The organism is Ruegeria sp. BJ3 (genome assembly GCF_056535665.1).
In genome coordinates, this window is the sequence record NZ_JBQFIT010000001.1 from 56811 (window position 1) to 113118 (window position 56308).

General features: G+C 62.8%; 54 protein-coding genes and 1 riboswitch (2 of these 55 only partly in view). Of the genes, 34 read left to right on the top strand and 20 right to left on the bottom strand.

Annotated features, from left to right (window positions below; all coding sequences use genetic code 11):
• The 6 genes from ACR3EL_RS00270 to cysQ form a co-directional block, all read right to left on the bottom strand.
• Positions 1-89: the 5' end (the start) of a DUF5927 domain-containing protein gene (locus tag ACR3EL_RS00270; protein ID WP_480719954.1), read on the bottom strand. Its footprint begins 1615 nt before the window's first position; the window shows 89 of its 1704 coding nt (coding positions 1-89); the start codon lies at positions 87-89; the stop codon falls past the left edge of the window.
• Complete coding sequence (locus ACR3EL_RS00275) at positions 86-1072, bottom strand: glycosyltransferase family 2 protein (protein ID WP_170340720.1); 987 nt, start codon at positions 1070-1072, stop codon at positions 86-88. The genes ACR3EL_RS00270 and ACR3EL_RS00275 overlap by 4 nt, the downstream gene beginning before the upstream one ends.
• A gap of 185 nt (positions 1073-1257) precedes the next feature.
• Complete coding sequence (locus ACR3EL_RS00280) at positions 1258-2301, bottom strand: glycosyltransferase family 2 protein (RefSeq protein ID WP_170340722.1); 1044 nt, start codon at positions 2299-2301, stop codon at positions 1258-1260.
• 7 nt (positions 2302-2308) lie between these two features.
• Entirely contained in the window at positions 2309-3292 is a 984-nt protein-coding gene (gene galE / locus ACR3EL_RS00285) for a UDP-glucose 4-epimerase GalE (RefSeq protein WP_480719957.1), read from the bottom strand.
• A 73-nt stretch (positions 3293-3365) separates the two neighbouring features.
• On the bottom strand, positions 3366-4166 hold the full coding sequence (locus ACR3EL_RS00290; protein WP_170340725.1) for a 3-deoxy-manno-octulosonate cytidylyltransferase family protein: 801 nt from the start codon (positions 4164-4166) through the stop codon (positions 3366-3368).
• On the bottom strand, positions 4166-4963 hold the full coding sequence (cysQ, locus tag ACR3EL_RS00295) for a 3'(2'),5'-bisphosphate nucleotidase CysQ (protein ID WP_480719960.1): 798 nt from the start codon (positions 4961-4963) through the stop codon (positions 4166-4168). The genes ACR3EL_RS00290 and cysQ overlap by 1 nt, the downstream gene beginning before the upstream one ends.
• Positions 4964-5085: 122 nt before the next feature.
• On the opposite strand from cysQ, the gene ACR3EL_RS00300 reads away from it, so the two are divergent.
• Entirely contained in the window at positions 5086-5907 is an 822-nt protein-coding gene (locus tag ACR3EL_RS00300) for an ABC transporter permease (RefSeq protein ID WP_170369007.1), read from the top strand.
• On the opposite strand, the gene ACR3EL_RS00305 is transcribed toward ACR3EL_RS00300, so the two are convergent.
• Positions 5904-6506, bottom strand: coding sequence for an alpha-ketoglutarate-dependent dioxygenase AlkB family protein (locus tag ACR3EL_RS00305; RefSeq protein ID WP_170369008.1), 603 nt, complete (start codon positions 6504-6506; stop codon positions 5904-5906). The genes ACR3EL_RS00300 and ACR3EL_RS00305 overlap by 4 nt on opposite strands.
• A 213-nt stretch (positions 6507-6719) precedes the next feature.
• Between ACR3EL_RS00305 and dnaK the strand changes: the two genes are divergently transcribed.
• The 13 genes from dnaK (at position 6720) to radC (ending at position 18275) form a co-directional block, all read left to right on the top strand.
• Entirely contained in the window at positions 6720-8627 is a 1908-nt protein-coding gene (gene dnaK / locus ACR3EL_RS00310) for a molecular chaperone DnaK (RefSeq protein WP_170340730.1), read from the top strand.
• A 74-nt stretch (positions 8628-8701) separates the two neighbouring features.
• A complete protein-coding gene (dnaJ, locus tag ACR3EL_RS00315) occupies positions 8702-9844 on the top strand; it encodes a molecular chaperone DnaJ (protein WP_170361153.1) in 1143 nt (380 codons plus the stop codon).
• Between the two features lie 126 nt (positions 9845-9970).
• Positions 9971-10073, top strand: a riboswitch (TPP riboswitch).
• A 46-nt stretch (positions 10074-10119) separates the two neighbouring features.
• Positions 10120-10923 (top strand): bifunctional hydroxymethylpyrimidine kinase/phosphomethylpyrimidine kinase, encoded by an 804-nt coding sequence (gene thiD / locus ACR3EL_RS00320; protein ID WP_170342696.1) that lies wholly within the window; start codon positions 10120-10122, stop codon positions 10921-10923.
• A complete protein-coding gene (locus tag ACR3EL_RS00325; protein WP_480719964.1) occupies positions 10920-11897 on the top strand; it encodes an FAD-dependent oxidoreductase in 978 nt (325 codons plus the stop codon). The genes thiD and ACR3EL_RS00325 overlap by 4 nt, the downstream gene beginning before the upstream one ends.
• The gene (thiS, locus tag ACR3EL_RS00330; protein ID WP_170459510.1) at positions 11881-12075 is read left to right on the top strand and encodes a sulfur carrier protein ThiS; all 195 of its coding nucleotides are present in this window, start codon (positions 11881-11883) and stop codon (positions 12073-12075) included. The genes ACR3EL_RS00325 and thiS overlap by 17 nt, the downstream gene beginning before the upstream one ends.
• Positions 12076-12077: 2 nt before the next feature.
• Positions 12078-12848 (top strand): thiazole synthase, encoded by a 771-nt coding sequence (locus ACR3EL_RS00335; protein ID WP_480719966.1) that lies wholly within the window; start codon positions 12078-12080, stop codon positions 12846-12848.
• Positions 12845-13441 (top strand): thiamine phosphate synthase, encoded by a 597-nt coding sequence (locus ACR3EL_RS00340; protein ID WP_170340742.1) that lies wholly within the window; start codon positions 12845-12847, stop codon positions 13439-13441. Before ACR3EL_RS00335 ends, ACR3EL_RS00340 begins: the two co-directional genes overlap by 4 nt.
• Positions 13438-14400 carry a ThiF family adenylyltransferase gene (locus ACR3EL_RS00345; protein ID WP_170340744.1) on the top strand — a complete coding sequence of 321 codons (963 nt, stop codon included), beginning with the start codon at positions 13438-13440 and terminating at the stop codon, positions 14398-14400. The genes ACR3EL_RS00340 and ACR3EL_RS00345 overlap by 4 nt, the downstream gene beginning before the upstream one ends.
• A 20-nt stretch (positions 14401-14420) precedes the next feature.
• Positions 14421-15356: an ABC transporter substrate-binding protein gene (locus ACR3EL_RS00350; protein WP_480719969.1), complete on the top strand. Its 936-nt coding sequence runs from the start codon at positions 14421-14423 to the stop codon at positions 15354-15356.
• On the top strand, positions 15353-16027 hold the full coding sequence (gene tenA / locus ACR3EL_RS00355; protein ID WP_170361164.1) for a thiaminase II: 675 nt from the start codon (positions 15353-15355) through the stop codon (positions 16025-16027). Before ACR3EL_RS00350 ends, tenA begins: the two co-directional genes overlap by 4 nt.
• Positions 16024-16752, top strand: coding sequence for an ABC transporter ATP-binding protein (locus tag ACR3EL_RS00360; RefSeq protein ID WP_170361166.1), 729 nt, complete (start codon positions 16024-16026; stop codon positions 16750-16752). Before tenA ends, ACR3EL_RS00360 begins: the two co-directional genes overlap by 4 nt.
• Positions 16749-17483, top strand: a complete 735-nt coding sequence (locus ACR3EL_RS00365; protein WP_170363994.1) for an ABC transporter permease — start codon at positions 16749-16751, stop codon at positions 17481-17483. Before ACR3EL_RS00360 ends, ACR3EL_RS00365 begins: the two co-directional genes overlap by 4 nt.
• Before the next feature lie 36 nt (positions 17484-17519).
• Entirely contained in the window at positions 17520-18275 is a 756-nt protein-coding gene (radC, locus tag ACR3EL_RS00370) for a RadC family protein (protein WP_480719972.1), read from the top strand.
• 3 nt (positions 18276-18278) lie between these two features.
• Here the strand turns inward: radC and ACR3EL_RS00375 are convergent, their stop codons facing one another.
• The 3 genes from ACR3EL_RS00375 to secA all read right to left on the bottom strand — a co-directional run bounded on the left by ACR3EL_RS00375 (position 18279) and on the right by secA (position 23583).
• Entirely contained in the window at positions 18279-19835 is a 1557-nt protein-coding gene (locus tag ACR3EL_RS00375; protein WP_170369016.1) for a phosphate ABC transporter substrate-binding/OmpA family protein, read from the bottom strand.
• 24 nt (positions 19836-19859) lie between these two features.
• Complete coding sequence (locus ACR3EL_RS00380; RefSeq protein ID WP_480719974.1) at positions 19860-20777, bottom strand: hypothetical protein; 918 nt, start codon at positions 20775-20777, stop codon at positions 19860-19862.
• A 100-nt stretch (positions 20778-20877) separates the two neighbouring features.
• The gene (gene secA / locus ACR3EL_RS00385; protein ID WP_480719976.1) at positions 20878-23583 is read right to left on the bottom strand and encodes a preprotein translocase subunit SecA; all 2706 of its coding nucleotides are present in this window, start codon (positions 23581-23583) and stop codon (positions 20878-20880) included.
• Between the two features lie 176 nt (positions 23584-23759).
• Here secA and ACR3EL_RS00390 point away from each other — a divergent pair, with 176 nt between their 5' ends.
• The 13 genes from ACR3EL_RS00390 (at position 23760) to ACR3EL_RS00450 (ending at position 37384) form a co-directional block, all read left to right on the top strand.
• Entirely contained in the window at positions 23760-24608 is an 849-nt protein-coding gene (locus ACR3EL_RS00390; protein WP_480719978.1) for a peptidylprolyl isomerase, read from the top strand.
• A 6-nt stretch (positions 24609-24614) separates the two neighbouring features.
• Complete coding sequence (argJ, locus tag ACR3EL_RS00395; RefSeq protein WP_480719980.1) at positions 24615-25841, top strand: bifunctional glutamate N-acetyltransferase/amino-acid acetyltransferase ArgJ; 1227 nt, start codon at positions 24615-24617, stop codon at positions 25839-25841.
• Positions 25842-25896: 55 nt separating this feature from the next.
• Positions 25897-26295 carry an 8-oxo-dGTP diphosphatase MutT gene (gene mutT, locus ACR3EL_RS00400; RefSeq protein WP_170340762.1) on the top strand — a complete coding sequence of 133 codons (399 nt, stop codon included), beginning with the start codon at positions 25897-25899 and terminating at the stop codon, positions 26293-26295.
• 143 nt (positions 26296-26438) lie between these two features.
• Positions 26439-28412: an AMP-binding protein gene (locus ACR3EL_RS00405; protein ID WP_170340764.1), complete on the top strand. Its 1974-nt coding sequence runs from the start codon at positions 26439-26441 to the stop codon at positions 28410-28412.
• 77 nt (positions 28413-28489) lie between these two features.
• On the top strand, positions 28490-29311 hold the full coding sequence (locus tag ACR3EL_RS00410; protein WP_093963943.1) for an ABC transporter ATP-binding protein: 822 nt from the start codon (positions 28490-28492) through the stop codon (positions 29309-29311).
• Positions 29312-29340: 29 nt separating this feature from the next.
• Positions 29341-30327, top strand: a complete 987-nt coding sequence (locus tag ACR3EL_RS00415) for a branched-chain amino acid ABC transporter permease (RefSeq protein ID WP_170340766.1) — start codon at positions 29341-29343, stop codon at positions 30325-30327.
• Between the two features lie 3 nt (positions 30328-30330).
• Positions 30331-30588, top strand: coding sequence for a hypothetical protein (locus ACR3EL_RS00420; RefSeq protein ID WP_170340767.1), 258 nt, complete (start codon positions 30331-30333; stop codon positions 30586-30588).
• A 3-nt stretch (positions 30589-30591) separates the two neighbouring features.
• The gene (locus ACR3EL_RS00425; protein ID WP_005979938.1) at positions 30592-31668 is read left to right on the top strand and encodes a branched-chain amino acid ABC transporter permease; all 1077 of its coding nucleotides are present in this window, start codon (positions 30592-30594) and stop codon (positions 31666-31668) included.
• 71 nt (positions 31669-31739) lie between these two features.
• A complete protein-coding gene (locus ACR3EL_RS00430; protein ID WP_093963947.1) occupies positions 31740-33023 on the top strand; it encodes an ABC transporter substrate-binding protein in 1284 nt (427 codons plus the stop codon).
• Between the two features lie 84 nt (positions 33024-33107).
• Positions 33108-33941: an ABC transporter ATP-binding protein gene (locus ACR3EL_RS00435; protein ID WP_093963948.1), complete on the top strand. Its 834-nt coding sequence runs from the start codon at positions 33108-33110 to the stop codon at positions 33939-33941.
• A 19-nt stretch (positions 33942-33960) separates the two neighbouring features.
• Complete coding sequence (locus ACR3EL_RS00440; RefSeq protein ID WP_170340769.1) at positions 33961-35178, top strand: phenylacetate--CoA ligase family protein; 1218 nt, start codon at positions 33961-33963, stop codon at positions 35176-35178.
• A 114-nt stretch (positions 35179-35292) separates the two neighbouring features.
• Positions 35293-36960 (top strand): ABC transporter permease, encoded by a 1668-nt coding sequence (locus ACR3EL_RS00445; protein WP_093963949.1) that lies wholly within the window; start codon positions 35293-35295, stop codon positions 36958-36960.
• Positions 36961-37033: 73 nt separating this feature from the next.
• Entirely contained in the window at positions 37034-37384 is a 351-nt protein-coding gene (locus ACR3EL_RS00450) for a DUF2794 domain-containing protein (RefSeq protein ID WP_093963950.1), read from the top strand.
• On the opposite strand, the gene ACR3EL_RS00455 is transcribed toward ACR3EL_RS00450, so the two are convergent.
• The 3 genes from ACR3EL_RS00455 to ACR3EL_RS00465 all read right to left on the bottom strand — a co-directional run bounded on the left by ACR3EL_RS00455 (position 37381) and on the right by ACR3EL_RS00465 (position 39948).
• Entirely contained in the window at positions 37381-38118 is a 738-nt protein-coding gene (locus ACR3EL_RS00455; RefSeq protein WP_170340770.1) for a C40 family peptidase, read from the bottom strand. The genes ACR3EL_RS00450 and ACR3EL_RS00455 overlap by 4 nt on opposite strands.
• On the bottom strand, positions 38115-39497 hold the full coding sequence (locus ACR3EL_RS00460; RefSeq protein WP_480719986.1) for a leucyl aminopeptidase family protein: 1383 nt from the start codon (positions 39495-39497) through the stop codon (positions 38115-38117). The genes ACR3EL_RS00455 and ACR3EL_RS00460 overlap by 4 nt, the downstream gene beginning before the upstream one ends.
• A 61-nt stretch (positions 39498-39558) precedes the next feature.
• Positions 39559-39948, bottom strand: a complete 390-nt coding sequence (locus ACR3EL_RS00465; RefSeq protein ID WP_170340773.1) for a hypothetical protein — start codon at positions 39946-39948, stop codon at positions 39559-39561.
• Between the two features lie 142 nt (positions 39949-40090).
• Here ACR3EL_RS00465 and ACR3EL_RS00470 point away from each other — a divergent pair, with 142 nt between their 5' ends.
• The 5 genes from ACR3EL_RS00470 to ACR3EL_RS00490 all read left to right on the top strand — a co-directional run bounded on the left by ACR3EL_RS00470 (position 40091) and on the right by ACR3EL_RS00490 (position 46422).
• Positions 40091-40741: a carbonic anhydrase gene (locus ACR3EL_RS00470; RefSeq protein WP_093963954.1), complete on the top strand. Its 651-nt coding sequence runs from the start codon at positions 40091-40093 to the stop codon at positions 40739-40741.
• Positions 40742-40802: 61 nt separating this feature from the next.
• A complete protein-coding gene (locus tag ACR3EL_RS00475) occupies positions 40803-41780 on the top strand; it encodes a sodium-dependent bicarbonate transport family permease (RefSeq protein WP_170340783.1) in 978 nt (325 codons plus the stop codon).
• A gap of 4 nt (positions 41781-41784) precedes the next feature.
• Positions 41785-42096, top strand: coding sequence for a P-II family nitrogen regulator (locus tag ACR3EL_RS00480; RefSeq protein ID WP_170340785.1), 312 nt, complete (start codon positions 41785-41787; stop codon positions 42094-42096).
• Positions 42097-42240: 144 nt separating this feature from the next.
• On the top strand, positions 42241-44340 hold the full coding sequence (locus ACR3EL_RS00485) for an acyltransferase family protein (protein WP_254437804.1): 2100 nt from the start codon (positions 42241-42243) through the stop codon (positions 44338-44340).
• A 162-nt stretch (positions 44341-44502) separates the two neighbouring features.
• On the top strand, positions 44503-46422 hold the full coding sequence (locus ACR3EL_RS00490; RefSeq protein WP_480719990.1) for a DUF3604 domain-containing protein: 1920 nt from the start codon (positions 44503-44505) through the stop codon (positions 46420-46422).
• A gap of 52 nt (positions 46423-46474) precedes the next feature.
• Here the strand turns inward: ACR3EL_RS00490 and ACR3EL_RS00495 are convergent, their stop codons facing one another.
• The 4 genes from ACR3EL_RS00495 to ACR3EL_RS00510 form a co-directional block, all read right to left on the bottom strand.
• Positions 46475-46897, bottom strand: coding sequence for a hypothetical protein (locus ACR3EL_RS00495; RefSeq protein WP_170340791.1), 423 nt, complete (start codon positions 46895-46897; stop codon positions 46475-46477).
• 485 nt (positions 46898-47382) lie between these two features.
• Positions 47383-48405 (bottom strand): aspartate-semialdehyde dehydrogenase, encoded by a 1023-nt coding sequence (locus tag ACR3EL_RS00500; RefSeq protein ID WP_170340798.1) that lies wholly within the window; start codon positions 48403-48405, stop codon positions 47383-47385.
• Between the two features lie 103 nt (positions 48406-48508).
• Positions 48509-49540 (bottom strand): glycosyltransferase family 4 protein, encoded by a 1032-nt coding sequence (locus tag ACR3EL_RS00505; RefSeq protein ID WP_480719992.1) that lies wholly within the window; start codon positions 49538-49540, stop codon positions 48509-48511.
• Positions 49541-49561: 21 nt separating this feature from the next.
• Positions 49562-50734, bottom strand: a complete 1173-nt coding sequence (locus ACR3EL_RS00510; RefSeq protein ID WP_480719994.1) for an MFS transporter — start codon at positions 50732-50734, stop codon at positions 49562-49564.
• A gap of 136 nt (positions 50735-50870) precedes the next feature.
• On the opposite strand from ACR3EL_RS00510, the gene ACR3EL_RS00515 reads away from it, so the two are divergent.
• A complete protein-coding gene (locus ACR3EL_RS00515) occupies positions 50871-52013 on the top strand; it encodes a DUF3095 domain-containing protein (RefSeq protein ID WP_170369027.1) in 1143 nt (380 codons plus the stop codon).
• A gap of 7 nt (positions 52014-52020) precedes the next feature.
• On the opposite strand, the gene ACR3EL_RS00520 is transcribed toward ACR3EL_RS00515, so the two are convergent.
• Complete coding sequence (locus ACR3EL_RS00520) at positions 52021-52788, bottom strand: HpcH/HpaI aldolase family protein (protein ID WP_170340803.1); 768 nt, start codon at positions 52786-52788, stop codon at positions 52021-52023.
• The gene (locus tag ACR3EL_RS00525; protein WP_170369028.1) at positions 52788-54221 is read right to left on the bottom strand and encodes a pyridoxal phosphate-dependent decarboxylase family protein; all 1434 of its coding nucleotides are present in this window, start codon (positions 54219-54221) and stop codon (positions 52788-52790) included. The genes ACR3EL_RS00520 and ACR3EL_RS00525 overlap by 1 nt, the downstream gene beginning before the upstream one ends.
• 776 nt (positions 54222-54997) lie before the next feature.
• On the opposite strand from ACR3EL_RS00525, the gene ACR3EL_RS00530 reads away from it, so the two are divergent.
• Complete coding sequence (locus ACR3EL_RS00530; RefSeq protein ID WP_170340805.1) at positions 54998-55696, top strand: fumarylacetoacetate hydrolase family protein; 699 nt, start codon at positions 54998-55000, stop codon at positions 55694-55696.
• A 25-nt stretch (positions 55697-55721) separates the two neighbouring features.
• Here the strand turns inward: ACR3EL_RS00530 and ACR3EL_RS00535 are convergent, their stop codons facing one another.
• Positions 55722-56308, bottom strand: the end of a protein-coding gene (locus tag ACR3EL_RS00535; protein ID WP_170340807.1) for a winged helix-turn-helix domain-containing protein. The gene runs 658 nt beyond the window's last position; only the last 587 of its 1245 coding nucleotides appear in the window; the start codon falls outside the window, past its right edge; the stop codon is at positions 55722-55724.

A 56308-nucleotide genomic window follows, 5' to 3' on the forward strand; every position in this document is an offset into this window, starting at 1 on the left:
CAACCTGCCGCGGTCCAGTGCCGGGCAACCTGCTCAGCCCGGTCCAGCGCAGTGTGGACCAGCATCACGATGCCCAGGGTCCCGCTCATGCCCAGTTCCCTTTGGACATCAGACCCAGAATCTCAAGTTGGCGCCAGTTGATGTATTTCTCGGACCATTTGCACCAGAAAACCGGTTTGCTCTCCAACTGGTCGACATAGGCCCTGTATTCGCCGGACGCGCGGTAGTGTTCACCGCGCTGCAGTTCTTCGCGGGCTTTGTCACCCAGCGTGTTGATCAGCTTGGCATGCAGCAATGCGCCGCTGGTTTTCTCGCCGCCCCACTCGTCGTAGACCTGGTTCAGGCCGCGCGGCAGCAGCGCATGGGTCGAGCTGACATAGACATAGCGCCGATCCCATTTGACCAGAGGGATCTTGTTCAGCGCGGGCGCTTTCGCGGGCTTGTCCTGAAAGAAAACCCTTGCCCGTGGCCCGCCCTGAATCCACAGGTTTCCATAGGCGGGGTTCTTGGTGATCATGTAGTTGCCCGAGTCGAACCATGCGGCAATCTCGAAGGGGTCTTGCCCCTCGTGATAGGTGGCGTCCTGAATCGGCCCCTCGGGATACATGTCCAGCAGCATCGTCCCGAAACTGCGCACTCCGGTGCCGTCCAGCCAATCGGTCAGCGCGTCGATGGGACGTGTGTCGCAGAACGGATAGATCAGGAACTCGTCCGGATCTACGGTCAGGACCCAGTGTCCATGGGCGTATTTCCGCAGCAAGTAGTTGGACCAGTCGATCCCGAATGTAGAACGGCGATAGCTGGCATTCGTATACCAGACCGAGACATCGGGCTGCGCCTTGAGATAGTCCAGCGTGCCATCCGTGCTGTCATTGTCGACGAACAGGAAATGCCGGACGCCCAGCTTGCGGTAATAGTCCAGAAAATAGGGCAGGCGGATCTTTTCGTTGCGCACGACGCTCATCAGCAGAACATCACCGGACCGGATCCGCCGGGTGTTGTTGCGGACGGTGCGCAGATCGCGTCTTCGGCGGATGCAGCGCACAAGACGGCGCTTGCGCCGCAGTCTCATCCGGTAAGAATCCAAAAGGCTCACGCGCTGCCCAACCTTCTTGTAATACGCGAGCATGTCCGGGGTCCGCATTTGGCCAGACGGGAGCCGGACACTAACGTTTTATGACATTTTCGCACCTTGCGAAGCAATGTATTTAAAAGCCGTTAGCCAAGCACGGGTTTTTGGGGCACAGGATTCCCCGTTCACGTCCACCCGCCCGCTGACAGCAGTCCAAGGCTCTGCAGATGCGCCCAGCCTGAATACCGTTCTGATTGTGGAGTCCAAAGGTCGGGCCCGGCAATGATGCCATCATAGTATGGCCCGAATTGGTCGGGATCATGAAAATGCTGGCGCCTTTGTTTTTCGATGCGCGACTTCTCGACGACTTGCGGCAGGAATTTCGTGTGCAACAGGACGCCCGAGGGGGTTTGCCCGGAAGGCCCGTCATAGGCAAAATTCAGGTGTCGGGGCAGCGCCGAGTGGCAGGAGTTCACGAAGGCATAGCGACGGTCCCACTTCACCAGCGGAATCTTGTTCAGAGTTGGAGACCGGTCCGGGCAATCGGCAAAGAAGGCGCGTTCGCGAACGCCGCCTTGCACCCACAGGTTTCCCAGCGGCTCTTGCCGGCGCGCCCTGTAAGGGGCGGGATCGAACCAGTTCAAAGTTTCGGTCGGGTCGGTCTCGGGGTCATAGGGCGCCGTGCCCAACGGGCCTTTCGGGTATAGATCAAGCATCAGCGCGCCAAAGGCCGGCTGTCCGATTTGGTCCAGCCATCCCGTCAGATCGCGCAGGTCGCGGCTGTCGTGATGGGCATAGATCAGAAGTTCGTCGGCATCCACCATCAGGGTCCAGTGGCCGTGGCCATGCCGCATCTGCAACCAGGTCAGCCAGTCCAGCCCGAACCGCGCCTCGCGATAGCTGGCCTGCGTTTGCCACAGCGACACGTCCGGTTGGTTGAGCAGATAAGTGACCGAGCCGTCATCGCTGCCGTTGTCGACCATCAGGAAATGATCGACCCCCAGCCGGCGATAGTGGCGCAGGAACCAGGGCAGGCGCGCGATCTCGGTGCGCAGGGTGGTAAAGGCCAGAATGTCGGTGGGCGCGATCAGCCGGGTCTTGTCCGATACCGGCGTCACCGCGTGGCGGCTGCGGAAGGACCGCCACAACAGGCGCTTGCGTTTCAGGCGCAGGCGGTATCTGCGAATCCAGCCCGGGGCGTTTTCGTCGGTTTTCACAGCTGCGCCCATGGCACGATCACTTTTCGTAGTGGCCATTCTGATGCCAGCGCCAGGCATCGGCGATCATCACCTCCAGCCGCGAACGTTTCGGCCGCCAGCCCAGCTCGGCCACGGCCCGGGTCGAACCTGACACCAGCTTGGTGCAATCGCCCGCCCGGCGCGGACCGACATTGAAGGGCACTTCGCGGTTGGTCACGCTGTGCGATTGCGCGATCACCTCTTTCACCGAAAACCCGGTGCCGGTGCCCAGATTGAAAACCCGGCTGCCCTTGCCCTGTTCCAGCCAGTGCAGGCCCAGCACATGCGCATCCACCAGGTCGCAGACATGGACATAGTCGCGGATGCAGGTGCCGTCGGGCGTGTCGTAATCGGTGCCATAGACGGTCAGCGCGTCGCGCTTGCCGTCGATCGCGTCCAACAACAGCGGAACCAGATGGGTCTCGGGACGGTGGAACTCGCCCACGTCGCCGTCGGGGTCGGCACCGGCCACGTTGAAATAGCGAAAGATCACGTGGTTCAACCCGTGCGCCTGTTCGAAATCGCGCAGGATGTCCTCGATCGCGCGTTTCGAGGCGCCGTAGGCGTTCAGCGGGTGCTGCGGCGTGGTTTCGTCCAGCACCACGTTGTCGTGGTCGCCATAGGTCGCGCAGGTGGACGAGAACACGAAATCCAGGCAACCGGCGGCCACGGCCGCCTCGATCAGGTTCAGTGATCCGGTGACGTTGTTGCGCCAGTACCGGCCCGGCTCGCTCATGGCTTCGCCGACCTGGCTGAGCGCGGCGAAATGCATCACCGCCGCCGGTTTGTACGTGGCAAAGACCTGATCCAGCCGCGCGCGGTCCAGCAGATCGCCCTGTTCGAACGGGCCGAATTTCACCGCATCCTGCCAGCCGGTGACGAGGTTGTCATAGGTCACGGGCACATAGCCCGCCCGCGCCAGTGCCTTGCAGGCATGAGATCCGATATATCCGGCGCCGCCGGTCACAAGTATATTGGTCATCCGTGGTCCTGCCGAATGTCTGCCGGTCATGGGTTAGCTGCCAGGCTGCCCGCGGGGAACGGGGAATTTGCGTCTATTCCAACCCCATCGCGGACATCATGCTTTCGATCTTGGTCACGTCCTGCGGATTGTTCAACTCCCAGAACTGGCGGCCTTTTGCCTCGACCTCGACACACAGAACCTTGCGCCCGTTTTCCATGAACCGCAGCTGTTCCAGCCCCTCGAGCTGCTCCAGCGGTCCGACCGGCCAGCTCGGATAGGCGGCCAGCGCGTCGGGGCGGTAGGCGTAGACGCCCACATGGTGGAACACCGGCGTCGGATCCGACCCGGCATAGGTTTCGGCGGTGAAGGGGATCACTTCCTTCGAGAAATAGAGCGCGCTGTGATCGGACGCGAAAACGGCGGTGGTGCCGCCCACCCGGCCATGCCTGCGGTCGTTCAGCAGCCCGTTCAGCGCCTCGCCGTCGCACCGCAGCACCGGCGTGGCCACGCCGGCCTCGGGCGCGGCGCGCAGGCCATTGACCAGATCCTCGATGAACCAATGCGGGGTCAGGGGGGCGTCGCCCTGCAGGTTGACCACGATCTCGTACCCGCCGCCCAGCCTGTCATGCGCCTCGGCGCAGCGCTCGGTGCCGTTGGCGCAGCTTTCCGAGGTCATCACCACCTCGGCGCCAAAGCCCTCGGCCGCAGCGCGGATGCGGTCGTCATCGGTGGCCACCACCACCCGGTCGACGCCCGAAACCGACATGGCCGCGCGCCAGGACCGCTCGATCAGGGTCATGGGCTTTCCTGTTGCGCCGGTCAGCGGCACCAGCGGTTTGCCCGGATAGCGGGTCGAGGCATAGCGGGCGGGGATCGCGATCAGAACCGACATCAGGCCTCCTTGAGTTCGACGCCCGGGGCATAGGCGATGAAGAACGGGTTGGCATAGCCTTCCTTGCCATAGGTCAGCGGTGCGTGGTCTTCGAAACGCACCACATGGCCCCCGGCACCGGCCAGCACCGCGTGGCCAGCGGCGGTGTCCCACTCCATCGTGCGGCCGACACGCGGGTAGAGGTCGGCCTCGCCCGTGGCCACAAGGCAGAATTTCAGCGACGAGCCCGCCGACTTGCTGTCTTTGACCTGGTATTTGTTGATGTAGTCATCCGTGGCCTGGTCGCGATGCGATTTCGAGGCCACCACCAAAAGCGCCGAATTGTCCGGATCAGAGACTGATATCGGCGTGACCTCGCCCGGTTTGTCCTTGTCCAGAGCGCCGATTTCTTCGACCGATCGGCCATCGGCCAGGGTATAGAACATGCGCCCGCGGGCCGGGGCATAGACCACGCCGCGGGTGGGCACGCCGTTTTCGACCAGCGCGATGTTCACGGTGAAATCGCCACGTCGGTTGATGAATTCCTTGGTGCCGTCCAGCGGATCGACGATCAGGAAAGTATCGCCCTGCTTGCTGTGCGACGCGGCCTGCTCCTCGGTCACCAGCAGGATGTCGGGAAAGGCGGCGCGCAGCCCGGCCGAGATCAGCGCATCGGCGGCTTCGTCGGCTTCGGTCACGGGGCTGGAATCGGATTTGACCTTCACGTCAAAATCATCGGCATTGTAGATCTCCATGATCTTGTCGCCCGCTTCGAGGGCCAGGCGTCTGATCACGGGGATGAGGTCGTCATAGGTCACAAAAATGCTCCGTTTCCATGGTTTGTTGATCCGAAAACCTGACGAACTTATGCTGTGCCGGATACGGAACGGCAAGGAATTCGTGCCACGCTGGCGGAACAAAACCGGGAAAGAGCGTTCGAGTGTTCTATTACAAGCGAAGCAGCAGCCTTGTGGGTGGGGCATTCAACCTTGCGGAACTGGTGTTTCACGCCGTGGTCCGCAACATCCGCTCGCAGCATTCCAACGCCGTAGTCGCCATCATGATGAACATCGTCCAAGTCGTTTTGATGGCGACCGTGTTCTATTTCATCATGTCGTTTCTGGGCGGACGGGTGGCCAAGATCCGGGGTGAGTTCATCCTGTACATCCTTTCCGGCATCTTTCTTTTCATGACGCACATCAAGTCCGTCGGTGCGATCGCGGGGCTTGGGGGCACCAACAATCCCATGATGCTGCATTCGCCGATGAACATGATGGTTCTGCTTTTGGCCGCGGCCTTCGGGACCTTGTACACGCAGGTCGTTTCAATCCTGGTGATCCTGTTCGTCTACAGCGTTGCGGTCAATCCGATCGAGATGCAGGACCCGGGCGGTGCGTTCGCCATGCTGATCCTTGCGTGGTACACCGGCTGCGCGGTCGGTCTGGTCTTCATGGCGCTCAAGCCGTGGATGCCGCAGACCTCCACCATACTGAGCAATGTCTATCGCCGGATGAACATGATCTTCTCGGGCAAGATGTTCGTAGGCAATGCGCTGGGCGGATGGATGCTGGCCATGTTCGCCTGGAACCCGTTGTTTCACGTGATCGATCAGTGCCGCGGTTTCGTGTTTCGCAACTACTTTCCGCGCAACTCCAGCTGGGAATATGCGCTGTGGGTCGGCATCGCCCTGATGATGATCGGGTTGCTGGGAGAGTTCTTTACCCGTAAGCACATCTCAAAAAGCTGGGATGCGCGCCGTTAGGTTGCCACGCGCAGCGTCAGGTTGATCCGGCCCCCTTTGGGCAGCAGGCGCGAAGACCCGAACCGGATCCGGTCGATGCCGTGATAGGCCAACCGAGCGGGACCCCCCATGACGACCACGTCGCCGGAACTCAGCCAGACGGACTCGGTCTTGCCGCCGCGGGTCGTGTTGCCGATCCGGAACAAGGCGTCATCGCCCAGCGAAACCGACAGGACCGGCCACGAGAAATCGGCCTCGTCCTTGTCCTGGTGCATCCCCATCTTTGCGCCTTCGCCGTAATAGTTGATCAGACAGCAATCGGGGTCTCGAGAGGTTCCGGCAAGGTCGCGCCAGATCGACAGGATCGGGTCCGGAATGGCGGGCCACGCCATGCCCTTGGGGTGCGCGTCCTGGTACCGGTATCCGGCCCCGTCCGACACCCAGCCCAACGTTCCGGCAGACGTCATGCGCACCGACATCTTGCGCCCCGAAGCGGTGCTGGGATGAAACAGCGGAGCGGCTTTCAGAATCGGCCGCAGAAGCTCGATGATCTGCCGCTGAGCGGCGCCGTCCAGATGGCCTTTTCGGATGTCGAACCCCCGTAAATTCAGGCGCGTCATGACAGAAACCTCATTCCTTTTGAAATCCTTGCCGAAAAAGGCCCAAAATTCCCGAAAACCTGCATTTCACAACGCTTGCAGGCCTCAGGCCTCGCCCTTATATACGCCGGGACGCGCGATGGTGTAGACCTGTCGCGCCCAGCAGATCGGGGCAGGGATGCCGTAACGGGTTCCGGCCTCGGGACATCGCCTTGAAAAGAAAGGGATCGAAAAATGGGAAAAGTAATCGGGATTGACCTTGGGACCACCAACTCGTGCGTAGCCATCATGGACGGCGCGCAGCCGAAGGTCATCGAAAACGCGGAAGGGGCGCGGACCACGCCCTCGATCGTCGCCTTCACCGAAGACGAGCGACTGGTCGGGCAGCCGGCGAAACGCCAGGCGGTCACCAACCCCGACAACACGATTTTTGGCGTCAAGCGCCTGATCGGGCGTCGTGTGGATGACGCAGAAGTCCAGAAGGACAAGAAAATGGTGCCCTACGCCATCGTCGATGGCGGCAACGGCGACGCTTGGGTCGAGGCCCGCGGGCAGAAATACTCCCCAAGCCAGATCTCGGCCTTCATCCTCGGCAAGATGAAAGAAACCGCCGAAAGCTATCTGGGTGAAGAAGTCACGCAGGCCGTGATCACCGTTCCGGCCTATTTCAACGACGCCCAGCGTCAGGCCACCAAGGACGCCGGCAAGATCGCCGGTCTGGAAGTGCTGCGGATCATCAACGAACCGACTGCCGCCGCGCTGGCCTATGGCCTGGACAAGCAGGACAGCCAGACCATCGCGGTCTATGACCTTGGCGGTGGTACCTTCGACGTGACCATCCTGGAAATCGACGACGGCCTGTTCGAGGTCAAATCGACCAACGGTGATACCTTCTTGGGTGGTGAAGACTTTGACATGCGCATCGTCAACTACCTGGCGGACGAGTTCAAAAAAGAACACGGCGTCGACCTGAGCCAGGACAAGATGGCGCTGCAGCGTCTGAAAGAAGCCGCAGAGAAGGCCAAGATCGAGCTCAGCTCGACCACCCAGACCGAGATCAACCAGCCGTTCATCTCGATGGGCGCGAACGGCCAGCCGCTGCACATGGTCATGAAGCTGACCCGTGCCAAGCTGGAATCGCTGGTCGGCGACCTGATCAAGAAGTCGCTGAAGCCCTGCCAGGCCGCTCTGAAAGACGCCGGCATCTCGGCCAGCGATGTGGATGAGGTTGTTCTGGTCGGTGGTATGACCCGAATGCCGAAAGTCATCGAAGAGGTGACCAAGTTCTTCGGCAAAGAGCCGCACAAAGGCGTGAACCCGGACGAAGTCGTGGCCATGGGTGCTGCGATCCAGGCCGGTGTTCTGCAAGGCGACGTCAAGGACGTGGTTCTGCTGGACGTAACCCCGCTGTCGCTGGGTATCGAAACCCTGGGCGGCGTGTTTACCCGCCTGATCGATCGCAACACCACGATCCCGACCAAGAAGTCTCAGGTCTTCTCGACCGCCGAGGACAACCAGAACGCCGTGACCATCCGGGTGTTCCAGGGTGAGCGTGAAATGGCTGCGGACAACAAGATCCTGGGCCAGTTCAACCTTGAAGACATCCCGCCGGCCCCGCGCGGCATGCCTCAGATCGAGGTGACCTTCGACATCGACGCCAACGGCATTGTCTCGGTTTCGGCCAAGGACAAGGGCACCGGCAAGGAACAGAAGATCACGATCCAGGCCTCGGGCGGACTGTCGGAGGAAGACATCGAAAAGATGGTCAAGGACGCCGAAGAGAACGCCGAAGCCGACCGCAAGCGCAAGGAACTGGTCGAAGCCAAGAACCAGGCCGAAAGCCTGATCCACGCGACCGAGAAATCGCTCGAGGAGCATGGCGACAAGGTCGATCCGGCGACCGTCGAGGCGATCGAACTGGCCGTGGCCGCGCTCAAGGACGAATTGGAATCGGACAATGCCGACAAGATCAAGGCCGGCATCCAGAACGTGACCGAAGCGTCCATGAAACTGGGCGAGGCGATCTACAAGGCGCAGTCCGAAGAGGCCAGTGAAGAACCGGCAGCCGCGGATGCGGGGCCCGGCGATGACGACATCGTCGATGCCGAGTTCGAAGACCTGGACGATGACAAGCGCAACTAACGGGTAACCGGGCCAATTCGGGCCGGTCCGGATGCCGGGCCGGCCCGTTTACGTTGAGGCAGAAGGAAATACCGATGTCAAAACGCGACTATTACGAAGTGCTCGGCGTGTCCAAGGGTGCTTCGGCGGATGAGATCAAGAAAGCTTTTCGCCGGAAGGCGAAAGAGCTGCACCCCGATCGCAATAAAGACAACCCGGACGCCGAGGCCCTGTTCAAAGAGGCCAACGAGGCCTATGACGTTCTGCGCGACGCTGACAAAAAGGCCGCCTATGACCGGTTCGGCCATGCTGCGTTCGAGAATGGCATGGGCGGAGGCCAGCGTGGTGGCGGCTTTGGATCGGGCGATTTCTCCAGCGCGTTTTCCGATGTGTTCGATGACCTGTTCGGCGATTTCATGGGTGGACAGCGTGGCGGCGGCGGACGCCGGGCTGCTCGCGGTTCGGACCTTCGCTACAACCTGAGGGTTTCGCTGGAAGAGGCCTATTCCGGCCTGCAGAAAACCATCAACGTCCCGACAGCCGTGGCCTGTTCGTCCTGCGAGGGCACCGGCGCCGAGGGCGGAGTTGAACCAACCACCTGCCCGACCTGTTCCGGCATGGGCAAGGTACGCGCACAACAGGGCTTTTTCACTGTCGAGCGCAGCTGCCCGACCTGTGCTGGTCTGGGACAAATCATCAAGAACCCCTGCAAATCCTGCCATGGCTCGGGCCGGGTCGAGAAGGAACGCGCGCTGTCGGTCAACATTCCGGCGGGCGTCGAAACTGGCACCCGTATCCGTTTGGCGGGCGAGGGCGAGGCCGGAATGCGCGGCGGTCCTCCGGGCGATCTCTACATCTTTGTCGAGGTGACTCCGCACAAACTGTTCGAGCGGGACGGCCCGAACCTGTATTGCCGCGTGCCTGTCAGCATGGCGAAGGCGGCGCTGGGCGGCTCGATCGAAGTGCCCACCATCGACGGTGGCCGCGGCCGGGTGCAGATTCCGGCCGGCAGCCAGTCGGGCCGGCAGATGCGCCTGCGCGGCAAGGGTATGCCTGCGCTGCGGGGCGGCGGTATCGGTGACATGTTCATCGAGCTTGCGGTCGAGACTCCGGTCAACCTGACCGCGCGGCAAAAAGAGCTGCTGCAGGAGTTCGACGATCTGGGAGAGGACAACCACCCGGAATCGAAAAGCTTTTTCTCGTCCGTTAAATCCTTCTGGGAAAGGATGCAAAGCTGATCCCAGCGTTCCAGACCCCGAAAGGCCGGCGTATCATCGCCGGCTTTTTTGTTTTCTAAGTCCAGATTGGCCCGAAACTGCGCGGAATTGGCCCTTGATTCTCGGCCTCAGCCTTGAGAATGTCCGCGCCAACCGTTGGGGTGCCCCGGAACCGGGGCTGAGAGGCGCGAGCCAACCCATCGAACCTGATCCGGGCAATACCGGCGGAGGGAACGGTCTAAAACACTCAGACGTTTTCCATGCCCGCGTTGCCCCACATGCAAGAAGGGAGCGACATGGCGCATATCGCTTTGACCATCGCAGGATCCGACAGCGGCGGAGGGGCCGGTATTCAGGCCGATCTCAAAGCGATGTCGGCGCTGGGTGTGTTCGGTGCCAGTGTCATCACCGCGGTCACCGCCCAGAACACGCAGGCGGTCACCGCTGTGCATGGTATCCCGCTGGACGTGATCGCCGCGCAGATCGACGCGGTTCTGTCCGATCTGGACGTGCGCGCGGTCAAGATCGGCATGTTGGCCACGCCCGAGATCATCCAAACCGTCGCCGACGGCCTGTCCGGCTTTGCCGGGCCCATCGTGCTGGACCCGGTGATGATCGCCAAATCGGGCGATGCCCTGCTGGCGCGCGAGGCGGTGCAAACGTTGCGCGAGGTGCTGCTGCCCCGCGCCACCGTCCTGACCCCGAACCTGCCCGAGGCCGCCTGTCTGCTGGACCGGCTGGTCGCCGAAACGCCCGAGGAGATGGTCGCGCAGGGCCATGACCTGTGCACCCTGGGGGCTGGGGCCGTCCTGATGAAAGGCGGACACGGCAAGGGCGATACCTGCCATGATCTGCTGATCGATCAGAACGGCGTCATCGGTGAATTTACCGCGCCCCGTCAGGACACGCGCAACACCCACGGCACCGGATGCACCCTGTCCTCGGCCGTCGCGGCCGGTCTGGCCAAGGGGCTGCCTCTGGTCGATGCGGTGGCGCAGGCGCATGACTACCTGCAAGGCGCGATCACCCGCGCGGATGAGTTGCAGGTCGGCTCGGGCCACGGGCCGGTACATCATTTCCACCGGGTATGGCCGGCGTGACGGTCTGGTCGGTCATAGGTGCCGGCGTCGCCGGCTTGGCCGTGGCCTCGGAACTGGTGGCGCGGGGCGCGCAGGTACAGGTGTTCGATCCGGGCGGGCCGCCCGGTGCGCATGGGTGTTCCTGGTGGGCCGGCGGCATGCTGGCGCCGTGGTGCGAATATGAAAATGCCGAGGAACCGGTGCTGAGGCTGGGGCAGCAGGCGATCGACTGGTGGGCGGCCCGCACCCCGGTCGCGCGGCAGGGAACGCTGGTCGTGGCCAACACGCGCGACCTGCCCGACCTGCGCCGCTTTGCCCGCCGGACCGAGGGATTCATGCAGGTCGATCAAGCGAAAATCTTCGAATTAGAGCCTGATCTGCACGGGTTTTCCCAAGGTCTGTTCTTCACCGACGAGGCGCATCTGGACCCTCGCCGCGCGCTGCAGGACCTCTATCGCGGTTTGCAGGACAAGGGGGTCGAATTCCACCGCAAGCTGGCCCCGTCGCGGCTGGACAACGCCATCGACTGCCGGGGCCTGCACGCGCGCGACATCCTGCATGATTTGCGCGGTGTGAAGGGGGAAATGCTGGTGATCCGCTGCCCCGACGTGACCCTGACCCGGCCCGTGCGGCTGTTGCATCCCCGGATGCCGCTCTATGTCGTACCGCGGGGCGAGGGCATCTACATGCTGGGCGCCACGATGATCGAATCCGAGGACAGCAGCCGGATCACCGCGCGCTCGATGCTGGAACTGCTCAGCGCGGCCTATGCGCTGAACCCGGCCTTTGGCGAGGCCGAGGTGCTGGAAATCGGGGTCGATCTGCGCCCGGCCTTTCCCGACAACCTGCCGCGGATCCGCCGGCTGGGGCGGACGATCTATGCCAACGGGTTGTATCGCCACGGCTACCTGCTGGCCCCGGCGCTGGCCCGGGGCGTGGCCGATCTGGCGCTGAACGACACACATTCGGAGATGGTCGATGAAGATCGTGCTTAACGGCGAGCCGCGCGAGGTGCGCGCCGAAACCCTTGGCGAATTGCTGGCCGAATGCGGCTTTTCCGGCCGCGTCGCCACCGCGGTGAACGAAGAATTCGTGCCCTCCAGCCTGCGCATCGCGCACAATCTGGCCGAGGGCGACCGGGTCGAGGTCGTCGCACCGATGCAGGGGGGATGAAGATGAAGACGTTTTACGGCACCGAACTGCCCAACCCGCTGATGCTGGGCACCGCGCAATATCCCAGCCCGGCGATCCTGGAACAGGCGTTCCGGGCCAGCGTCGCGGGTGTCGCCACCGTCTCGTTGCGGCGCGAGGGCGCCGGTGGGGCCGGTCAGGCCTTCTGGTCGATGATCCGCGATCTGGGCGTGCTGATCCTGCCCAACACCGCCGGCTGTCACACGGTCAAAGAGGCCGTCACCACCGCCCACATGGCGCGCGAGGTGTTCGACACACCGTGGATCAAGCTGGAACTGATCGGCCACACCGACAGCCTGCAACCCGACGTGTTCCAACTGGTCGAAGCCGCGCGCATTCTGACCGACGAAGGGTTCCAGGTGTTTCCCTACACCACTGAAGACCTAATCGTGGCCGAACGTCTGCTGGCGGCCGGGTGCCAGGTGCTGATGCCCTGGGGCGCGCCGATCGGGTCGGGGCGGGGCCTGAACAACGAATACGCCCTGCGCGCGATGCGGGCGGAGTTTCCCGATGTGCCGCTGGTGGTGGATGCGGGCATCGGCCTGCCCAGCCACGCCGCCCACGCGATGGAGCTGGGCTATGACGCGGTTCTGCTGAACACCGCCGTTGCTCGGGCCGGCGATCCGGTGGCGATGGCGCAGGCCATGGCGCTGGCGGTGCAGGCCGGGCAACTGGCGCATCAGGCCGACCCGATCGAGCCGCGCGACATGGCCGAAGCCTCGACCCCGGTGATCGGAAAGGCCTTTCTGTCATGACGCTCGACCGCTTCTACCCGATCTTCGATCATGCCGATTGGCTGTGGCGGATGCTGCCCCTGGGCGTGAAACTGGTGCAACTGCGCATCAAGGATCAGCCCGACGCGGTGGTGCGCGCGGAGATCGCCACCGCCCAGGCCCTGTGCCGCGACCACGGTGCGGTGCTTGTGGTGAACGACTATTGGCAGGCCGCCATCGACGCGGGCTGCGACTGGATCCACCTGGGGCAGGAGGATTTGGACGCCGCCGACCTGCATGGCATCCGCAAGGCCGGCCTGAAACTGGGCGTTTCGACCCATGACGATGACGAGCTTGAGCGCGTGTTGGCGATGGACCCGGACTATGTGGCTTTGGGGCCGGTCTACCCGACCATCCTGAAAAAGATGAAATGGCACCAACAGGGCCTGCCGCGTGTGACCGAGTGGAAACGGCGCGTGGGCGACATCCCCCTGGTCGGCATCGGCGGCATGAGCGTCGAGCGCGCGCCGGGCGTGTTTCAGGCCGGGGCCGACATCGTCTCCGTCGTCACCGACATCACCCTGAACCCCGACCCCGAAGGCAGGGTGCGCCAGTGGATCGAGGTCACGCGATGAGCCGCTACGCCCGCCAGATGATCCTGCCCGAGGTCGGGGCCGAGGGGCAGAACCGCCTTGCCCGCGCGCGGGTTCTTGTTGTGGGCGCCGGGGGGCTGGCCGCGCCCGTGCTGCCGCTGCTGGCCGGGGCCGGGGTGGGGCATCTGACCATCGTCGATCCCGATACGGTGGACCTGTCGAACCTGCATCGCCAGACGCTGTTTGCCGAGTCCGATTGCGGCCGCCCCAAGGCCGAAGCGGCCGCCGAACGCTGTCGGGCGCTGAATGGTGAGATCACCGTTGAAGCGCGAAAACAGGGTCTAACACCGGCAATTGCTGCTGATCTGGTGGCCGAGGTCGACCTGGTTCTGGATTGCGCCGACAGCTACGCGGCCAGTTATACGCTTTCGGATACCTGCTTGGCGCAGGGCAAGCCGCTGATCACCGCCTCGGTTCTGGGCCTGTCCGGATATGTCGGCGGGTTTTGCGGCGGCGCGCCGTCCCTGCGCGCGGTGTTCCCCGACGCGCCCGACAGCGGGGCCAGTTGCGCCACCGCAGGCGTTCTGGGACCGGTCGTGGCGATGATCGGCGCGATGCAGGCGCAGATGGCGCTGGGCGTGATCCTGAGCCTCGATCCCTCGCCGCTGGGCCAGATGGTGCAGGTGGACGGGCGCAGTTGCACCAGCAGCGGTTTCCGCTTTGACACCGCGCCGGAACCCGACAGCCATTTTCCCTTTGTCGCGCCCGCGCAGCTGACTCCGGACGACCTGATCGTCGATCTGCGCAGCGTCGATGAGGCCCCCCAGCCGATCCACCCTAACTTCCGCCGCCTGACGGTCGACGCGCTGAAAACAGGCCCTAACAAAGACAAAACGCTGGCTCTCTGCTGTGCCACCGGGCTACGCGCCTGGCGCGCGGCCGAGGAACTCCACCCCCATTGGCGCGGCCGGATCGTTCTGGTCGCCGCCGCAACGTCGTGAAGCAAAAGGAAACGCAGACCATGAAGAAGCTGATCACCGCCATTGCCCTGGTGGCCGCCGCGCCTGCCTGGGCACAGGACAAGATGACCGTCCTGTTGGACTGGTTCGTGAACCCCGACCACGGCCCGATCATCGTGGCGCAGGAAAACGGCTATTTCGCCGAACAAGGGCTTGAGGTCGAAATCGTCCCGCCCGCCGATCCGTCGGCCCCGCCGCGCCTTGTGGCCGCCGGTCAGGCCGATCTGGCCGTGTCCTACCAGCCGCAGCTGCATCTGCAGATACACGAAGGCCTGCCGCTGAAACGGGTCGGGACGCTGGTCGCCACGCCGCTGAACTGCCTTCTGGTGCTTGAGGATGGCCCGATCAAATCTCTGGCCGACCTCAAGGGCAAGAAGGTCGGCTTTTCGGTCGCCGGTGTCGAAGAGGCGATCCTGACCGCGATGCTGAACGCGCATGGCGTGTCGCTGGACGATATCGAGATGATCAACGTCAACTTCTCGCTGTCGCCGTCGCTGATGACGGGGCAGGTGGATGCCGTGATCGGCGCCTTCCGAAATTTCGAGCTGAACCAGATGGACATCGAAGGCGTTCCGGGCCGCTGCTTCTACATCGAGGAAGAAGGCGTGCCTCCCTATGACGAGCTGATCTATGTGGCCAACCCCGAAACGATGGACAAGGACATGATTGCCCGCTTTCTGGCCGCAACCGAGAAGGCCACGCAGTATATCGTGAACAACCCGGAAAAAAGCTGGGAGATCTTCGCCGCCACCTCGCCCGAGCTGCAGGACGAGCTGAACGCCCGCGCCTGGGTCGACACGCTGCCGCGTTTCGCGCTGCGCCCTGCAGGCTTTGACGCCGGCCGCTATGCCCGGTTCGAGGCCTTTCTGAAAGACTCCGGCATGATCGACAGCATCAACCCGGTCAGCGACATCACCATCGACGTGACCGCGCAATGAGCGACTATGGCAAAGCCTTCGCACTGATGCGCGATGCGGCGCAGGGGCCGTGGCGGGACTATACCCGCCACGCCTTTGTCGAGGGGCTGAAGGACGGCACCCTGCCGCGCGAGGCGTTTCTGCATTATTTGCGGCAGGATTACGTGTTCCTGATCCATTTCTCGCGCGCCTGGGCGCTGGCGGTGGTGAAATCGGAAACCCATGCCGAGATGCTGGCCGCGTCGCGCACGGTGAGCGGTCTGATCAGCGAAGAGATGAAGTTGCATATCGGCATTTGCGAGGCCGAGGGCATCAGCCAGGACGAGCTGTTCGCCACGCCCGAACGCCCCGAGAACCTGGCCTATACACGCTATGTACTCGAGGCCGGCTACAGCGGTGATCTGCTGGATCTGCTGGCGGCGCTGGCGCCCTGCGTAATGGGATACGGGGAAATCGGCACACGGCTGGCGGCCGAGGCCGCCTCGGACACCTACCGCGATTGGATCGACGCCTATTCCAGCAGTGAATATCAGGAAGCCTGTCAGGCTGTGGGTGAACTGCTGGATTCGGCTCTAATAAGGCGACTTGGGGCGGATTTCCGTACCACACCGCGTTGGGATCGCCTGTGCCAGACCTTCCGCACCGCGACTGAGCTCGAGGTGAATTTCTGGCAGATGGGTCTGACCCCATGACCCCGCCCCCCGATCTGACCATCAGCGGACAGGCTAGTATCGACGGCGCGCCTCTGTTCGCGCCGCTGACCCTGTCGCTGAAGGCCGGGCAGTGGACCTGTCTGCTGGGCGGATCGGGGGTCGGCAAGACCACGGTTCTGCGCCTGATCGCCGGGTTGGCGACGGGGGCCGAGTTCACCGGCGAGATCCGCGCCAGCGACGGGCTGCCGGTGGCCGAGCGTGTGGCCTACATGGCGCAGGACGATCTGCTGCTGCCCTGGGCCACGGTCGCGCAGAACGTGGCGCTGGGCGCGCGCCTGCGCGGCGAACGGGTCGATCAGGACCGCCGCGCCCGGTTGATCGAACGGATGCGGCTGCAGGATCACATGGCCAAGAAGCCCTCGGAACTGTCGGGCGGGCAGCGTCAGCGGGTGGCATTGGCCCGGACCCTGATGGAAGACAAGCCGATCATCCTGCTGGACGAGCCGTTCTCGGCGCTGGATGCGCGCACCCGCGCCGACATGCAGGATCTGGCTGCCGAGGCTTTGCAGGGACGGACCGTCCTGCTGGTTACCCATGACCCGGCCGAGGCCGCGCGTCTGGGCCAGTCGATCATGGTGATGACGCGACACGGCCTGACCCCATGCCAACCGCCTCACGCGCCGGTGCCGCGGAAGGTGGACGATCTGGAAACGCTGGAGACGCAGGGCGCGCTGCTGAAACTGCTGCGCGAGGAGGTGGCATGAAGACGCTCTCGGCCCTTGCCGCGACGCTGTTTGCGCTGGTCCTCTGGCAAGCGATCGTCACCCTGACCGGCCTGCCGAAATTCATCCTGCCCGGCCCGGCATTGGTGGCCGAGACCTGGTGGCAGAACCGCTGGCTGATCGCCGAACACACCTGGATCACCGCCATCGAGGTGCTGATCGGTTTGGCCTGCGGCACCGTGCTGGGCGTCGTCACCGCGCTGCAGCTAGCCAATTCCCGCGCTGCGCGAGTGCTGGTGCAGCCGATGCTGGTGTTCACCCAGGCGCTGCCGGTCTTTGCGTTGGCACCGTTGCTGACCCTGTGGCTGGGCTATGGGCTGTGGTCCAAGGTCGCGATGGCGGTGCTGATCATCTATTTCCCCATCACCTCGTCGTTTTTCGACGGGCTGATGCGCACGCCGTCCGGCTATCTGGACTTGGCCCGCACCATGCAGGCCAGCCCGCGCAGCGTGTTGTGGCATATCCGCATCCCGGCGGCGCTACCCTCGCTGGCTTCGGGGATGCGGCTGGCGGCGGTCTATGCCCCGATCGGGGCGGTGATCGGCGAATGGGTCGGCTCGTCGCAGGGGCTGGGATACCTGATGCTGCTGGCCAATGGTCGCGCCAAGACCGACCTGATGTTCGCTGCGATGCTGACGCTGGGGGTGTTCTCGATCCTGCTGCATCTGGCCGTGCGCCGCGCCACGGCCCGCATGGCCGGTGAGGCGCGTTAACCATTCGGAAACCGATTCTGGGGCAATCATGGGCGCATGACCAAGGACGCTTTTGCCGAAGCCCCATCGCTGTTCGAAACTGACGAAGCGCCGGTGACGCCGCTGCCCACGGGTCGGCTGCCCTCGTATATCAAGGACCACCGCAAGCGCCTGCGTGAACGGTTCATGTCGGGCGGCGCCGGGGCGATGCCGGATTACGAGTTGCTGGAACTGGTCCTGTTCCGCTCGATCCCCCGGCAGGACGTGAAACCGCTGGCGCGGCTGCTGCTGGATACATTCGGCGATTTCAACCGGGTGCTGACCGCCCCTGTGGAACGCCTGCGTCAGATCAAGGGCGTGGGCGATACGGTCATCACCGACCTCAAGATCCTCGAGGCCTGCGCCCATCGCATGGCCCGCGCCCGGGTGATGCAGCGGCATGTGATTTCCAGCTGGGACGCGCTGCTGGACTATTGCCACACCACCATGGCGCATCGCGAGATCGAGCAGTTCCGCGTGTTCTATCTGGACCGCAAGAACGTGCTGATCGCGGATGAGGAGCAGGCCAAGGGTACCGTCGATCACGTACCCGTCTACCCGCGCGAGGTCGCCAAACGCGCGTTGGAGCTGAACGCCTCGGCGCTGATCCTGGTGCACAATCATCCGTCGGGCGATCCGACCCCCTCGCAATCGGATATCGACATGACCAACCGCATCAACGATGCCTGCGCTGCACTGGGGCTGACCTTGCACGACCACCTGATCATCGGCAAATCGACCGAGCTGAGCTTCCGCTCGGAAGGTTATCTCTGACCGCTAGCGCACCCAGACTTCGACACGACGGTTGGCCTTGCGGCCCCATTCCGTGTCGTCGCAGGCCATGGGCATGGCTTCACCGAAACCTTCGACGGCGATCGCGACGGTTTCGGGGACTGCGGTCTCGATCGCGGCAAGGATCGCGTTCCGCACTGTCTGTGCGCGCCGCAAGGCGATGCGGGCATTGGTTTCCGCAGCACCGTCTCCGTCACTGAAACCGACGAAGACCAGTTTGCGCCCGTCATACTGGCCCGATTCAAGCGCCTGCGCCATTTGCAGGATGTTCGACCGCGACTGCGCGTCTGGCCGCGACGATCCCGGCTCGAACCGGAAAGACACCGACAGGCGCGACAGCGGGCGCAGAGTTTCGATCATCCGTTGCAGCTCTTCCAGCCCCACCTCGGACCCACCCGAGGTGATGGCGTTGGCCAACCGGTCGCCCTGAAGCCCGAGACGTACCAGTTCGTGGGACTGGTCGACGAAACCGGCTTGCCGGATGACCATCTGTGCCTCGGGGCTTTGGACATAGGCCAGAAACTGGCGGGCGATCTTCGGCAGGCGCCGCTGCGGCAGATACAGGAACATCGGCAGGGTCAGCGGATAGTCCTCGGTTTTGATGGCGGCGCGCGTGGCGCGCAGTGCGTGACCACATCCGCCGGCCAGCGGCAGACTGCGCACGTTTTGCGGGTCAGCGTGGCTGACGATACCGAGTGCGAAGGGATCGCGCGCAACCGCTGCTGCCAGTTCCGCGCTGCGGGTGTGGCGGATCACGGCCTCATGCGCCTGCACACCGGCTGGCTGCATCACCTGGTCTTGTACGGCCTGACCAACGCCGGTTGTCACATCCGGCAGATGAACGGCGATGGGGGCATCCGGGCCACCGAGCTGTGCCCAGTTGGCGACCTCGCCATTTATGACCCGCGCCAGGTCCGAAACCGAGATCTGCTGGATCGGATTGTCCAATGAGACCACCGGCACCAGCGCGCCAAGCGCCACCACCCGCGACCGGCGCGGTCGGGACAGGTCGCCCAGACCGTTTTCTTGCGCCGCCGCGGCCTCCTGCGGGCGGATTTCGCGCATCGCCAAAGCGATGTCTGCCTGATCGGCGGTCAGATCGGCAAAACCGCGATCGGTGTCCGAAACGCGCAGGAAAAACCGCGCCAAAGGGGCGGTCCGATCCGGCTGCGTCAGGGCAAAGACAAGCTGCGCATGGTCTGTGCCTTCGCTTAGCACGTTCAGGTTTTCTCGTTGCGCAAAGCCTTCGATCAACGCCGGAAGTAGGGATTCGGCCATCACCGATGCGCCAGAGAAGTGCACTTCGGCCACAAAGTCGATCAGGTTTGGGCAAGCCGGACCGTCGCAGGTAACGCCGGATCCATCCACCGTCAGTTCGCCGAACTGGGTGTCCACACGGTAGAACTCACCATCAAACCCCAACAGGTTCCCGGTGATCTCGACCTTGCCGTCATGCGAGGTCAGCGTGATGTCCTGAGCGAGGGCGCCTGAAGCGCCAGCCATCAACGACAACACCGTCATCGTCGCGCGAAGATACTTCATAAAGACCTGTTGACCTGCCTGCCGTTACTTTGCGGCGATTGTCAGGTCTTGGAACAGATTATTCAACACCAGAAAGTCCTGTCCGCTGTCGCAGGCCGGCAGGGTGATCGACAGCTCTCGCGACCGCAGCCCCTGATCGTCCAGCAACTCGAGCACTTGCAGATCCAGGTCCTGTCCACAATTCCGGGGAGTCAATTCGGCCTCGACGCTCAGGGCGACGGTGCCATTTGCGTCGGCCGCGTTGCGGGGGATCGAATAGATCTCGACATTGCGCTCGCCGGCCATGCCGAAGTGGACAACCTGCCCGGTGCCGGAGCTGCCGGCGTTCGACCAGACATGCCCGGCCTCGCCATAGGATGCACCGAACTCCAACGCGTGCAGTTGCAATTCGGTGTCCCCCATCCATTGCAGCGCAACCCGGTCATAGTCTGAAAAATCAGGAATGTGAGTGGTGGCGACAGTGCCGCGCTGGTTTTTGAACGAGATCAGGAAAATGGCATATTCCGACAGGGCGGGAATGGACAGGTCCAGACGACCATCCGTGTCGGTACGGGCGCTGAACGTCATGCCGCTGTGGTGCAGCTCGACGGTTTCATCGGGGTTGCAGGGGGCCTTCAGGGTCAAACGTGCTGTCGCGTTGGGAGCCGCCATTGCGCGGGCCCGGAGATCGCAGTTGACCTGCGCCTGAGGAACGGCAGGCTCAGCCCGGGGCGGAACCTTGGCCGAGGGTTCGGGGGCCGTGGACGCATTCGGCGTCGCCGAAGTCAGAACGATACCTTCCAACCCGGCAATCACGGTGCCTTCTCCAGACGGCTGGATCATCGCTTGACGTGTTTCCTGCACGTCCGGCTGCGAGGCCGGTCCGTTCTGCATCAGGTAGCCGATGGCCAAGGCGCATGCGACCGTGCCACCTGTGGTCACGTAGTTCCGAATTACAAACAAGACACCCTCCCCAGTTGAAGGAGCGAGTCGGAGAGTGCTTAACAATCGCGGCCAATATGTGGCCGCGACGCGGACTCATTATGTCGGGAATCTGACCGGATCAGGCAAGCCGACCATGGCAGTGCTTGAACTTCTTGCCGGACCCGCAGGGGCAGGGATCGTTGCGCGACGGATTACCCCAGGTTGACGGGTCGTCCTCGACAAAGCCGGGCCGCGCATCGCCTGAGGCCTGCGCCTCGGCCACCGCTTCGGCCTGTTCGGCGGCTTTCTTGATCTGGGCCTGCTGCGCCTGCATCTGCGCCAGCATCTCGCGCTGCTCTTCTTCAGTCAGCGGGCGGACGCGGGCCAGTTGCTGGGTAACCGTTTCGCGCAGGCTGTCGAGCATGTTCTCGAACAGCTGGAAGCTTTCGGTCTTGTATTCGTTCAGCGGATCGCGCTGGGCGTAGCCGCGGAAGCCCACGACCGAGCGCAGATGTTCCAGGGTCAGCAAGTGCTCGCGCCACTTGCTGTCGATGGTCTGCAGCAGCACCTGCTTTTCGATGTTGCGCATGTTCTCGGGGCCGAAGGCGGCGGCCTTCTGGGCCATCATCTCGTCGGTGGCCTTGATCAGGCGCTCGCGAACCACGTCGTCATCGACCCCATCCTCGGCTGCCCACTCCTGCACCGGAACATCAATGTTCAGCTTTTCCTTGAGGGCCGCGTGCAGCCCGTCGGTGTCCCACTGGTCGGCGTAGGTTTTGGGCGGCATGTACTGGTCGATCAGATCGTCGATGACCTGTTCGCGCATGTCCGAAACGATTTCGGACAGATCGTCGGTCGACATGATTTCGCGTCGCTGGTTGAAGATCACCTTGCGCTGATCGTTCATCACGTCGTCGAACTTGAGAACGTTCTTGCGCATGTCGAAGTTGCGGCCTTCGACCTTGGCCTGCGCGCGCTCCAGCGATTTGTTCACCCAAGGGTGGACGATCGCTTCGCCTTCTTTCATGCCCAGGGTGGTCAGAACCTTGTCCAGCCGTTCCGAGCCGAAGATGCGCATCAGGTCGTCTTCCAGGCTGAGGAAGAACACGGTGCGGCCCGGGTCGCCCTGACGGCCCGAGCGGCCGCGCAGCTGGTTGTCGATGCGGCGGCTTTCGTGGCGTTCCGAGGCCAGAACGAACAGACCGCCGGCCTCCAGCACCTTTTGCTTTTCTTCCGCATGACGCGCCTCTTCCCGGGCGCGCAGTTCGGCTGGGTCGGCCTCGGGGTTCTCGGCCAGCGCCTGCATGACGCTCATTTCAACGTTGCCGCCCAGCTGGATGTCGGTGCCGCGGCCGGCCATGTTGGTGGCGATGGTTACCGCGCCCAGACGCCCGGCCTCGGCCACGATCTGGGCCTCCTGCTCGTGCTGGCGGGCGTTCAGGACGTTGTGCTTGATGCCTTCCTGGGTCAGCATCTCGCTGAGCATCTCGGACTTCTCGATCGAGGTCGTGCCCACCAGAACCGGCTGGCCCTTGGCGTTGGCCTTCTTGATCTCTTCGATCATGGCTGCGTATTTCTCGGCCGCGGTGCGATAGACCTGATCATCCTCGTCGACACGGGCGATCGGCTTGTTGGTCGGCACTTCAACCACGCCCAGGCCATAGATTTCGGCGAATTCCTCGGCCTCGGTCAGGGCGGTACCGGTCATGCCGGCCAGCTTGTCATAGAGGCGGAAATAGTTCTGGAAAGTCACGCTGGCCAAAGTCACGTTTTCGGGCTGGATGGGCGCGCCTTCCTTGGCTTCGATCGCCTGATGCAGGCCTTCGGACAGACGGCGGCCCGGCATCATGCGCCCGGTGAATTCGTCGATCAGAACCACGTTGCCGTCGCGCACGATGTAGTCCTTGTCACGCTGGAACAGTTTGTGCGCGCGCAGGCCTTGGTTGACGTGGTGCACCACCGTGGTGCTTTCGGGGTCGTACAGCGACTGGCCCTCGGGCAGCAGGCCACTGGCGTGCAGCTGCTCTTCAAGGAACTCGTTGCCTTCATCGGTGAAGGTCACGCTGCGGGACTTCTCGTCGATCGTATAGTGATCGTCCTGCAGGGACGGGATCAGACCGTCAATGGCCGTGTACAGATCGGACCGGTCCTGAGATGGACCCGAGATGATCAGCGGGGTCCGTGCCTCGTCGATCAGAATCGAGTCGACCTCGTCCACGATCGCGAAATTGTGGTGCTTCTGGTAGACCTCGTTCAGATCCGCCTTCATGTTGTCGCGCAGATAGTCGAAGCCCAGCTCGTTGTTGGTGGCATAGGTGATGTCACAGGCATAGGCCGCTTTTTTCTCGGCATCGGGCTGGCCCGACCAGATCACGCCGGTGGTCATACCCAACGCGCCGAACACGTTGCTCATCCATTCGGCGTCACGCTTTGCCAGGTATTCGTTGACCGTGACGATATGCACGCCCTTTCCGGTCAGTGCGTTCAGATAGGCCGGGAAGGTAGCGACCAGGGTCTTGCCTTCGCCGGTCTTCATCTCGGCGATGTTGCCCTGATGCAGGAAGATGCCGCCCATGAGCTGCACGTCAAAGGCCCGCAGACCCAGCGCGCGCTTGGCGCCCTCACGAACGTTGGCGAAAGCCTCGGGCAGCAGGTCATCCAGGCCCTCGCCCTCGTTGGCCCGCTTGCGCAGCTCTTCGGTCTTGGCTTTCAGATCGTCATCCGAGAGTTTTTCGAACTCCGGCTCCAGCGCGTTGATCTTTTCGACCAGCGGGCGGGTTGCCTTGATCTTGCGGTCGTTCGGTGTTCCGAACACCTTTTTGGCAAGCGTACCGAGTCCCAGCATGTTCACTCCAGCGGATCTTTTCTTGTCTTGGTTGCGACAGGCTTGCCCACCTTGCGCGCAACCCATAGATAGCTGGGAGGAAAAGATGGTCCTGTCAAAGGCTGCAAGCGATGTAAGCGGCAGGTTCCAGAGTGTCAACGCCACGCCCTGTCGCGGCCAGAATATAGGATGAATTCATGCCCAAAGGTCTCACTTTTCTGCCATCGCTGGCTCTTGCGGCCATGATGGCCCTGCCTGTCGCCGCTGAAACCGAACCCTCTGCCGATACGGTTGTGGCGCGCGTCAACGGCGACGAGATCACTTTGGGTCACGTGATTGCCACCGCGGCTGGCCTGCCGCCGCAATATCAGCAGTTGGAAGACGAGGTCCTGTACCAGTTCATCGTCGAGCAGCTGATCCAGCAACAATTGCTCAGCCAGGAGCAGGACGAGCTGACCCGCCTGAACGCGCTGATGCTGACCAACGAAGAGCGCTCGCTGAAGGCGGTGCAGACGGTGAACCAGATCACCGATGCCCAGGTGACCGACGACGCGATCCGGGCCGCCTATGACGCACAGTTCGCGGACTTCCAGGGCGAGGACGAGTTCAACGCCAGCCACATCCTTGTCGCGACCGAGGACGAGGCCAAGGAGATCAAGGCGCAACTGGATGAGGGCGCCGATTTTGCCGAGCTGGCCAAAGAGAAATCCACCGGCCCGTCCGGTCCCAATGGCGGCGCCCTGGGCTGGTTCGGCAAGGGCCAGATGGTTCCCGAATTCGAACAGGCCGTGATCGGGCTGGAAAAAGGTCAGGTCTCGGACCCGGTGCAGACCCAGTTCGGTTGGCATGTCGTGGTCCTGAACGACAAACGCAAATCCGAAGCGCCCGAGTTTGCGGCGGTGCGGGATGAACTGGCCCAGTCCGTTCGTCAGGAGGCCATTCAGGCCAAGATCGACGAGCTGACCCAGGCGGGCAGCGTCGAGCGCCCCGAGGTCGAGGGCCTGACCCCGGATGTGGTCCGCAAGCTGGACCTGGTTCAGGAGTGACCCGGCGTGGCCAAGATCACCAAGGTGTCTCCGCTGGCCCCTGCGGCCTTTCCTGATCTGCCGGTCATCGACGGTGTGCGGTTCGCCGCCGTCGCCGCCGGGGTGCGGTATCAGGGCCGCACCGACGTGATGCTGGCGGTGCTCGATCCGGGCACCGCGGTGGCCGGTGTGTTCACCCGTTCGGCCACACGTGCGGCGCCAGTGCTGGATTGCCAGGACAAGATCGGCGGGCCCAGTGACGGGCCGGCGGCGATCCTGGTGAACTCGGGCAATGCCAATGCCTTTACCGGACAGTACGGGCGGGCCTCGGTCGAGCAGATTACCGCTGCCGTGTCGCAGGTCACCGGCGTGGCGCAGAACCGCGTGTTCACCTCGTCCACCGGGGTGATCGGCGAGCCGCTGCCGCATGACCGGATCGTGGCCCGGCTGGACGAACTGACCGCTGGCCTGCGCGCCGACGCGCTGGAAGAGGCCGCGCGGGCGATCATGACCACCGACACCTTCCCAAAAGGCGCCAGCGCGCAGGTCGAGATTGACGGCAAAACAGTCTCTATTGCGGGGATTGCCAAAGGGTCGGGCATGATCGCACCCGACATGGCGACGATGCTGGTCTATATCTTCACCGATGCGAAGGTTGACCAATCAGCGCTGCAACGGATGCTGTCCGAGCAGACCGACCGGACCTTCAACTGCATCACCGTGGACAGCGACACCTCGACCTCGGACAGCCTGCTGCTGTGCGCGACCGGCGCGTCGGGCGCGGATGCCACCGGCAATGCCGATTTCGCGCGGGCGCTGGAATCGGTGATGCTGGATCTGGCGCATCAGGTGGTGAAGGACGGCGAAGGCGCCACCAAATTCGTCGAGATCCGCGTGACCGGCGCCGCCTCGGACGCCGATGCCAAAGTCCACGGCATAGCCATCGCCAATTCACCGCTGGTCAAGACCGCCATCGCGGGCGAGGATCCGAACTGGGGCCGGGTCGTCATGGCTATCGGCAAATCCGGCGCGGCGGCCGATCGCGACACGCTCAGCATTTCCTTCGGCGATATCCTCGTGGCCGAAAAAGGCTGGGTCAGCCCGACCTATCGCGAGGAAGACGCCGCCGCCTACATGAAGGGCCAGGAACTGGTGATCGCGGTCGATCTGGGGCTGGGCGAGGGCAAGGCCACTGTCTGGACCTGCGATCTGACCCACCGATACATCGAGATCAACGCGGATTACCGGTCGTGAAATCTGAGAAATTCCAGCAAAAGTGGAGCCCGATTTTGCGTCCGGGATTGCGACCATGAAAACGGTTCTCGTCTCTGCCGTCGCCTTGATCGACGTGGATGGGCGGGTGCTGCTGGCGCAGCGCCCGGAGGGCAAGGCCATGGCTGGCTTGTGGGAATTTCCCGGCGGCAAGATCGAGCCGGGCGAAACCCCCGAGGCTGCCCTGATCCGCGAATTGCACGAGGAACTTGGCATCGACACCTGGGCCTCGTGCCTTGCACCGCTGACCTTTGCCAGCCACAGCTATGACGATTTCCATCTACTGATGCCGCTGTTTGCCTGCCGCAAGTGGCAGGGCATTCCGCAGTCGAAAGAGGGTCAGGCGCTGAAATGGGTGCGGGCGAACGAGCTGCGCAACTATCCGATGCCGGCGGCGGATGTTCCATTGATCCCGATTTTGCGGGACTGGCTGTAACAATTCGTAAGATTCCGGAAAACATCACGAAAAAGTTGACGCTGATCGTCCTCCTTGTCCTTAATCGGGGCAGCGGCGCGCGGGTCTGACCCGGCGACGTCGTTCCGGCCCAAACCGGGGCCGGATGGGGAGGAGAGATAGAATTGGCTCAGACGCAGTCGGGCGCCGAGGGGGTGCACTCCCTTCCGGCGCTGCTAAACCGCAATGCGGCGCAGTTCGGGGATGCCCCGGCCTACCGCGAAAAGGAATTCGGGATCTGGCAGTGCTGGACCTGGGCGGAAACGGCCACCGAGATCCGCGCGATGGCGCTGGGATTTCTGGAAATTGGCGTTGAAAAGGGCGACCATATCGCCGTGATCGGGCGCAACCGCCCGGCGCATTACTGGTCGATGGTCGCGGCCCAGATGGTGGGCGCGGTGCCGGTGCCGCTATATCAGGACTCGGTCGCTGAAGAGATGGCCTATGTGCTGGACCATTGCGGCGCGAAATACGTGGTCTGCGGCGATCAGGAGCAGGTCGACAAGGTCATCGAGATCCAGGGCAACCTGAACCAGATCAAGCACATCCTGTATACCGACAAGCGCGGCATGCGGAAATACGACCACAGCCAGATGAACGCGCTGAGCGACATCATGGCCGAGGGGCGCGCTGGGCATCACCGGCTCGACGCCGAGTTGGACCGCCGCATCGCCGAAATCACCTATGACGACACCTGCGTGATGCTATATACCTCGGGCACCACGGGCAAGCCCAAGGGCGTGGTTCTGTCGAACCGCAACGTGATCGAGAGCGCAAAGAACTCGGCCGAATTCGACCACCTGACCCGGAACGAGGATATCCTGTCCTATCTGCCGATGGCCTGGGTGGGCGATTTCATCTTTTCGGTCGGTCAGGCTTATTGGTGCGGGTTCTGCGTGAATTGCCCCGAAAGCGCTGACACGATGATGACCGACCTGCGTGAGATCGGTCCGACCTATTTCTTCGCCCCGCCGCGCGTGTTTGAGACCCAGCTGACCAACGTGATGATCCGGATGGAGGATGCCAGCCCGATGAAGCAGCGGATGTTCCGCTATTTCATGGATCACGCCAAAAAGGTCGGCGGCCGCATCCTGGACGGCCACCCGGTCGGACTAATGGATCGCCTGAAATACGCGATCGGAAATGTCCTGGTTTACGGACCGCTCAAAGACACGCTGGGCTATGGCCGGTTCCGTGTCGGGTACACAGCGGGCGAGGCGATCGGGCCCGAGATTTTCGATTTCTACCGCTCGCTGGGGATCAACCTGAAGCAGCTGTATGGTCAGACCGAGGCGACGGTGTTCATCACCGTCCAGCCCGACGGCGAGGTGCGCGCCGACACGGTGGGCGTTCCGGCCCCCGACGTCGAGCTGAAGATCGCCGAGAATGGCGAGATCTTCTATCGCTCGCCCGGCGTGTTTGTTGAATACTTCAAGAACCCCGAATCCACCGCCTCGACCAAGGACCCCGAAGGCTGGGTCGCCACGGGCGACGCGGGGTTCATCGAGGAAAGCAGCGGCCATCTGCGGATCATCGACCGCGCCAAGGACGTCGGCAAGATGGCCGACGGTTCGATGTTCGCGCCGAAATATGTCGAGAACAAGCTGAAGTTTTATCCCGACATCCTGGAGGCGGTGCTGTTCGGCAATGGGCGTGACCGCTGCGTGGCCTTCATCAACATCGACCTGACGGCGGTGGGCAACTGGGCCGAGCGCAACAACATCGCCTATGCCTCGTACCAGGAACTGGCGGGCCATCCGCGGGTGCTGGAGACGATCCGCAGCCATGTGGAAGAGGTCAACAAGTCGGTTGCCGCCGACGAGATGCTGTCAGGCTGCCAGGTGCACCGGTTCGTGGTGCTGCACAAGGAACTGGACCCCGACGATGGCGAGATCACCCGCACCCGAAAGGTGCGCCGCAAGTTCGTCGAGGACAAATACGCCGACATCATCGCCGCGCTCTATGACGGGTCCGAGACGGTCTCGACCACGACCGAGGTGACCTATGAGGACGGGCGCAAGGGATCGATCAGCGCCACGCTGCAGATCGTCGACGTGCCGGTCGTGCCGGTGTCGCATCAGAAGGTGGCTGCGGAATGAGTCCGGTCGTGCGCCGCTCGGCCTGCGGCCATCGCCCCGCCCGCCGTCCCGTTCACCCGCAGTTTGAGGAGTAGACGATGCTGGATGCATCCGACGACGGATATGTCACCGAGGATGGCCGCAAGATCGGCGGCGTGGTGATGGAGATGAAGAACATCACCCTGCGGTTCGGCGGCGTGGTGGCGATTAAGGACATCTCGTTCGACATCCGCCAGGGCGAGATCCGCGCGATCATCGGGCCCAACGGTGCCGGCAAGTCCTCGATGCTGAACGTGATTTCCGGCTTCTACATCCCGCAGGAGGGCGAGGTCTGGTTCCACGGGGCGAAACGCCCGCAGATGAAACCCTATGAGGTGGCCCGACAGGGCATCGCGCGGACCTTTCAGAACATCGCCCTGTTCGAAGGCATGAGCGTTCTGGACAACGTGATGACCGGCCGCCTGAACTTCATGAAGACAAACATTCTGCAGCAGGCGATCTGGCGCGGCAAGGCCGAGGCGGAAGAGGTGGAAAACCGCGAGGCGGTCGAGAAGATCATCGACTTTCTGGAAATCCAGCACATCCGCAAGACGCCTGTGGCGCGGCTGCCCTATGGCCTGAAGAAACGCGTCGAACTGGCCCGCGCGCTGGCCGCCGAACCCAAGCTGTTGCTGCTGGACGAGCCGATGGCCGGCATGAACGTCGAGGAAAAAGAGGACATGAGCCGATTCATCCTGGACGTGAACGACGAATTTGGCACGACCATCGCCCTGATCGAACATGACATGGGCGTGGTGATGGACCTGAGCGACCGCGTGGTCGTGATGGATTACGGCAAGAAGATCGGGGACGGCACGCCCGACGAGGTGCGCAACAACCAGGAAGTCATCGACGCCTATCTGGGGGTCAGCCATGACTGAGCACCGCACAGAATTGAGGGGAGGCGCAGATGCCTGATCAGTTGATTTTCGCGATGGAGGTCTTTCTGAACGGCCTCATGGCCGGGGTGCTGTATGCGCTGGTCGCGCTGGGCTTTGTGCTGATCTACAAGGCGTCGGGGATCTTCAATTATGCCCAGGGGGTTATGGCCCTGTTTGCGGCGATGACGCTGGTGGGGATCATGAACGGGCAAGTGCCGTTCTCCCATCTGATCAACGCGATCTTCGGTACGCATATTCATTACTTCGGCTGGAACGTGCCCGCGCTGCTAGCCATTCTGCTGACGATGGGCGTGATGGTCCTGCTGGCCTGGGCGGTGCAGCGCTTTGTCATGCGCCACCTCGTGGGACAGGAGCCGATCATCCTGTTCATGGCCACGATCGGCCTGGCCTATTTCCTGGAAGGCGTGGCTGACCTGATGTGGGGATCCGAGATCAAGACGCTGGACGTGGGTCTGCCGCAAGGCATCAACCTGTGGATCGACGAGACCACCTACAACATATTCGGCTACGGCTTCTTCATCGACAATCTGGACATAGTGGCGACGGTCATCGCGGCGCTTCTGGTGGCGGCACTGGTCGCGTTCAGCCAGTACACCAAGCAGGGCCGCGCCATGCGGGCCGTGGCTGACGACCATCAGGCCGCGCTGTCGGTCGGTATCTCGCTGAACTTCATCTGGATCATGGTCTGGTCGGTGGCCGGGTTCGTGGCGCTGGTCGCGGGCATCATGTGGGGCACCAAGTCGGGCGTGCAGTTCTCGCTGTCGCTGATCGCGCTCAAGGCGCTGCCGGTTCTGATGCTGGGCGGGTTCACCTCGATCCCCGGCGCCATCGTCGGCGGGTTGATCATCGGCGTGGGCGAGAAGCTGTTCGAGTTCGCCGTGGGCCCGCTGGTAGGCGGCGCGACCGAGAACTGGTTTGCCTATGTGCTGGCGCTGATCTTCCTGGTGTTCCGGCCGCAGGGCCTGTTCGGCGAGAAGATCATCGAGAGGGTGTAGGCCATGACCAAGCTGATCGCCATCATCAACGTGATCGCGTGGGCGGGGTTCTGGGCCTTTGGGTACATCGCCCTGACCTCGAACGATCTGACCGCCAATCAGCTGACCGTGGCCGCGCTTTTGGCCTTTGCCGGGCTGGTGATGGGTGTTCTGGCCTACATGAAACTGGTGCGCGCCTCGGAGGCGAGCGGATATGCCAAACGGTCCAACCAACTGGACGCCGAAGCCCGCAACCGGGCGCAGGAACAATGGGGAAAGTAAGACATGTTCTATCGTGAGGCCGGAGACTTCAAGACCTCCTACAGGGACGACAATCAGACTTTCCCGATCAAGTTCGACCGGTATCGCTACTATGTGGTGCTGGCCGTGGCGTTCGGGATCATCCCGTTCATCATCAACGACTATTGGGCCAACGCGCTGCTGCTGCCCTTCCTGATCTATGCGATTGCGGCGATCGGGCTGAACATTCTTGTGGGCTATTGCGGGCAGGTTTCCTTGGGCACCGGGGGTTTCATGGCCGTGGGCGCCTATGCCTGCTACAAGCTGATGACCGCCTTTCCCGACGTTTCGATGTTCATCCATGTGATCCTGGCCGGCGGCATCACCGCCATCGTGGGCGTGCTGTTCGGCCTGCCCAGCCTGCGGATCAAGGGGTTCTACCTGGCGGTGGCGACGCTGGCGGCGCAGTTCTTCCTGGTGTGGCTGTTCAACCGGGTGCCGTGGTTCTACAACTATTCGGCCTCGGGGCAGATCAACGCGCCCGAGCGCGACGTGTTCGGCATCATCATCACCGGCCCCAACGCGCCGGCCTGGGCGACCTATCTGTTCTGCCTGATCTTCCTGACCGCCTGCGCGATCATCGCCCGCAACCTGACCCGCGGCACCACCGGGCGCACCTGGATGGCAATCCGCGACATGGACATCGCCGCGGAAATCATCGGTGTGAACCCGCTGCGCGCCAAGCTCAGCGCCTTTGCCGTCAGCTCGTTCTTCGTGGGCGTGTCAGGCGCGCTATTCTTCGCCATCTACCTGGGCGCGGTCGAGGTGGGCGAGGCCTTCGGCATCCAGAAATCCTTCCTGGTGCTGTTCATGGTCATCATCGGCGGGCTGGGCTCGATCTTCGGATCCTTTGCCGGCGCGGCCTTCCTGGTCCTGCTGCCGGTGGTGCTCAAGGTCGTGGGCGCGGACATGCTGGGCTGGCCCACCGACATCGTGGCGCATCTGCAGCTGGTGATCGTGGGCGGGCTGATCATCCTGTTCCTGATCCTAGAACCGCACGGTCTGGCGCAGCTGTGGCGCGTCGCCAAGGAGAAACTGAGACTCTGGCCTTTCCCGCACTAGGGACCGGCCCAATCAAGAAGGGGGCGCAAAGCCCGAACCAACATCGGATAAACCAAGGGAGGAGACACCCGATGAACAAGAAACTGGCAACCATGGCGCTGGGTGCGCTGATGGCCGCGGGGCCGGCAATGGCCGACCTCGTGTTCCCGTCGCTCAGCTACCGCACCGGGCCTTACGCCGCGGGCGGCATCCCCTTCGCGGATGGCTACGCGGACTATTTCACTCTGCTCAATGAGCGGGACGGCGGCATCGGTGGTGTTCCGGCCAACGTCATCGAGTGCGAAACCGGTTACAACACCGAGAAGGGTGTCGAATGTTATGAATCGACCAAGGGCGAAGGTGCACTGGTGTATCAGCCGCTGTCGACCGGCATCACCTATCAGCTGATCCCGAAAACCACCGCTGACGACATCCCGATGCACACGATGGGATATGGCCGCACCTCGGCCAAGAACGGCAAGGTGTTCAGCCACACGTTCAACTATCCGGCCAACTACTGGGACGGTGCGTCGGGTGCGATCAACTATCTGCTCGAGGAAAACGGCGGTGATCTGAGCGGCAAGAAGATCGCGCTGGTCTACCACAACTCGGCCTACGGCAAGGAGCCGATCCGTACGCTGGAAGAGCTGTCCAAGAAGCACGGCTACGAACTGGTGGCCCTGCCGGTCGATCACCCGGGCCAGGAGCAGAAATCGCAGTGGCTGCAGATCCGCCGCGATCGTCCCGACTATGTCCTGATGTGGGGCTGGGGCGTGATGAACCAGGTGGCCATCCAGGAAGCCGCGAACATCCGGTTCCCGATGGAAAACTTCATCGGCATCTGGTGGTCGGGCGCTGAGCATGACGTGATGCCCGCCGGTGCGGCCGCGGATGGTTACAAGGCGCTGACCTTCCACAACGTCGGCTCGGACTATCCGCTGTATGACGACCTGCAGAAATACGTCATCGACGCTGGCAAGGCCGCCGGTGCTGGCGATCAGGTCGGTACGGTCCTGTACAACCGCGGTCTCTATGCTGCGATGCTGGCCGCTGAGGCCGCAAAGAAGGCACAGGAAATCTCGGGCAAGGCTGACATCACCTCGGGCGACATGCGCGACGGTATGGAAGCGCTTGAGATGACCGAAGCGAAGATGGCCGAACTGGGCCTGCCGAACTTTGGTCCGACCTTCTCGGTCAGCTGTGAAAACCACGGCGGGGATGCCCTTGTGGGCGTGACCCAGTGGGATGCAGACAGCAAGACCTGGACTCTGATCTCGGAGTTCAAGGCTACCGATACGGACGTGATCGGCCCGCTGATCGAGGAAGACTCGAGCGCATACGCGGCTGAAAACAACATCGAACCGGGCTGCAACTAAGCGGCACGAACACCGGGACGGCGGCTGACCGCCGTCCCGAACCGGACAAGCCCCGAAATGGGGCAGGCATGAGGACACGCGCTGATGCTGGATGCGGCACAAACCACTGACGTGCAGGCGGAAACCCTGCTTGAGGTCAACAATATCGAGGTGATCTACAACCATGTGATCCTCGTGCTGAAAGGCGTCAGCCTGACCGTGCCCAAGGGCGGGATCACCGCGCTGCTGGGCGGCAACGGGGCCGGCAAGACGACGACGCTCAAGGCGGTGTCGAACCTGCTGCATTCCGAACGCGGCGAGGTCACCAAGGGCTCGATCAAGTATCGCGGCCAGAACGTGCACGAGCGCGACCCGGCCGACCTGGTGCAGAAGGGCGTCATCCAGGTGATGGAAGGCCGCCACTGTTTCGAACATTTGACCGTCGAGGAAAACCTGCTGACCGGGGCCTATACCCGCAAGGACGGCAAGGCCGCCATCCAGCAGGATCTTGAACTGGTCTACAACTATTTCCCCCGCTTGAAAGAGCGGCGTCGGTCACAGGCAGGCTATACCTCGGGCGGGGAACAGCAGATGGTCGCCATGGGCCGCGCGCTGATGAGCCGCCCGGAGACGATCCTGCTGGACGAGCCCTCGATGGGCCTCGCACCGCAGCTGGTCGAGGAGATCTTCACCATCGTGAAGGACCTGAACGAACAGGAAGGTGTGTCCTTCCTGCTGGCCGAACAGAACACCAACGTGGCGCTGCGCTTTGCCCATTACGGATATATTCTGGAATCTGGGCGCGTGGTGATGGACGGCCCTGCCGCCGAACTGCGCGAGAACCCGGACGTCAAGGAATTCTACCTCGGCATGTCCGACGAAGGCCGCAAGAGTTTCCGCGATGTGCGGTCCTATCGTCGCCGCAAAAGGTGGCTGTGAGCGGATGGAGGATCTGGCGATGACATTCTACGATGCTCTGGAAACCCGTTCGGCCGATCAGCGCGCCGCCGAGCAATCGGCCGGTCTGCGCGAACAGCTGGCGCGGGCGAAATCCGCGCCCGGGTTCGCGGCCCATTTCGCCGATGTCGATCTGGACGCGGTCCAGACCATCGCGGATCTGCCCAGGCTGCCGGTTCTGCGCAAGTCCGACCTGACCAAGGCGCAGGGTCAGCACCCGCCCTTTGGCGGATTTACCGTCAAACCCGCCCATGGCTTTGCCCATGTGTTCCAGTCGCCGGGGCCGATCTATGAACCCGGCGGGGTCGATCACGACTGGTGGCGCATGGGCCGGTTCCTGCATGCGGCGGGCGTGGGCCTGGGCGATATCGTGCAGAACTGTTTTGGCTATCACCTGACACCCGCGGGCATGATCTTTGAAAACGGCGCGCGTGCCGTGGGCGCCGCCGTGCTGCCCGCGGGCACCGGCCAGACCGAACTTCAGGTCACCGCCGCGCGCGACGTGGGCTGCACCGCCTATGCCGGCACGCCCGATTACCTGAAGGTGATCCTGGACAAGGCCGACGAGATGGGCGTCGCTCTGAACTTCTCGAAGGCGGTCGTGGGCGGCGGGGCACTGTTCCCCAGCCTGCGCCAGGCCTATGCCGATCGCGGAATTTCCTGCCTGCAATGCTATGCCACGGCCGATCTGGGTAACATCGCCTATGAAAGCGCCGCGATGGAGGGCATGATCATCGACGAGCATGTCATCGTCGAAATCGTGACCCCCGGCACCGGAACACCGGTGGCGGAAGGCGAGGTCGGCGAGGTCGTGGTGACCTCCCTCAACCCCGACTATCCGCTGATCCGCTTTGCCACCGGTGATCTGTCGGCGGTGCTGCCCGGGCAGTCGCCCTGTGGCCGCACCAACCTCCGCATCAAGGGCTGGATGGGGCGCGCCGATCAGACCACCAAGATCAAGGGCATGTTCGTGCGCCCCGAACAGGTGGCCGCGCTGGTCGCCAAGCATGACGAGATCGTCAAGGCCCGCGTCATCGCTGCCCGGCAGGGCGAGATGGACACGATGACCGTGCAGATCGAAAGCCCCGGCGGCGATGACGGCACCTATGCCAAGTCGGTGGTCGAGGTTCTCAAGCTGAAGGGCACCGTTCAGGTGGTGCCACCCGGCACGCTGCCCAAGGACGGGCTGGTGATCGAGGATCAGCGCGTCTACGACTGATCCGGCCCGGGGTTCTGCGGCCAAATGCGCCGCAGAATCCTGTGCCTGCCCACTGGCGTTTCCGAGTTTTTTGGTCGATTAAAGGGGAACCGCAACCTTTGCCGACCCGAGGCCATGGCCCAGATCGAATTCTCAGAACATGGATCGCGCAACCGTGGGGCCTTGGGCACCCGGTTCGTCGGGGCCTTGGCCTATCTGGTTGCAGCAGCCTGCCTGTTGCCGATGGTCGCCGTGGTGCTGGCGGCCGTCACCGGCGGCACTGACACGATCCGGCATCTGCTGGACACGGTCCTGCCCGGCTATGCGGCCACCACGCTGATCCTGGTCTCATTGGTTTCGGTGGGGACTTTCGCCATCGGGGTCGGGGCCGCGTGGCTGGTCACCATGACCCGTTTTCCCGGCGTACGCCTGTTCGAGGTGGCATTGGTGCTGCCGCTGGCCTTTCCGGCCTATGTGCTGGCCTATGCCTATACCTTCATCCTCGATCATCCCGGCATCGTTCAGACCACGCTGCGCCAGGTGACCGGCTGGGGCCCGCGCGACTATTGGTTCCCCGAGATCCGCTCGACCGAGGGCGCGGCGGTGATGTTGATCCTGGTGCTGTACCCCTATGTCTATCTGTTGGCGCGCGCGGCCTTTCTGCAGCAAAGTGCCACCGCTTTTCTGGCGGCGCGGGCGCTGGGCAGCAGCCCGTGGTCGGCCTTTTGGCGGGTATCGCTGCCGATGGCGCGGCCCGCGATTGCCGGCGGTGTTCTACTGGCGGTGATGGAGACCATCGCTGATTTCGGTACGGTCGCCTATTTCGGGGTTCAGACCTTTGCCACCGGCATCTACACCAGCTGGTTTTCGATGGCCGACCGCGCGGCGGCGGCGCAGCTGGCGCTGTGCCTTCTGGCCTTTGCGCTGGTGATGGCCGTGACCGAGCGCACCCAGCGCGGCAAGGCCAAATACTACCAACCCGGCAAACGCCACGCGGCATTGCCCGCTGCACAGCTGAGCGGCTGGCAGGCTGTGGCGGCATGGGTTTTATGCGCCATTCCGGTTTTGTTCGGCTTTCTACTTCCGGTGATCGTGCTGACTCAGATGGGATTGGAGTCCGAGCAGAACCTGCTTTCGGCCCGCTATCTCGGGTTCATTCGGAACTCTCTGACTCTGGCAGGAACGGCGGCGGTGATCACCGTCTGCGCGGCGGTCTGCGTCGGTTTCTTCCAACGGCTGAGACCCGGGCGCGGTTCGGCCATGGCGGCTTATGCGGCGCGGTTGGGCTATGCCGTGCCAGGCGGCGTGATCGCGGTGGGGCTGATCGTGCCTTTTGCCGGGTTCGACAATGCGCTGGACGCCTGGATGCGGCAGACCTTCGGCGTGTCGACCGGGTTGCTGGTCACCGGCTCGATCTGGTTGTTGGTGGCGGCCTACATGGTGCGCTTCCTCGCGGCCGCGCTCAGCGCTTATGAAAGCGGTCAGAGCACCGTTCATGCAAATATGGATGCCGCTGCCCGCTCGCTGGGGCAGACGCCATTGGGCACGTTGCGTCGGGTGCATCTGCCGATCCTCACGCCCTCGCTGCTGACGGCGCTGCTGATCGTATTCGTGGACGTGATGAAGGAACTGCCGGCCACGCTGATCATGCGGCCCTTCAACTTTGACACGCTGGCGGTTCAGGCCTACCGGCTGGCCTCGGACGAACGGTTGGAGGGCGCTGCCGTTCCGTCGCTGGTGATCTTGGCCGTGGGCCTGCTGCCGGTGATCCTGATCTGCCGCCAGGTCGGGCGCCGGCACTGACGGGCGGTTCAAAAATACCACACCATGTCGTGACAGGCTTGATCTGATCGCATTTTCCGGCAAGGCTGAAGTCATGAACATGCAGCCTCCCAGCCGGAACCCTGCAAGCCCGGTCCAGATGCCGGTGGCCTTCAACCGGCAAGAGATGTCACAGATTCTTTCCGTCTATGGACGGATGGTCGCCGCCGGAGAATGGCGTGACTACGGAATATCAAATCTGCGCGACGTTGCCATATTCTCGATCTTCCGACGTACGGCCGAGCACCCGATCTATCGTGTTGAAAAACACCCCCGGCTGCGTTCAAAGCAGGGGATGTATTCGGTGGTGGGCATGGACGGGCGCATCCTGAAACGCGGGCACGACCTGCGCGCCGTCCTGCGGGTACTGGAACGCAAGCTGATCCGCTCGGTCGACCCGGATTAGAGCCGCTTGTGCGCCGTGACCGGCCCGTCGCCCTGGGCTTCGATCCGGGCAATGGCCTGATCCATCGGTTCAAATACCACCGCCATGTGATGGGCATTGGCATGCAGCAGCATGTTGTCGCCAGACACCCAAGCCACATGGCCTTTCCAGAACAACAGATCGCCACGCTGCGTCGGGGTACCTTGGGGCAGTGCGGTGCCAAGCTCCCGCTCCTGGTCGCCGCTGTCGCCGGGGCAGGCAACGCCGCAGGCCAGCAGCCCGGCCTGAATCAGGCCTGAACAATCCAGCCCCCACCGGCTGTTGCCGCCCCAAAGATAGGGGGTGCCCAGAAACAGTTCGGCCACGGCCACCGGGTCGTTCAGTAGGGTTCCGACCGGTTTGACATGCACTGCGGGGATGAACCCAAGCTCGGTCTCGACAAAGCGGTCCTGCTGCGACAACACCACGACCCGGCTGCCAAAGCTCAGGCTGACCCGGTCGGGGCTTTTGATGTCGGGTTGCGCATAGGCATGGGTCGCCGGGGCCCAGATCCAATGCGTGGCCGGGACGTCTGGGCCCAGCTGGTCCGCGCGCAGCCAGCCTTGATACCCATCCTTGTCGGAAACCACCCGGCACCAGCCGCCGGACTGTTCGGTGATGTCAAGGCCGTCGCCATACAGCAGCTGACGGTCGCGCGGGCCCTTCGGACTGCGCAGCAGGTCCACGACAGGGCGGATGATGCGCGCGCGGGTCACAGGCCCAGCATCCTGGGCAGGGCGGTCAGCAGGGCGCGCGGCCCTTGCCCCAACCCGCCTTTGCTGCGGCCGGGCTCTTTGGCCTTTTGCCAGGAATAGATGTCGAAATGCATGTACCGGCTGTTTTCCACGAACCGCCGCAGGAACAACGCTGCGGTGATCGACCCGGCAAACCCGCCCGCCGGCGCGTTGTCGAGATCGGCGATGCCCGGCTCGATCAACGTCTCATAGGGCGTGTGGAACGGCATCCGCCAGACCGGGTCAGCCGCCTGAACGGCGGCCTGCGACAAGGCCTGCGCGGCGGCATCGTCATCGGTATAGAACGGGGCCAGATCCGCCCCCACCGCCACCCGCGCCGCGCCGGTCAGCGTCGCCATCGAGATCACCAGATCCGGCGCGCCCTCATCCGCCAGCGCCAGCGCGTCGGCCAGAACCAGCCGCCCCTCGGCATCGGTGTTGTTGATCTCGACCGTCAGGCCCTTGCGTGAGGTCAGGATGTCGCCGGGCCGGAACGCGTTGCCCGCCACCGCGTTTTCCACAGCCGGAATCAGCACCCGCAACTGCAGCGGCAGATCCAGCGCCATGATCATACGCGCCAGTCCCAGCACGTTCGCCGCGCCGCCCATGTCCTTTTTCATCAACCCCATCGAGGCACCCGGCTTCAGGTTCAGTCCGCCGGTGTCAAAGCAGACGCCCTTGCCGACCAAGGTTAGCTTCGGACCGCTTGTGCCCCAGGTCATCTCGATCAGGCGCGGAGCCTGTTCAGCGGCCCGACCTACAGCGTGGATCATGGGAAAGTTCTGTTCCAACAAGGCGTCGCCAATGGTGACGGCACAACGAGCTCCGTACTCCTGCGCCAGCGTTTCAACGGCGTCTTGCAGGGCCTGAGGTCCCATGTCGGCCGTCGGAGTGTTGACCAGGTCACGGGTGAGAGCTTCGGCATTGGCCATGATCTCAACCCGCGGAGCATTCACACCGTCCGGCGCGACCAATCGGGCTTTTGCGCCGGACTGTTCGGCATATCGGACGAAACTGTACCCGGTCAGCAACCAGCCCAGGGCTTCGATTTTGGCTCTGTCAGTCGGCAAACCGGACGCAATCCGGTAAGTGCCCTCGGGCAGAACCTCGGCGGCGGCGGCAAGCGGAAAGCGTACCCGAGCGCGCCGGGTGTCTGTTCCATAGCCTGCCAGCGCGAATTGCGGCGCGCCCGTCGGTCTGGGAACCAGCAGAACCTGCCCGATTGCGCCGGTGAATCCGTTCGCGGCCACCCAGGCCTGTGTCTGATCGGGCTGAGACTTCAGCCATGGCTCGAGCCCGTCCTGCGCAAGAACATGCAGATCAATGGCAGGGGCATCGGAAGGTGCAAAAGACAGGGACATGGGCGCCTCGGACTGTTCTGGTGACGCCTACACTAGCCGCCTGTTGTTCGCCCGCAACCCGTCATATCGAAAGATCCTGTTGATCCCATACAGCGGTCAGCGACCGCTCGCCCACCCGGATCAGTCGGCTGAGCGTAGCTCCGGTCGCCACCGCATCGCCGGCATCTACCGTCCGGGCCACGTCGCCGGCGACCCGGGCCAGCGCCGTCATGCCGACCTGTTCGGATATCGCGACCAGAGACTTGGCGCATTTCCGCAGCCCCGCCCAGTCACGTTGACGCCAGAGCCGTTCACAATTCGACAGGCGTACTGCCAGTTCCTCGACCGTTCGGCACAGAACGTCGACCGCGTTCGTGTCACCCAATTGCCGATACAGCCCGTTCAGCCGGTCCGGATCCAGCCGCACGGATTCCTTCTGTTCAAGCGTGACGATCTTGTCCACCTCATTCACCCCAATCTTTCTGCCCCCACGGCATCTGCGAACCTGTCACAAAAGACCTTTGCAATTCCTTGCGGCCAATCGGGATAATGTCTCGAATTTTGTTCGAACTTGCGTTAGATCGGCGGTCGAACTGCAAATTTGGGAAAACGCGATGCACCACGCCAAACCTCTGCCGAGCTATCTGGTAAAACGGTACCACGGTTGGAAAGCCACGTCCTATTCCGAGAACCAGGCCTGGTACCGCCGGCTGGCGACCGAGGGTCAGCGTCCGCGTGCGATGGTGATTTCCTGCTGTGACAGCCGGGTCCATGTCACCTCGATTTTCGGGGCCGACCAGGGCGAGTTTTTTATCCACCGCAATATTGCCAACCTGGTGCCGCCCTACGAACCGGACGGCGAGCGCCACGGCACCAGTGCAACTATCGAATATGCAGTGACGGCATTGAAAGTGGCGCATCTGATCGTACTGGGGCATTCGCAATGCGGCGGGGTGCAGGGCTGTATCGACATGTGCAAAGGCGAAGCGCCGCAACTGGAAGCCAAAGAGAGCTTTGTCGGACGCTGGATGGACATCCTCAAACCGAAATTCGATCTGGTCTCCGATGTCGAGGACCCCGCCGAACAGGCGCGCCAGTTCGAGCGTCAGGCGGTTGTCGCGTCGCTCGAAAACCTGATGACCTTCCCGTTCGTGGCCGAAGCCGTACAGAACGGCTCGATATCGCTGCACGGCTTGTGGACCGACATCGGCGAAGGTGGTCTGGAGTATTATGATCCGTCAGGAAAAAAATTCCTGCCGGTTTAGTCTTTAAATCGGAGAAACGCACCCTAATTGAACGCTAGTTCAATTAGGGTGCGGTGACTGTATGGAAAACCTGTTGTCTCTGGCGGCCGACAATCTGGTCTCGCCGATCATTCTCAGTTTTGTGCTTGGTCTGTCAGCGGCATTGGCCCGATCTGACCTGACCATTCCCGAGGCCATCGCCAAGGCGATGTCGATCTATCTGCTGTTTGCGATCGGCTTCAAGGGTGGGGTCAGTGTTGCCGCACACGGGATCGACGCCACGCTTGGCTTGTCCCTCATTGCAGGTGTCATTCTGTCCGCACTGCTGCCGCTGGTGGCGTTTGGCCTGTTGCGGGTGCTGACAAACCTGGACCATGTCAACGCCGGAGCGGTCGCAGCGCATTACGGCTCAATCTCGATCGTCACATTTGTGGCCGGTACGTCGGTTCTGGAAAGTCAGGGCCTGATGTACGAGGGCTACATGGTGGCTGTTGCGGCGGCGATGGAAGCGCCGGCGATCTTGTCCGCTCTGTGGCTGATCTCCCGCGGCGGCGGAGCCCGCCGGATGGACTCGGACCTCTGGCGCGAGATTGCCCTCAATGGTTCGATCGTTCTGCTTGTCGGGTCGTTTGCAATCGGCTGGATCACGGGCGAGGACGGTCTGGCCGAAATCAGCAGCTTCGTGGTCGCACCGTTCAAGGGTGTCCTGTGCCTGTTCCTGCTGGACATGGGTATCGTCGCGGGGCGCGGGTTGCGTGCCGGGCGCGGGCTGATCACGATGGGTCTGCTTGGCTTCGGCGTGCTGATGCCGCTGATCGGGGCTGGTGCCGGGTTGGTGGCCGCGCTCCTGTTGGGTCTGTCCACCGGTGGAGCGGTGTTGCTGATGGTGTTGGGCGCCTCCGCCTCGTACATCGCGGTTCCTGCGGCGATGCGCGTGGCCGTGCCCGAGGCGAACCCGTCCATCTATCTGACCCTGTCTTTGGGCGTCACATTCCCATTCAACCTGGCGCTGGGCCTGCCGATCTACGTCTCGGTCGCCCGGGCCGTTACCGGAGGATAAGACGATGCAGACACATGAGGCCAAACGGGTCGAGATCACCATCGAAGCCATCGTGAAATCCCGTCTGACGGATGCTCTGGTCGATCAAGGTGTGACCGGGTTCACGATCCTGCCGGTGCTCGGCGGATCGGGACGATCGGGTGAATGGAGCCGTTCTGGCCAGGTCAGCCGCGCCAGCGGGATGGTTCAGGTCATCTGCATCATTCGCCCCGATCGCTTGGACGGGCTGCTGAGCGCGATTCTTCCCGTGCTTGATCGCCATATCGGGGTTGTAAGCGTCACCGACTGCCAGGTTCTGCGGGCCGAGCGTTTCTGACCCGGCGCGCTTGGGATCCGATGCGCGCCTAACCTCGGGAGTCATGGCGTGGACCCATGCACGATGTGCGGAGCGAACAGGCAAATCCCTGTTCGCAAAACCACACATTTTCCTTCAGAGCCGGCTGACTGACAAACATCGTTGATGGCAACCGGGACGGGCGCTAGCATTTCAGCCAGCATCTTGAGGTTGGCCGTTTTGAGCATCGCCTACAGAAGGGAAATTGACGGCCTTCGGGCAATAGCTGTGTTGCCAGTGGTCTTCTACCACGCCGGATTGTCATGGCTGTCCGGCGGGTTTCTGGGTGTTGATGTCTTTTTCGTCATCAGCGGCTACTTGATCACCTCGCTTCTGATCGGGGATATTCAACGCGGACAGTTGTCCATCGTCGATTTCTACGAAAGGCGAGCCAGGCGGATTCTTCCGGCCCTTTTCGTGGTTCTTGCCGTGACGACCTGCCTGGCGTGGATCTGGATGCTGCCGGCCGATCTCAGGGTCTATTCGCGAAGCCTGTCATCCGTCGCGGTATTCCTGTCGAACGTCTTCTTCTTCCGGAACAAGGACTATTTCGCGGATGAATTCGACATGCATCCGCTCCTCCACACCTGGAGCCTTGCGGTGGAAGAACAGTTCTACCTGCTGTTTCCGCTACTGCTGCTGTTTCTGTTTCGAAGAGGGACCCGGACCTGCATCATTGGCCTGACGGTGTTGCTTTTGGCGAGTCTCTTGCTGGCGCAGTGGACATCGGAAAACGAACCCAGAGCAGGGTTCTACCTCATCTATACCCGCGCGTGGGAGCTTTTGGCCGGCGCGATATGCGCCTTCGTTCCGCGGCAGGACAAGGGGCGTTTCTCGACTGTGCTACCCCTGCTGGGCATGGCCGGGCTGCTGGTGTCTTACGTGATGTTCGACCGGTACACGCCGCACCCGTCAATCCTTACGGCCGTGCCCGTTCTGGGAACCGTTCTGGTCATCCTTTTCGCCAGCCAACGGGACCCGGTGGGGGCGCTGTTGTCGTCTCGGATCATGGTCTGGATCGGCCTGATCAGCTACAGCCTTTACCTGTGGCACTACCCGTTGTTGGTCTTTGCCAAGATCCGGAGTGTTCCGGCCCCAACACCGCTGACCATCGCCAGCCTTGTCGTGCTGGCCTTTGTGCTCTCCGCCTTGACATGGCGCTTCGTCGAGCAACCCTTTCGCCGTCGCAGGGAAGGTCTGTTCAGCCGCCGGGGGATCTTCATCGGAAGCGCCGCGATATCGGCTTTGGTGTTCTCGGTTGGGGTGGCGATCTTCGCAACCGATGGTGCGCCCGATCGCAAGGCGCTGCGCGATCTCGATCTGCCGAGACTGACCGAAAGCCTGGCTCCGAACCGCGGTTTGAGCAATGAATGCAACGGTCGGATGCCGGTGCCGGACAGCTGTGCGACTTCCGAGTCTCCCAAGGTTGCGGTTTGGGGGGACAGTTTCGCCATGCATCTGGTGGTCGGCCTGACCGCGGCCTATCCCGAGCTTGGGGTCGTCCAGCTGACCAAGTCGCTCTGCGCGCCGATCGCCGGTATCGCCTTTGCCGATCGCGGCCGGACCGGAGAATCCCCGCAAGCCTGTCTGGATTTCAGCGACCAGGTGCTGGATTATGTCACTTCGACCGACAGCATTGACTATGTCATCGTCTCATCGCCGTTCTACTACCTGTTCGAGCCGGGCGGACTTGCTGCCGTTGACGGCGCAATGGACCCCGAAGGCCCGCAGAGCACGGTTCTGCGGAACCTGGAAAAAACGCTCGAACGGCTTGTGTCTGCCGATAAAACCCCGATCGTTGTGTCTCCGCCCCCCTCGAATGGCCAAAACCTGGGCTATTGCGTGGTGAATGCCGAACTCCGAGGCGCTGACCCGGATCTGTGCGACTATTCGCTCGAGGACATACAGCCGGAGCTTCTTGAGGTGGGTGAGATGCTGCACCAGCTCGAGGGCCGCCACAAGGTCGTCTGGCTGGATCGGATACTTTGCGATGCTGACGGCATGTGCCGCGCCAGCGACGGCACGACGGCATACTATCGGGATGGTCGCCATCTCTCGAAAGAAGGTTCGCGCGAACTTGGGTGCCGCACCGGTGGATGGTTCCTGTTCGGGGACGAACCTAATGGGCCAGCCGACACTGGCGCTGTGGGTCCTGCTAATGACCGTCCCTGCAGCCAGTTTCAACAGAACGCCGACCTGGCCCAGAGCGCGCCGACCGGGGAGTGATTCCTCAGCCCTGCATTGGTCTGCCGCCCGCGCGCCGCGGTACTGCAGCGCGTGGCACGGGTTACGTCATCAGGTAATTTTATTCGAATATCCAATTCCGTGATAGGCTGCCGTCGTTTCCGGAACCAACCGAATGGAAATGCCACACCTGGGAGGGATTTTATGACCAAGTCTTTCGCAATCGTTTCACAACGTCCCTTGTGGACATTGGCCTGTCTGGCCGCGCTGACCGCCACATCCGTGTCCGCGCAGGAATTCCAGACCGAGCAGGACAGCACGGACGTCGTATTGGCACCTGATGATTTCTCTCCCTATGCGGGGCGGAATTTTCCCCAACGGCCGCTGTGGGGAGACTCGCATCTGCATACTTCGGTTTCGGTTGATGCCGGCACGATGACCCGGCTGACCCAGGAACAGGCGTTTCGCTTTGCCCGCGGCGAAGAGGTCACGACAACCCACGGCCTTCGGGCCAAGCTGTCCCGTCCGCTTGATTGGCTGGTCGTCTCGGACCATGCCGAGATGTACGGGCTGATGCCGCAACTGCTGGCCGGAGACGCCGAGGTTCTGGCGACACCCCAGGGCAAGGCCTGGTACGAGGCGCTGACGGCGGGTGACAGCCAGCTTGCGTTTGACACGGCAATGGAGATCGTCGCCTCGTTGTCGGATGACGTCCCGCCCATCGACAACCCGAAGGCCATCAAGCATGCGTGGGAGGCGTACACGGCCCTCGCGGACAGCTTCAACGAGCCGGGAGTCTTTTCAGCCATCATCGGCTATGAATACACCACCGAGGGCGCCAACAACCTGCACCGGAACGTGCTGTTCCGCGATGGGCGCGACCAGGCCAACCAGACCCGCCCGTTCTCGCAATATGACAGCAAGAACCCCGAGGACCTGTGGGCCTTTCTGGCCGAATACGAGGAACGGACAGGCGGCGAGGTCCTGGCCATCGCGCATAACGGCAACCTGTCGAACGGGCGGATGTTCTCTCTGAACGCTTATGATGGATCCGCACTGACCCAAGAGATCGCAAGTCTGCGCGCCCGGTTCGAGCCGCTGTACGAACCGACGCAGATCAAGGGCGACGGTGAGGCGCATCCGTTCCTCAGCCCCGATGATGAGTTCGCAGATTTCGACACATGGGACGCGGCCAATCTGAACGGAACCGAGTTGAAGCAACCAGAGATGCTGGCCGGTGAGTATGCACGCGAGGCGTTGAAGCGCGGGCTCAAGATCGAACAGGAGCTGGGTTTGAACCCGTTCAAGTTCGGGATGGTCGGCGCGACGGATTCGCATACCGGTATGGCAACGGCCCAGGAAGACAACTTTTTCGGCAAACATTCCGGGGTCGAGCCCGGCCCGAACCGCTGGGAACACCTGGTAATCGAAGCACCCGATCCAGAGCTGTCGATCTATGGCTGGAAACAGGCCGCTGGTGGACTGGGTGCGGTCTGGGCGACGGAAAACACCCGCGAGGCGATCTTTGACGCGATGCAGCGCAGGGAGACCTACGCGACCACGGGGTCGCGTATGGGGGTTCGGTTTTTCGGCGGCTATGACTTCACCGATGAGGATGCCGCAAGCCGTGTTCCTGCGGATGCCGGCTACAAAAAAGGCGTACCGATGGGGGGCAACCTGCAGGCGTCTCCCGATGGACGGGCTCCGAATTTCCTTGTTTTTGCATTGAAGGACCCGATTTCCGGCAACCTGGATCGCATCCAGATCGTCAAGGGCTGGGTCGATGCTGACGGGGCCTTGCAGGAGAAAGTCTACAACGTCGTCTGGGCCGGCGATCGCCAGATGGACGAGAACGGCAAACTGCCCGAAGTCGGCAACACCGTCGACGTCGAAAACGCCACGTGGACCAACACCATCGGGGCAAGTGAGTTGATCACCACGTGGCAGGATCCGGATTTCGACCCCAACCTGTCTGCGTTCTACTATGCCCGTGTGATTGAGATCCCGACCCCCCGCTGGACCGCCTACGAGGCCAAACGGTTCGGGATCGAGATGCCGGACTATGTTCCGATGATCACGACCGAACGGGCCTATACGTCGCCGATCTGGTACACCCCGGGATAAACGGTCGTTCCGTTGAGCGAAGCCCCGCCTCGCGCAGGCGGGGCGGTCTTGTTCATTCGGCTGGGTTGGGATTGCCGGCCACCGGCCTGCGGTTGTCCGCGTCTGTCGCTCCGAAACCGTGACGCAGCAGGATGAACACGAACAGGACCATGGTCAGAACAGCCAGAAGCGATCCGATCTGAGCAAGGGTTTCGCCCCTTTCGGTGATTGCCAGCACGATTCCGGGAACGAGCACCAGCACTGTTGCCACGGACAGCCCATAGTGGAGTTTCGCCAGACCGCTGCGCGCCGCCTCGGGGGTCAGAGCGTAGTAGAATCCGAACACTGCCAGCGCAACGAACCCGATCAGGTTCAAGTGGCCATGTGCCGGAGACAGCGTGTGATCATGGCTGGCCGACATCTGGATACCCCACAACATGCCCAAAACGGCAAATATGGCTGCGGTGGTCAGAAAAAAGATGGGCAATCTGGTCATAACGGTCTCCTTTGAATATCCGATGAGCCGCACGGGGCGTTAAAATCGGATTTTGCCGGAAAAGGTGTGTTCTACCGCGGGCATCCGAACCATGCTGCCCAACCCGGCCCGAACCGTCTGGCAGTGCGGCGTCGAGCACCGAAGGCCAGAAAAACATCGGCCTAGTCAGCGGTTCCAGAGCTGGTGGGATCGCGCGGTGTCGAACCCCGGTTCCTGCGACAGGTCAGGCTCTGTTTGGTCAATCATGGCTCGTTTCCCCTCGGCTGAGATTGAAACGAAGGCGCCTTCAATGGGCGGAAAAATACCAGCAGCTGTGAAATATGAAAAATTGATTATGTGAATAATAGATATTCACCTGGCGAATTTACTTTTGCTTGGGCAGAACCTGCGGTGATGCCTGGCGCGCCTTCCTTCTCGCATTGCCAAAAAATGAAAACCCCGCAGCCCATGCCGCGGAGTTTTAAGATTTCAGTCTGGTCCGGCTATCAGCCCTTCTTCAGGACCTCGCGGCCCAGCAGCTCGGCGATCTGAACCGCGTTCAGAGCCGCGCCTTTGCGCAGGTTGTCCGAGACACACCACAGGTTCAGGCCGTTTTCCACGGTCGAGTCCTGACGGATACGGCTGATGAAGGTGGCGAAATCGCCTACGCATTCAACCGGCGTGACATAGCCACCGGCCTCGCGCTTGTCGATCACCATCACGCCCGGAGCTTCGCGCAGGATGTCACGGGCCTCGTCCTCGTCCAGGAATTCCTCGAACTCGATGTTCACCGACTCCGAATGTCCGACGAAAACCGGCACCCGCACACAGGTTGCGGTGACCTTGATTGACGGGTCGACGATCTTCTTGGTCTCGACGACCATCTTCCACTCTTCCTTGGTCGAGCCGTCTTCCATGAACACGTCGATATGCGGAATGACGTTGAAGGCGATCTGCTTCTGGAATTTCTTCGGGGCGACCTCGTTGATCGGGTTGTAGACGGCTTTGGTCTGATCCCAAAGCTCATCCATGCCCTCTTTGCCGGCGCCCGAGACCGACTGGTAGGTCGAGACCACGACGCGCTTGATCTTGGCGCGGTCATGCAGCGGCTTCAGCGCCACCACCATCTGCGCGGTCGAGCAGTTGGGGTTGGCGATGATGTTTTTGTTCTTGTAGTCGTGGATCGCCTGAGGGTTGCACTCGGGCACGATCAGCGGGATCTCGGGATCGTAGCGATAGAGCGACGAGTTGTCGATCACCACGCAGCCAGCCGCTGCCGCCTTGGGGGCGTAATCCTTGGTCGCGGCCGAGCCCACGGCAAACAGAGCCATGTCCCAGCCGGTGAAATCGAAAGTGTCCAGGTCCTGGGTCTTGAGTGTCTTGTCGCCAAAGCTGACTTCGGTGCCCAGCGAACGACGGCTTGCCAGAACGGCAATTTCGTCCACGGGGAACTGGCGTTCAGCCAGGATGTTCAGCATTTCGCGGCCCACGTTACCCGTGGCGCCGACGACAACGACGCGATAGCCCATGTCTAGTCTCCTGAATTAAGGACGCGCGTTCATAGCCGCGTTGCAGAAAATAAAAAAGGGCCTTCGCGGCGGAATTGACCGAATGACGCAGTTTTACGGCGACTCAGGCTTTCAGCAGCTGCTGATAGAGCGCAACAAGCGCCTGCGCCTCGCCGTTGATGTCGAAATTCCGTTCGACATGGGCGCGGGCGGCCTGGCCTGCGCGGGCCAGGGAATCACGGTCCGTCAGCATCTCGACCGCGGCCGCGGTCAGCGCCGGAATGTCGCCCGGAGGCACCACCCGACCCAACCCCGGGTCGGTCACGATCTCGGAAAACGCGCCCACATCGGTGGCCACCACGGGCACGCCGCAGGCCATCGCTTCGAGGGGAGTCAGTCCGAACCCCTCCCAGCGTTGGGGGGCGATGAACAGATCCAGCACCTGGTACCATTGGGCGATCCTGTCCACTGTGACCTCGGGCTTGAACAGGATGCGGTCGGACAGGCCGGCCCGGACCACCTTGTCCTTCAGTTCGGTCAGGAAAGCACTGTGTTTCTCGGTCGCGCGGCCCATGACGATGCCATGCACGTCGGGGACCTGCCCGCACAGGTCGATCATCGCATCGACAAAAGCGTCGGTGCCCTTCTGGTGGCGGATGCGCCCGTAACAACCCAGCAACAGCCCGTCGGGCAGCCCCATCTGCGCGCGCAGCGCTGCCTTGTCCGCGGGTGGCGTGAAATCCTGCAGGTTGATGCCGTGCATGATCACCTGCGCGTCACGCTCGAGGTATCCGGCCGTCTTGCGCGAGGTGGCCACCACCGCGTCCATCTTGCCGATCAGCCAATTGGTATAGCCCGTATGCGCCCGCTGCGAGGCGCTGGTGAACAGCAGTTTCAGCCGCAGCCGCAGCAGGTCGCGCAGGATCAGGCCCAGCAGCATCTCGGTGTTGCGGCGGGCGTGCCAGACCCGCAGCGTCTTGCGCGACAGAAAGGGCAGGCGGCCCAGCGGGATGTGCGGGATGTCTTCAGGCAGGCCCGGGCCGGTGGCGGCGATGTCGATCCACTGCGCCTGCAACGGCACCAGCCGCGCGATCGTGGCGGTCACGCCGGACAGGCGGCGTTTCAGGTTGGGGGCGATTACAACGGGGTCGTTCACGGCGCGCGCTCCTGCGGGGTCTCACTCCATGCTGTCACGGCTGAACAGGTAGATCACACAGCCGATCGTCAGCGTGACGGCAAAGAAGGCGAATATCGCTGTGTAGGGTGCGGTTGGCCCCATGTCCACCGTCGCCGCATGGATGCGGCCGGTGGCGAATTGCGCCAGCCCCACGCCGCCGATCCCGAACAGGTTCAGCAGGGTCACGCCGCGCCCCACCAGATGCGCCGGGATGAAGGCGCGCCCATGCGCCATGATCACCGGGAAGGATGCCCCCAGAAATCCGATCAGCGCCATCAGCAGAACCGACAGCCAGACGGCATCGGCGACCCACAGCCCCAGCAGCCCCAGCGCCAGCACCGCCAGCGCGTTGCCGCCGAAGATCACCCATTTGCGGGTGTTCAGCAGCCGGTCCAGCGGCCCATAGGCAAAGGTGCCCGCGATCATCGCGGCGCCCATGACCAGCGTAGCCTGCCCGATCTGGGTGGCGCTCAGCCCGAACACGTCCAGCAGATAGGGACCGGCCCACAGCCCCCGCAGCGCGGCAGAGGGCGCATAGGCCACCAGCATCAGCGGCAAAATCGCCCACAGCGCAGGCTCGCGCAGCAGGTCCAGAACCGACCCTTTCTGCTCGGACACCACCCGCGCGGGGTCTTTGACCGTCACCCAGATGCCCACGGCCACCGCCCCCGAGATCGCGGCCAGCCCCGCCAGCGTCGCGCGCCAGCCCATCAGCTCGACCGCCAGCGCCGTGGGGTACGAGGCCACGAGGTTGCCAACCGACCCCACACCCAGCATCACCGCCGCCAGGGTCGCGAATTTCGCGGGCGGATATTCGCGGGCAAAGATGAAATACGAGGCCATCAGAACCGGCGAACACCCGACCCCGATCAACGCCATCGCCACCGCTACATGCAGGGGCGTCGTGGCCATCGCGAACACCGCAGCCCCACCCGCGCCGCCGATCAGCAGCAGAACCGCCGCCGTCTGCCGCGGGCCAACCCGGTCCAGCGCCCATCCCACCGGGATCTGCATTGCCGCAAAGACCAGAAACCACAAGCCTGAAGCCCAGGCCAGATCCTCGGGCGTGGCACCGATGTCGCGGGCCAGATCGGCGGTCAGAACCGCAAGGAACGCGCGGAAGAACTGGCTGAGGACATAGGCCAGACACAAGATCACCAAACCTGCCTGCATGTCAGTCTCCCTGCCGTCCGCCTCACCGGGATGCTTGGCACGTCCCGATGCCATGCACAAGCGCGTGTGATATGTTGCAGTATCGGGAAATGCCCCTGCACTACGCTATCATTGCGGCAAGCTAACGGGAGGGACAATGAAGACCGCCGATATCGGATTCTATGGCCGCGTACCCATTACGCGCGATTTTCTTGCCCTGTCGGATCCAGAACAATTCACCCCGGTCCCGGATGACTGGATCGTGGGCGTCGCCGATATCGTGGACTCGACCGGCGAAATCGCGCGTGGTCGCTACAAGACGGTGAACATGGTTGGTGCGGCGGTGATCTCAGGCATGATCAACGCGCTGGGCGGGCGGGTTTTTCCCTATGTATTTGGTGGCGACGGTGCCGGATTTGCCATCCCGAAGTGCGATGCCGACATGGCGCGCGACACCTTGGCCGCGCTGCGCAGTTGGGCGGAAACCGAGTTCGGCATCGCGCTACGTGCGGCTTTGGTTCCTGTGTCCGACGTGCGTGGGGAGGGGCACGACTTGCGGGTAGCGCGCTATGCGCCGTCCTCGGGGGTGGATTATGCCATGTTCACCGGTGGCGGACTGGCCTGGGCCGAGGCGCAGATGAAAGCTGGCCGGTACGAGGTTCCGCCCGCCGGGTCAGACGCGCAGCCCGACCTGACCGGTCTGTCCTGCCGCTGGTCCAACAGCCCTGCGCGGCATGGGCAGATCGTGTCACTTGTCATCCAGCCCACTGCGCAGGCGACAGAACGCGATTTTGCTGATCTGGCGCAATCAGTTCTGTCCGCATCTGAGGCTCTGGAGCGCGCGGGCCATCCCGTGCCGGCCGGCGGCCCTCCGATCAAGTGGCCACCTCCGGGTCTTGCACTGGATGCCCATGTCTCGCGCGCTGGGCGCAATCTGGCCGTGCGCAAGGCCGCGCTGCTTGTGCAGAACCTGCTGATTTGGCTGCTGTTCAAATCAGGCAAGCAACTGGGCGAGTTTGAGCCGGGCCACTACAAGAACATGGTCAGCCGAAATGCGGATTTCCGCAAGTTTGATGACGGGTTGAAGATGACGCTGGATTGTGACGACGAGACCCTGTCGCGCATCGCCCGGACCCTGGAAGATGCGCGCGGACGCGGCAAAATCAGATACGGCATCCATTCCCAGCAAGAGGCGATGATGACCTGCTTCGTGCCCGCCGCCACGCGCGACGATCACGTACATTTCGTCGATGGTGCATCGGGCGGCTATGCGCAGGCCGCCGCCGAAATGCAGGGATGAGCCGCTCTCAGGGACGCCATTTCGCGGCCAGCCCGCGGGCGGCCTGAGCCAGCAGCATGACGTCGATACCGACCGCCAGGAACTGCGCGCCCATGTCCCGATACGCTTGAACCGCTTCATCATTGGTGCCCAGAATACCCGGCGCCTTGCCTGCTGCCCGGATCCGTTTCAAAGCATCCGCGATGGCGGTGCGGACCTCTGGCACCGTGCTGTCGCCTTTGTAACCCATGTCGGTGGACAGATCAGCCGGGCCGATGAAAACGCCGTCCACGCCCTCGACCTGAAGGATGTCGTCCAGCGCGGCCATGCCCGCAAGGTTTTCCACCTGAACCAGCAAACAGATCTCGGGGTCGGCCGTGGCCACGTAATCGGGGATCGTGCCGTACATTGTCGCCCGTGTTGCGGCGGCCCCGACACCCCGCACACCTCCGGGCGGGTACTGGCAGGCCCGAACCAGCTCGCGCGCCTGATCTGCGCTTTCGACCATCGGCACCAGAATCGTCTGAGCGCCGGCATCCAGCACGGTCTTGATCATCCAGGTCTCGCCGACGGGCAGCCGCACCACCGCGTGCGAAGGGCTGTTGGCCAGCGCAATCAGTTGATCGCGGATCGAACGGATGTCATTCGGCGCATGTTCGCCATCGATCACCAGCCAGTCGAAACCGGCGGTTCCCATGATTTCCGCGGTGATGGCTTCAGCAAAGCTCATCCAGCAGCCGATCTGCATTTCGCCCTTTGTCAGAGCCTGTTTGAACGGGTTTTTGGGGGCGGGCATCAGCGGTCCTCCTGCGGGGGTGTGGGCAAGGTGCGGGCGATTTCGGTGATCACGTCAAAGGCCATCCGGACGTCCTCCTCGGTGGTTTCGAACTGGCCGGCCTGAAAGCGGATGACGATGTCGCCATCGACCCGGGTCTGGGTCAGATAGATTCGCCCGTCATCATTGATGGCGTTGACCAGCCGCAGGTTCAGGTCGTCCAGATCCGCAGCATCGGCCGGTTCATAGCGGAAGGTCCACAGGGACCACATAGGCGGGGTGACGATCCGAAAATCCGGCTCGGCCGCCAGTCGGTCATGCAGGTCGCGCGACCAGTTGACGTGGTTGCGCAGCCGCGCGCGCAGCCCTTCCAGCCCGTAGGCGCGGATCACGAACCACAGTTTCAGCGCCCGAAACCGGCGGCCCAGCGGCACCGACCATTCCGAAAAGTTGATGATCCCGTCCTGACCATGGGTTTTCAGATATTCGGGACTGATCGCCAGCGTCTGCACCAGATCGTCGGGGTTTTTCAGGAAATGCGCGCAGCAGTCGAACTGAACCCCCAACCATTTGTGCGGGTTGAAGACGATGCTGTCGGCTTGGTCGATCCCCGGCCAATAGTGGCGGTATTCGGGGCAGATCATCGCCGACCCGGCCCAGGCTGCATCCACATGCGTGTACAGCCCGTATTTCTGCGCGACTTCCAGACACTCATCCACCGGATCGGTCGCGCCGGTTCCGGTGCCGCCGACGCACAGGATCACTCCCGTGGGGTGAAGGCCGGCGTCCAGATCGGCCCGGATCGCGGCTTCGAGCGCTGCGGGGTCCATCCCGCGCCAGTCACCCTTGATCGGGACGCGCACCAGATTGTCCTGCCCGATCCCGGCTACCCAGATGGCGCGGTCGACCGATGTGTGCACCTCGGACGAGCAATAGACGCGCAAGGGTGTCTGCCCGAACAGGCCCTGACGGTTGCCCTGCCAGTTCAGCGCCTTTTCCCGCATGGTCAGAACGGCGGCCAGCGTGGCCGACGAGGCTGAGTCCTGGATTACCCCGGCAAAGCCTTCGGGCAGGTCCAGCGCCTGCCGCAGCCAGTCCATCATCCGGGTTTCCATCTCGGTCGCCGCGGGCGAGGTCTGCCACAACATGCATTGCGGCGCGATCGCGCTGGCCAGAAACTCGGCCAGCACGGACGGCGCCGAGGCGTTCGAGTTGAAATAGGCGAAGAAGCGCGGGTGCTGCCAGTGGGTGATGCCGGGCATCACGATCTGTTCGAAATCCTGGAAAATCCCTTCTATCGGTTCGCCTTGTTCCGGCGCCGTCGCGGGAAGCGCGTTCAGCACCTCGCCGGGCTCGGTCCGGGCGCGCACCGGGTGCTGGCCGACGGTTTGGTGATAATGTTGCGTCCACTCGGAAATGCGTTTGCCCCATTCCGAGAATTCATCCCATCTCATCTGCCCTGCCTTCCGCCTTCGCATCTTTCGCGGGCAAGTGATGGCGATGCAGGCGGGCAGGTCAATCAAATTCCGGACGACGAGGGCGCTGTGAGGTGGGACCGTGGCGCCCGTTCGATCCAAATTCAGGCTCTAATAAAGAAAAACGCACCGGTTGTGCGGATCGGAGAACCCCGCCGGAGAAACTAGGGGTCGACTCCGGCGGGGTGGCCAGACGGTGTCTGAAGTTATTTGCCTGGCCCGGGGCCGAAGAATCCCTGTGTTGAAGGGCTCCGGCCCTGAATCGGAGAATGTGAGGTGCCCAAATTGCACCCCGACAGCGCAGCCCAAGCACCCAGGGGGATGAGGCCAGAGCGGCGGTTCTCCGAAACCGTAATTTTTCCTTGGTATTCGTGACGGTGGCACGCTGATGAACAAAGCTTGATTGGCTGGGCGCGCCGACCGCCTGAAAGAAAACCTAGCGCACCTGACCGCGAAACCAAGTCGCAATAAAGTGACGCGGCCAGTGGGCCTGTTGCGCTGCCTTCGAATATCTGCCCGATATTTCCGTTCATGATGCGCGGCCTGTGCGGTTTATTAAACAGGGCGGTCCCAAGTTTCCCTGGAATAAAGACGGATAGTCTGCGCGGATGAAACTGGTTTGCGCCCAGGTCCGCGGCCTTGGCAACTTCGCGCCGAAACGTACAGGCGGGCCGGCAATAATCGGCGTGTTTGCCGGGTTGAACAGCGGAGTGTCTCCTTTAGTCTGCGCTGCAATATGAAGGAAAGGATGCAATATGGCCAAATCTCTGTTTTCCCTGCCGGATGTGGTGCAGATACCAGTAGTTGGAGAGGCCAACACCTATCCGGTGGGGCGCATCTTCTGCGTGGGACGGAACTATGCCGCCCATGCGGCCGAGATGGGAAACGAGGTTGACCGCGAGGCGCCGTTCTATTTCACCAAGTCCCCGCAGAATGCCATTCTGACCGGGCAAACCGTGCCTTACCCGCCGGGCACCGAGAATTATCATCACGAAATGGAACTGGCTCTGGCCATTGGTCGCCCGGTGTTTCAGGCGACGTCGCAGCAGGCTTGGGATGCCGTGTTCGGATATTGCTGCGCGCTGGACATGACCCGGCGCGACCTGCAGATCCGCGAGCGCAACAAGCAGCGCCCCTGGGATCTGGGCAAGGATGTGGAAAATGGCGCGGTGTTCGCGCCGCTGACCCGCGCCGCCGATTGGGCGCCGACCGATGACATCCGCATCCATCTGAGCGTGAACGGTGAGGTCCGGCAGGACGCCACCCTGTCCGAACTGATCTGGAAGATCGACGAGATCGTCACGCACCTGTCCCGGTTCTATCACCTGCGGCCCGGCGACCTGATCCTGACCGGAACGCCCGCCGGTGTCGGCCCGGTCGTCGCCGGAGATGTGCTGACCGGCGGTATCGACGGGTTGGATCCCATCCGCCTGACCCTCGGGCCGGCGGAATAGACCCTAAGAAGGGGCTTTCAGCCGCTCAAACAGGCGCGCGCAGCCAGTCTGTGGCAAAGGCGACCTGTTCCAGTCCTGCAAAACGGCGTACCCGGTCCAACTCGGCCTCGAGCCGCCGGGTGCGGGCGTGCGACCACTTGACCCCGCGCTCGGGCCACAGGGCGCGGACCCGCAAGATGCCTTCGTCGCGATGGGCCTTCATGTCGATCCGTCCGATCAGACGGTCTTTCTCGAGCAGCGGAAAGACGTAGTACCCATAGGTGCGCCTGGCCTCGGGCACGAAAACCTCGATCCGATAGTGGAAGCCGAACAGGCGCTGGGCGCGGTTGCGGTCGCGCAGCATCGGGTCGAACGGGCTGAGCACGCGGATTCGCCCCGGCGCGGGGGCAGGGTCGGCAGCCTGGTCAGCCAAGCCTGGTGGCGCGAACACGCGGCGCATTCGACCATCGGCACATTCCACCTCGATTTCCTGCAGATCACCCCGTGTCAAAGCCTGTTTGCACCACTCTTTCGCCTCGGCGGCGGTGACCGTGTCCCAAAAGGCGGCCAGTTCGCCCGAGGTGGCAAAGCCCAACCGGTCGAGCGCCGCGTGGCACAGCCAGTCCACCGTCG

Bases quoted from the DNA above. Each gene is read 5' to 3' on its own strand.
- ACR3EL_RS00275 (WP_170340720.1), bottom strand. From the start codon at position 1,072: ATGAGACTGCGGCGCAAGCGCCGTCTTGTGCGCTGCATCCGCCGAAGA.
- ACR3EL_RS00390 (WP_480719978.1), top strand. From the start codon at position 23,760: ATGCCCAAAGGTCTCACTTTTCTGCCATCGCTGGCTCTTGCGGCCATG.
- thiS (WP_170459510.1), top strand. From the start codon at position 11,881: ATGAAGATCGTGCTTAACGGCGAGCCGCGCGAGGTGCGCGCCGAAACC.
- ACR3EL_RS00415 (WP_170340766.1), top strand. From the start codon at position 29,341: ATGCCTGATCAGTTGATTTTCGCGATGGAGGTCTTTCTGAACGGCCTC.
- ACR3EL_RS00435 (WP_093963948.1), top strand. From the start codon at position 33,108: ATGCTGGATGCGGCACAAACCACTGACGTGCAGGCGGAAACCCTGCTT.
- ACR3EL_RS00475 (WP_170340783.1), top strand. From the start codon at position 40,803: ATGGAAAACCTGTTGTCTCTGGCGGCCGACAATCTGGTCTCGCCGATC.
- ACR3EL_RS00495 (WP_170340791.1), bottom strand. From the start codon at position 46,897: ATGACCAGATTGCCCATCTTTTTTCTGACCACCGCAGCCATATTTGCC.
- dnaJ (WP_170361153.1), top strand. From the start codon at position 8,702: ATGTCAAAACGCGACTATTACGAAGTGCTCGGCGTGTCCAAGGGTGCT.
- ACR3EL_RS00280 (WP_170340722.1), bottom strand. From the start codon at position 2,301: ATGGGCGCAGCTGTGAAAACCGACGAAAACGCCCCGGGCTGGATTCGC.
- ACR3EL_RS00520 (WP_170340803.1), bottom strand. From the start codon at position 52,788: ATGCCCGCCCCCAAAAACCCGTTCAAACAGGCTCTGACAAAGGGCGAA.
- ACR3EL_RS00460 (WP_480719986.1), bottom strand. From the start codon at position 39,497: ATGTCCCTGTCTTTTGCACCTTCCGATGCCCCTGCCATTGATCTGCAT.
- ACR3EL_RS00525 (WP_170369028.1), bottom strand. From the start codon at position 54,221: ATGAGATGGGATGAATTCTCGGAATGGGGCAAACGCATTTCCGAGTGG.
- mutT (WP_170340762.1), top strand. From the start codon at position 25,897: ATGAAAACGGTTCTCGTCTCTGCCGTCGCCTTGATCGACGTGGATGGG.
- ACR3EL_RS00425 (WP_005979938.1), top strand. From the start codon at position 30,592: ATGTTCTATCGTGAGGCCGGAGACTTCAAGACCTCCTACAGGGACGAC.
- ACR3EL_RS00350 (WP_480719969.1), top strand. From the start codon at position 14,421: ATGAAGAAGCTGATCACCGCCATTGCCCTGGTGGCCGCCGCGCCTGCC.
- ACR3EL_RS00430 (WP_093963947.1), top strand. From the start codon at position 31,740: ATGAACAAGAAACTGGCAACCATGGCGCTGGGTGCGCTGATGGCCGCG.
- ACR3EL_RS00485 (WP_254437804.1), top strand. From the start codon at position 42,241: ATGGCAACCGGGACGGGCGCTAGCATTTCAGCCAGCATCTTGAGGTTG.
- ACR3EL_RS00480 (WP_170340785.1), top strand. From the start codon at position 41,785: ATGCAGACACATGAGGCCAAACGGGTCGAGATCACCATCGAAGCCATC.
- ACR3EL_RS00490 (WP_480719990.1), top strand. From the start codon at position 44,503: ATGACCAAGTCTTTCGCAATCGTTTCACAACGTCCCTTGTGGACATTG.
- tenA (WP_170361164.1), top strand. From the start codon at position 15,353: ATGAGCGACTATGGCAAAGCCTTCGCACTGATGCGCGATGCGGCGCAG.
- radC (WP_480719972.1), top strand. From the start codon at position 17,520: ATGACCAAGGACGCTTTTGCCGAAGCCCCATCGCTGTTCGAAACTGAC.
- galE (WP_480719957.1), bottom strand. From the start codon at position 3,292: ATGACCAATATACTTGTGACCGGCGGCGCCGGATATATCGGATCTCAT.
- ACR3EL_RS00510 (WP_480719994.1), bottom strand. From the start codon at position 50,734: ATGCAGGCAGGTTTGGTGATCTTGTGTCTGGCCTATGTCCTCAGCCAG.
- ACR3EL_RS00360 (WP_170361166.1), top strand. From the start codon at position 16,024: ATGACCCCGCCCCCCGATCTGACCATCAGCGGACAGGCTAGTATCGAC.
- ACR3EL_RS00305 (WP_170369008.1), bottom strand. From the start codon at position 6,506: ATGACGCGCCTGAATTTACGGGGGTTCGACATCCGAAAAGGCCATCTG.
- ACR3EL_RS00440 (WP_170340769.1), top strand. From the start codon at position 33,961: ATGACATTCTACGATGCTCTGGAAACCCGTTCGGCCGATCAGCGCGCC.
- secA (WP_480719976.1), bottom strand. From the start codon at position 23,583: ATGCTGGGACTCGGTACGCTTGCCAAAAAGGTGTTCGGAACACCGAAC.
- ACR3EL_RS00335 (WP_480719966.1), top strand. From the start codon at position 12,078: ATGAAGACGTTTTACGGCACCGAACTGCCCAACCCGCTGATGCTGGGC.
- ACR3EL_RS00420 (WP_170340767.1), top strand. From the start codon at position 30,331: ATGACCAAGCTGATCGCCATCATCAACGTGATCGCGTGGGCGGGGTTC.
- ACR3EL_RS00410 (WP_093963943.1), top strand. From the start codon at position 28,490: ATGCTGGATGCATCCGACGACGGATATGTCACCGAGGATGGCCGCAAG.
- ACR3EL_RS00470 (WP_093963954.1), top strand. From the start codon at position 40,091: ATGCACCACGCCAAACCTCTGCCGAGCTATCTGGTAAAACGGTACCAC.
- thiD (WP_170342696.1), top strand. From the start codon at position 10,120: ATGGCGCATATCGCTTTGACCATCGCAGGATCCGACAGCGGCGGAGGG.
- dnaK (WP_170340730.1), top strand. From the start codon at position 6,720: ATGGGAAAAGTAATCGGGATTGACCTTGGGACCACCAACTCGTGCGTA.
- ACR3EL_RS00345 (WP_170340744.1), top strand. From the start codon at position 13,438: ATGAGCCGCTACGCCCGCCAGATGATCCTGCCCGAGGTCGGGGCCGAG.
- ACR3EL_RS00500 (WP_170340798.1), bottom strand. From the start codon at position 48,405: ATGGGCTATCGCGTCGTTGTCGTCGGCGCCACGGGTAACGTGGGCCGC.
- ACR3EL_RS00445 (WP_093963949.1), top strand. From the start codon at position 35,293: ATGGCCCAGATCGAATTCTCAGAACATGGATCGCGCAACCGTGGGGCC.
- ACR3EL_RS00515 (WP_170369027.1), top strand. From the start codon at position 50,871: ATGAAGACCGCCGATATCGGATTCTATGGCCGCGTACCCATTACGCGC.
- ACR3EL_RS00375 (WP_170369016.1), bottom strand. From the start codon at position 19,835: ATGAAGTATCTTCGCGCGACGATGACGGTGTTGTCGTTGATGGCTGGC.
- ACR3EL_RS00365 (WP_170363994.1), top strand. From the start codon at position 16,749: ATGAAGACGCTCTCGGCCCTTGCCGCGACGCTGTTTGCGCTGGTCCTC.
- ACR3EL_RS00340 (WP_170340742.1), top strand. From the start codon at position 12,845: ATGACGCTCGACCGCTTCTACCCGATCTTCGATCATGCCGATTGGCTG.
- ACR3EL_RS00290 (WP_170340725.1), bottom strand. From the start codon at position 4,166: ATGTCGGTTCTGATCGCGATCCCCGCCCGCTATGCCTCGACCCGCTAT.
- ACR3EL_RS00530 (WP_170340805.1), top strand. From the start codon at position 54,998: ATGGCCAAATCTCTGTTTTCCCTGCCGGATGTGGTGCAGATACCAGTA.
- ACR3EL_RS00450 (WP_093963950.1), top strand. From the start codon at position 37,034: ATGAACATGCAGCCTCCCAGCCGGAACCCTGCAAGCCCGGTCCAGATG.